Raw genomic sequence first — 56,448 nt, 5'->3', positions numbered from 1 at the left:
CACTTCAGCAGCGCCCATATATCGCTCGACAACTTCAACTGGTACATCGTTGGAAGAGAACCCTTCCCCAGCGTCTGTATTGAGGTACTGGATCACCCCGTCCAGCTTTGAGCCGGTCTGAGGCCAGTATTTTCTTGCAATCTTGATGGCTGACTTCTTGCGCATGGAATCTTCAAAGTCGACCCAAGGGCCTTTCTTTTTACGTTTCCACAGCTCCGAAGCATCGCGAGCAGCATTGATTTCATCAGCGGTGACCGCCTCAACATGAACGCGCCCATCAGGCAGAAGGGCTTCGACGTAGCAACCTACAAACTCCCCACGATCAGCCTTCTTGTCGAAAGGGTTGAACGTGTGGGTAGGGCTTTGTCGCTTACCTCTGTACTCGAATTTGTCTTTCGAGTAGACCAACTCAACGATGCAATCACGGATTGCACCGTCGTTCACAGCGACCTTGACCATGCCTCTCCAAGACACGTCCAAAACCACCTGCCCGTCACGGGGCACCAAATAAGCAAGCTGTCGAGATTGATTGAGGGTCAACCCGTATGCCGCAACCTGGCTAAACGCATTTCTAAGACTGAGCGGATTTGTCGTAGCGCACTTACACAAATAGTCGTTGTTCATCATGGCCTGCGATGCAAACAGCAGCTCATTTTTGAACGTAACGTCAGTCTTCGACGACTCCACCAGCTTGATGAACTTTTCTTCATGCTTCGCAATAATGGCAACTGCGTTTTGGAAGTTATCGCTCATTTTAGTTTCCTTTTTTAAAAAATAAAACGCACCCGAAGGCGCGTTTATTCTTGACAGGTCTTACCCAATTAGATGATGTTTAGAAGCAAACGGCTAATTGGGGCGAACGGGATATCGTCGTCGAAATAGTCCGGCGGCGACGACTGCTGACTTTGTTGTCCGTAGTTGTCGTTCGCATTGTAGTTATGCGACTGGCGAGATTGCTGAGACTGCTGCCGTTGCTGTTGCTGTTGCGGCTGTCGCTGTTGCTGCTGGCCACCGCCCTGGTTGTCAGGCCGGCCGCCCAGCAGCTGCATTCTGCCCTGCATGTCGACGATAATTTCGGTGGTATACCGTTTAATACCGTCTTTCTCCCACTCTCGTGTTTGTAGCTTGCCTTCGATGTATACCTGAGAACCTTTTCGAAGGTATTCACCAGCGATTTCAGCGACTTTGCCAAACAATGATACTCGGTGCCATTCGGTCCGTTCGACCTTCTGACCCGATTGCTTGTCAGTCCACTGCTCACTTGTTGCAAGGCTGAGATTGGTTACTGCATTACCATTCGGTAAGTAGCGAGTTTCTGGATCTTGACCACATGTGCCGACCAAAATCACTTTATTTACGCCGCGAGCCATAATAATTCTCCATTTCAATAGAATCACTGGGCGGCATTACCCCAATACGCGGGCAATAGCAGCCCCGTTGGGGTTTGTTTTTCATGGGTTTATAGTTGTACTTGTGAGACGGCCAACAAGCCGACCATGCGACAATGCGCATGACTAAATCAGTCCACACATGTGAGCTGACTTAATCTCGGGATTCTTGATGGTTGATGATCAACCATGAGGCGCTGGGCCTGGAAAATGGACTGCAAGGCATGCAGTCAAGAGTCTTAACGTCGATCTAGTCGGCGTGAATTGAAGTCTGCAACAAGCAGCCCACCTTGGCAAGCAGGTTTTTTGTCGAGTTTTTTTTCAGTCGCTTTTCCGTCCTGAAAACGAAAAATGCCTTTTCCATCACGGAGGAAAATGATCCTAACCATCCTCAGAGGATCAAACATGCATCACCTTAAATCTTTCCTGCCGCTAAGCCTGGCTTTTGGCCTGGCGATTACAGCGGGCTGTGCCAACAAGCCAGCCCCCCCGCCCTTGGGCAAGCCATTCGAGGTTACCAGCTACGAACCTGACATGCGGGAATACCACACGAGCTGGGGGCATACGGGACGAGGCGGTGCGGCACTGCGGAAACCCACCTACCAACCAGTTCTCGGCAGTCTTGATGTTCTCGAAACCCCTATGGGTAAGCTCCATCCAGAACTGCAACCACGCCTCATGACGAGCGATAGCGTTGCGGTCCCCTCATCCATGGTCCAGGCCAACTGTGCTGACTCAGCGAACGTAGCGCAGGCTTTCGCGCTCGGCCAACCCGCCGCAAACGAGCGAATTGTCACTTTGGCCAACGCGGCCGGTTCAGTCGATGACTACATTGCCGTCCGGAACAAGCTCTGCAAAGGGGCTCAACGATTGAGCTACGAGGAGTGGGTAATTCTCGTCGAAGGCACCCCTAAGGATGTTCCTCTTCACCTGAAACCGGCCCTTTCCCCTTCTTATAAGTGATCAGTCATGCCTAAATTCAATCCCATTCTCGCCACTGCCATTGGCGTTTCCATGGGCGTCACATCGGCCATCGCTGTCGGTGTCAGCGTCCACATGGCTCGGATCTACACAGACAACGCAGTACAAACCGCGCTTGTGGAGCAGTTGCCGGGAGCGGTCTCCCAAAGCCTGAAGGATCTTGAGCTTGAGAAGATCAACGCAGCGAAAGCGAAAATCATGTCGAAGTGGAACGGCGCTGCTGACAGCACCGGTGGAGGTCGGCACATCTACGGCAGCAAGGACGCCCAGTTCACTTTGGTCGAGTTCAGTGACCTGGAATGCCCCTATTGCAAGCGCTTCCACGACACGCCAAAGCAGATGGCTGACAAGTCCGAAGGGCGTATTAACTGGGAATGGCAGCATTACCCCCTGGCTTTCCACAATCCCGTTGCGGAAGTGGCAGCTCACGCATCTGAGTGCGTGGGCGAGATTGCCGGCAATAAAGCATTCTGGGCCTTCACGGGTGAATGGTTCGCACGCACTCAACTCAATGGCCAAGGTGTAGAAGACGTAGAGCGTCTTGTACAGGAAGTTGGTACTCCTCTGGATGCCTATCGTCAGTGCATGGAGAGCGGCAAGTATCAAACCTTGATCGAGGGCCAGGTGAAGAAAGGCACGAACATGGGCGTAACCGGCACACCGGCGACAGTCGTGGTCGACAACATGACAGGCAACAAACTGTTGGTGAAGGGTGCACAAAGCACTCAGGTACTGCTTCAGACCATGCAGCAACTGGTAAAAATGCGCGACGAGGCTCCCAGCCAGGACAAGCTGGAAACCCCAGCCGAGAGCACTACTGATGAGAGCGGAGCGCAATAGGCTGGTGAAGACCAACCTTTGAGCTGGTCCAGCAGCTGTGAGGATTTCATCGCTCCTGACCTCCACGCAGAGCAGATGTTTTCCGCTTGAAGTTGGTTATAGCCGCCTAATTAATGGGCGCTTTGGGCTCCTTCCCGCTTCGATCACTAAACATCGACATCTACCCCGCTCCGGCGGGGTTTTCTTGTGCTTGGGATATTCAAAAGCAGTGATGTACTGAGCATGACCTCAACGACCGTATCAGGGAGATACGCCATGACTGATTTACCCCGCATTGCCTCGTTTCGCCAGCTGGACGAACACCTGAAAAAAATTGGTGTTCCTCGAGACGAACAGATGATTCGCAACAACATTTACATTGCCCCTCTTGACTGGTTTGCCATCGAAGAAGGCTTCAACCTGAGGCCTATTGACCCTGACCATGCCGAAGGCTTCGCCAAGTCTTATGAGCAAGGCCTCTACGTGCCTCCAGTAGTCGCCGAATTAAAGATCATCGACGGCAATCCTCGTCTGGTTATTCGAGAAGGCCACCATCGCCTTACCGGGGCTCGACTCGCTGAAGGTCGCGGTGCAGTGCTACCAGGCCTGATGGTCAACGAGTTCAAAGGGAATCAGTCCGACGCTGTTGTGATGATGATCAAGACAAGCGAAGGCAAAGAACTGCTGCCGCTGGAGCGAGGAGAAGGCTACAAGCGCCTGGCCGGACAAAACTGGAGTCCCGCGCAGATAGCCGATCGCATGAACAGGAGCATCACTCATGTGGAGCGTCTGTTACTCCTGGCCAACGCAGAGGAGAACGTCAAACAACTCGTTCGGGAAGGGGCAATCAAAGCATCGCCCGTAATCGATGTGCTGGTGGAGCTGCGAGGAACAGGTCAAGACCCATACACAAAGCTTCTGGGAATGATCGAAGGAGCAAAGGCATCCGGTCGCACCCGTGCAACGGGCTCGGACGCTAACAAAGCGCTTGGGAAGTTCAAGGTAACACCTAAGGAGGCCATGAGCGCCTTTGGCGCGCTCAGCGGTCTTACAGGAAGCTTGCGTGATCAGCTCAAGTCCGGCGGCGATGGGAAGCACGAGTTGCGGCTTGATTCAAAGGCGGCGGAATCGCTGCTGAAGATCTTGGAGAAGTATGAAGCTAGCCAGGCCCCATCAGAGGCCTGAGGAGAAATAATGCTGCACATAGAGCGCAAGGTCGGAGAGTCTATTCGACTCGGCAACGACATACAGGTGATTGTTACAAAGGCAACGAATGGTACGGTCAGATTGGCTTTTGAAGCGCCGAGAGAGGTGAAGATCTACCGCGAAGAGATCTACCAGCGCATCCAGAACGAAAAATCGGTCTGATCGCCCCATCAGTCATTCCAGTTCGCTTAGGATCTCCGCCGAAGACGGTAACCTATGGCTATCGATAAAAGGAGTTTCACCATGAATAACCGCAGTAAAACGATCCGCATCGGGCTCCTCGCCGCGACCATTGCACTCTTGGCTGGGTGCTCTTCCTCACCGAAGGCCACCACTGTGCAGTTGCCTGATCCGCAGAATGTGCCCAAGGATAAATGGTCGGATGCGATGCACGTTTTGACTGCCATGAATATTTCTGGCCAACGCGACGTCCCGCGGGAACTTGCTGAGTCCTTCGTAAACTCAACACCAGGCAACACCAGCGGTGGAGCAGGCGCTGATGCAGCGATTGCCGGCGTCAGTCTCTCTGCACCTCCAAGCGGCTTTAGCGGTGGAGCTGCTGCAAGCGTAAGCCTCGGCCTTATGATGCTTGGCGGGTCGAGCGATCCTGCACATGCAACACAAGTTGTAGCTTGGGTGCCGGCGGATCAGGCCTCTTCCCCGGAGGAGGCCTCGGCAATTGCACTGAAGAAGGTGGAAGAAGCTCGCCAGAAGGTTTTTGTGAAAGGCTTGTCGAAGCTACCAATGCACGTTGGAAAATATCCGGACGGACATTCCCGCGCCTACGCTTCTCTAGCGGATAGCTACGCCGAACGTCCTATCCCATTCACCGACAGCCCCGCCCCAGCACCTAGTTTTTTGCGTTCAAGTCCTGCGTATGGGCCAATCTTCATCCGGGATAACCAGTTCATTCTCGATGCGTCTAAAAATAACATGACAGCCTCTGAGGCCATGCTGATCGCATCCCGCCACTTGCCGGAATGGATCTACATCTACCATCCTGGCCAAAAACTGCGGAAAGGCTCAATACCAGCAGCAATTTTCAATCAGGGCGAGGCCAATTACTTTATCGGTAAGTAGCTAGCGACGATCCACTAAAAAGCCCCGCATGGCGGGGCTTTTTATCTGATCATCACTTCAAATCAAGTTCATACTGTTTCTTCACAGCGTCGACATCGAACCCTTCCAATCGCTGTAAATTACGATCTAGCGTATTCAAACGCTGAGTACCTTCCGAGAACTGACCTAGCCCACTACCGCTCCCCGTCACATCTTCAAGAGAGACGGTCGAGGCGGTTGGTAAGCGGCCCGCTAGATTCAACATGCCAATCCACTCGGAAAGATCGACCCGAGACCAATCCATTTTGGCTAACTGGTCTGGAGTAATCCCCTCGCAAGTGGGAGACTTCACATCCCCCCATCCGAGGCCCAGTTGATCACGAGCGGACTCCTGGATGATTCTCGCAACGACCGAGCCAAAGCAGCAGTACGCCTCGCGCTTTTCCACGCAAGACCCAAGCACTTCAGAAGCGCAGTAGCTACCCACAAAATGACATTGGCGAGTCTCTTTTTTTGCGCCCAGCTCGAATTCCTTCTCTTCACACTCCCAAATAATATTGACCAGCAAATCTGCGATCACGTAGGCCATGTAGACCCACCCGATGATATTGACAACCATCGCCGCGTTTGCACCAAGCCCGGTTACTGCGCCATCGGCACCGGTTGCAAAGACAGCGTCAGCAGCTGCGGTTGCCCCCATGTCCACCATCGCGTCATAGGCCTGTTGCATGAGCCACGTTTGCAACTTGCTCAAGGCAGTCTGCTCAATCGTGCCACTCAGCGTTTTCTCAAAAGCGCCTGTCGCAGCGTCCACGATTGACCCCCACTGACCCTTTACAACGGAAGTGCCTGCGGCCATCACTGCGTTACTACCCGCAGCCCAGTAACCTGGTGAAAATAGGCTGCCCGTTCTATTTAGAGCCTCAAGCGAACTTGTCATCTTGAGCGTGTTCATCGTGAGGTTCACATAGTCAAAAATTGAGACGCTTTCAGGTGCCTCACAGCAATCGACGTAACCACCGAGGGCTTTTTTGCACTCCATGTCCTCCCCTTTGAATACCTTGCAGTCATTTGCTTGGTTGATATCGGTACCGTCTCCTCCACAGTCCAAATCATGTTCAGCGAACTGGGCAACTTGGAGCATGGCCACCGCGTAGGCGAAATCACCACTCTTCGTGTTCGATGTGTCAAAACACTCACTGCCCATACAGCGAGCCCCACCAGGACATTCGATTTGGGCTCCGGTGTTCACGATAGTTTCGTAGTTGGTGTCGTAACCGCAGTCCCAAACCTCCTCGAACGCATAACACGAACCTGTTTCGCCCTTTGCGCCCTCAATGCATCCCTGGGAGATAAAGCCGCAGCTCGGATTCTGCTCGTACTGGGTGCAGGTATTGAGGTTACCCCCCTCATTTGTAGGACACCGCTGCACACCCTTGGCGTCGGTGTAGCACTCCATGTTTCCTTTGTAGTAGGAACACTCGGCGCTTACCTGGGCCTTCAGGCAAAGCGGATCGATGCTCGAGTGCGGGGACGGTGGCATGTCAGAGCTGCAAAGACGAACGCCGTTCGTTTCTGTACAGCCATTTGCATCGACTGCCGGCATAGACGTGCAGGACATCTGGGGGTTTGTGCAGAATCCATCCTCAATCATGTCGAACATTGGCAGGCGTTCTTTTGGCCCCCAACCGTTATCTACGAACGCCTTTGCCGGGTCATAGAGGATCTTGATACGGGCATAACCTTCACCCCCACCAGTGACAGAGGTACGGGTCTTGAAGGTGATTACATCGTCATTACTGCCAAACTTGTCAGTAATGACTGTGTTTGGGGATACGTTCCAGCTTGTTCCGCGCTCACACGCCCCAGGCGTTTCCGGAGGGAAAACACCAGGTGTGTGCGTCCATAGCATCTGGTCATTGAAAAGGATTTGGAAGTAGTCATCGAATACCGCGCGGTCAATTGTGGCTGAGATGATGGCGTCCTTGGCTATCACGCGGAACCGGGTGTACTCCTCGTAGACCGCGCAGTTCCCGTTCCAGTAGTTGTCACCGACCGTACCTACCCAGACATACAAGCAGCCGCGGCCACAGGACTGAAAGTTAGGCTGCCCGGAAACGTACTCAATCACACCCACTTTGTAATCATGACGAAACTCAACATTCCCGCCCTGATCCACCACTCGCTCGCACGTCTTGTAGTTGGCCACGTGAGCATTTTTTGTAACGTTTTCGAAGACGTCAGTAGATTTGCAGTCAGCGAAGTTTTGTTTGAACCCATCCATGAAGTCAGGCGAGCGGACTTGATCGGCCTGGTTGAGCATAGGGTCTTTGGATAGGTCGACAGACATACGGTTACCACTGTCGATAAGCGTTCTGTAGGCCTCCCCATCAGATGAAGATTCAGTTTTCAGGCGCGAATTGGCCTGCAATCCGAGGTCAATCGTCTTCGAATCGTCGCCGTAGACCTTCTCTAGCGACGACGTATCACCAGCGTCAGGAAAAAGATCCTGGAGTGTTAGCGAGGCATTTCCACCGTCGAACACCTGTAGTGCCTGCTGGCCAACCGACTGGCCAGCAGCCGAACCAGCGGTAACAGCGTCGGCCCACGCATTAAAGGTCATGCTATTGAGATAAAGGCCTATCACGGTCGCGTTGACCAGGCGTTTCAGCATGGTTTTGAGTGGTTGTCGCATCGATCGCATGTCCATAAATAGGGATGCTTCGATGCTAGGTGAGGGTTGAGAAATGAAGGCGCGATTTCGAACAACATAATCGTCTGAAAAGCAAAGCCCCCGGCAGGTGGGGGCACCGGCCGGGGGCTCGCTGTGTTTATGATCATGCCTCAGACACTACTAGGACCTGTCCATCACTGGGGATCAAGTGATGAATGACCGCCCATGACTTGACGAACCGGGTATCCGGATCGGAAGACGAAACAGTTCTGGCGATCGGCTCGGGGACCTTGAACACCCGTCCCGACTCCACCATCAGTTCTTTGAGTTCCTGGCAAAAAAGGGCGCTTGTTGTGGTCATTTACTATGCTCCGATTGTGGGTGATCCCCAGAACCCTCCTCTCGGAAGGGCTCTGGTGGATCACCCACAAAGGGTGACCACACAATTGCCTAGCCGAAGCTAGGCCTGAATCATTTCACCGCGCCAGCCCGTGGGGCTGACTCAGTGGGCCTTGATGTGAGTGCTGTGTTTTCTGTCAAGACGTGCCGCAACCGCGAAGGCAACGGCTGCCGTCAGCCCAAGAGCACAGACGACGCCTACAACCGAATAAACTAGCAGGGCCATATTCACCACCTCATTTTTTGCTTTTAGCTGCTGTCAATGATAGCACCAAATCGATAGCCATCAAGACAAAACCAGCTATCAAACAAAATACCACCACTTTCGTGGTGATTTCAGGTGTGATCGCGGCAACAAAAGCTGCCGCTAATAGGCTACAGCCCACTCCCATTAGGGAGCTCTTTAGCCAATTTAAGATTATTAACTTATACATTTTATCCTCATCATTATTTGACAAGGCTCCCCTAACGGGTCGCCCCGTCAGGGTTTAATAATCTCTAGCTCCATGCCTGTTGCATGAATTAGAGGTACTACAATAAATCCTTTACGAGACGAATAAATCGCATGCGAAAGGCTTGTCTCATCTACAAGTGATACAGCACAACGCACAGCATCAAGAGCTTGTAGGTGAAACCTTTTGAAAGGGACATCGCAATTGCGACCCCTAGAATCAACGTGCATTACGCACTTCAAACAATTTTGCGGTCATTGACTGCTGCACAGTATTTAGACCGGAATCGAATGGCCCATAACCACGTTGAATGCCACCAACAACGAAGGCGAAGAAAGGCTGATTCTGATTTTTCATGGCGTACTCCGTGAGCGAAAAATGCAAACGGAGAACTACCCTGACGCGGGTATTCCCCGCTGCGGGTTTTTTGCACAAACATGAACCATCACCCAGTAATCTGGATGATGAAGATGATTTTTGTGCTATTTATAAGCCTGTTTGAAAGCGTGGCTCTGCTTTTTTGCGATTCATCACGGAACATGATGAGAACGCTTGCCTGAAAGCATAAACTTTCAGGCCTTGGCGGACATGCTCATGCATGCCGCTAAGTTCTAAGCACAGAGGACCTGTGCCGGAAGGTTTCTTTAGAGATCGACGTAAGGTCAACTCTATGCATGCGATGATACCAAACCGACACACATGCACAAGGTTGAGACGAAAAAAAAGGTGGCCGAACGGCCACCTTATTGCACTCATAAGGCATTTGGTGAAAACACCTTGTGCCCGCGTTTATTCCGGAAACGGTCCACGATCATTTCCATTGGCTCCTCCAGCTTTATCGGTGGAAAAAAGCCCTTTGCTTGAGAGTGCGTTAGGAGGATGCCCCCCCCCGACGAAAGCTCCCACAGATGAATCTTCGTTTCACCTTTAGTGACCCATGCCTTCCGATTGATCGAGGCTGGGCCTTGCAAACGTGCAGCTTCGAGGATCGCGTTCATTGACTTCTCCTTAATATGATAGGGAGAAGTCCCTAGGGGGATTCTCCCCCAAGGGTGGTTTTTTAGACTGCCAATTTTCGGATTTAGAGTTTCAATCTTACTTAAACAGTACTTTGGCTGCGATTCTCAATGTGGTAGCGCGGACATCTTCAAAGTCGCACATCATTGCCTCACAGCAGACACGAAAACTAAACGGATGAACATCGTCCGAAAGTACCCAGTCCATTGCCTCGCGCCAATTTTGCTCACTTACCTGAGGATGAATGATCTGCCTCAGTGTGATTTTCAGCAGGTATTCCCGCATCCACTCAACGTAATCATCTGTGATTTCGTCTCGTGTCCGTATGGCTTCCAACTCAGCATCAGACATCTCCAAGATGTCGATAAATCCAAGCTGAAGGACTCGCCCAGGGCTCGTCTTCCTCCGGGGTTTCCGCTCGAATGAGCGGCGCTGAATTATTACTTGCTCCCCGAACAGATCTAGTAGGGGCAACGCAGTCGCAGTATTTTCCATTTCAGACCTCCTCAAACCGACAGAGGCCTCCCACTAGGGAAAGCCCCTAGTGGGTTGAATGGTTAATTGTCAGGCGGCTAATGCTTCGCGAACCAGCTCAAAGAGCGAGTTCTTGAGATTCGCTACCTCCCCAACAGCACAGTATTGGCTGAACAATGCTTTCAGGATTTGCTCATTAGCACTTCCGAAACCAAGCCCAATCACTTCGATGCCGCTGACCTCACACCGCTGAATAAACTCTTTCGCTGCATGAGTGGTTCCCGCGTTTGGTTCCCCATCCGTTATGACGAAAAGAATCTTCTTCTCTCCCTTCGCACGAAGAACTTCAACAGCAGCCGGCCACAGCGCTTGTGCAAGAGGCGTATTGCCCTCAGACATCGCACCAAAGCCACCTTCGCTTACAGCTCTGATCAATCGCTCCTTAGGACTCTTGATCAATGCGCAGCGCTCAACTCCATCGTTCGCCTTGTTGGGAAATGACATCGCGCCGGTTGTCACCAGCGGAAGTCCCTCCAGCGCGCTTAGCACCGCATACACCGCGGCTTCAGCCTGGTCGATCGCAGACTTCATACTCCCCGACTTGTCGAGGAGGATCTGGATTGATGCAGACTGACGCTCTGCACGAGACTTACTTCTAAACACCCTCGTTTCGCCGCTTTTCATCATGGCTATGCGACCAGTGTCGATCCGTTTGCCCTGCCGCTTCAGCCGAACACGGCAATCAACCTGCGCCTGTAACAACCCGTTAAGGCACTGTCGCAGACCGGCCGATTGCTCGATACCCAGTTGCACACGGCGGACGCTCGCTTGATCCGATCGATTCCTCCCTCTCCCATCCAAAGAGAATGGGCGGAGCGGAATACTTTCGCGCACTGCCTTACGGCCTAGCATCTCTCCCGCCTTGTCGCCTACTTCCGAGACCAAACCTCTGAGGTCTGCCTCGGTTGCATCCTTGGCCTGCTCGCGCAGGTTGCTGGCTTCTAGTGAAGGTTTGCCGCTGCCATTCGTGGACTGCGAGGTTTCTTGCCCATCGTCGCCGGCATTGCTGCCGCTACTTGGCTGGGAGTGGTCTTGCGGCTCGGAGCCGGACTGGCCTCCATTAGACGATTGCTGCTTGGATTCAGGTTGCCCCTCCTCTTTGCCTTCATCACCTGCACTCGCATTACCGTCTTGCTTCTGCTCCTGCTGCTGATCGCCCACACCCGACTCTTGCGAGTCCTGTGGAGCCTCCCCCGAGCCTTGCTCAGGCTGCGGTTGCTCATCTTCCTGCTCATCCTCTTGTGAAGGCAGCAGGTCGATAATCGCGTCCACCAGAGCGAGAACATCTGTTGTGCTCTCGCACGTCAGAGTTTTCTTCACCAGGGTCAGGATCTGATCCCTTAGGTTAGCCCCAAGAAGGGCCTCCATACGGGCCAGATAGGCTTTTGCTGGAACCTCAAGCTGCGGCTCCTGGAGTAACCAGTAACCGCCATAGAGAATTCCGTTGTGAATCACATGAAGCGCCGGGCAGTCCTCCACCTGCTCGGGCCGGAACGGCTCAAGCAGAACCTTACGGTTCAGGTAACGAATGTCCGACTCAGTACCTGGGTACTGATCCATGCTCAATCGTTCAATGCGGATGTCCTCAAGAATGTTCAGCAGATTCTTGCGGAAGGGTGTTGTGCTCGAGTCACGAAAGCAGCGCATGTCTGTGTTACGGACATGGGAGCATTCATGTGCGATGTACCCGAAGGACAGCGGCAAATCGTCCTCAGTGAAGGGGACGAATACGTTTCTTCCATCTGTCTTAGCCTGGATTCCCTCGACATGCACTTTGACGCCAGTAAGCTCGGCAAGGTGTTGTGCGTAGATCGGCAGAGTGCCGACCAGGGACTGATTGCTCATCGTTTTCTCCTTTCTCGCCACCGCGAAAAGGAGTAACCCCGCGAGGAGGATTACTCCCACGCGGGGTTTGTTTTTGATGTCAGAACCAGAAGGTGCCGAAAGGCATATCGGGTTCGGATGGATTGATTACGAGGGTGTCTTCAGACTGATCCGCTGGAACAGATTCGACTGGTTCAACCACTTCAGATGTTGGTGGAACTTCGTTGATGCTGTCGTTACAACTCGGGGTTCCTAAGCTTGCGCTCAGCCCCTCCTCGAACATCATCACAGCACCTACGGGCACATCAGCATCAGGTGCAGCAACAGCAGCGACACTCTCAGCCATAGCCACGATTTCAGTTGCTGTTGAAGCCCCAGTTTCAACACTGGCCTGGGCCGGGGTTTCGACTGAAGGCATTGCTGGAACAAAGGCTAACGATGCATCTTCAATACCGTTGGCAATGTTCAGGTTCTTGATCAGCCGCTTGATCGAGTCCTCATCAGAGAGGGCCGATACAAGGGCTACAACGCTGTTGTACTGAGAGCCATTAACCACCCCGGACTTGGGGAGAGCCGCAAGGACTTCCTCAATGTGTTCGGTTAGGGCTTTGACCTCACTGGACAGGAACATCAGGCCGCGAAGCTTGGCGTTGATCTTCCGAACAGTGTTCAGCGTCGTTTGTGTGACATGGCCACGAGTGGCCAAGCCTGTTTCAAGCAAGCGCTCGGCTGTATCTGCCGTCTCAGCGTACAGCTGATCTGACAAACCACGGACCTGCGTACCCAGCGTGTTAGAGAGGTGCTTGTCGCCATCAGGCGAAACACGGCATGCCGCGTACCCAAAATGCATACCCGCATCGACTTGCGCCTTTGGTGTCACCGAGGTTCGGATCGCATCACGCCATTCTTGCTTCTCCCATCCCTTTTCGATCCACTCAGTAATCCAGCGTTCGTAGTTAGGGAGGAAGTTGTTCTTCAGGTCGTAGAACTGTGATTTGAGCGCTTCCAGGCGATCGACAACCTCCTGAATCTTATCCTGGGAAACTGCATAACCACCCAGGAACCGCACACCACACTCCTCAACCACCTTTGTAGCCTGCCGCTTGATCTTCTCAAACGGTTTCAGCTTCTCAGGGTCGATTACACGCATCGAGCCGAGTGAAGCCAAAATAGCAGGAGGAATTTTCCCCTCCAGCATTTCAGGTTTAAGTTTTTTCCGCGCAGTCCACAAATGGATCCCGGAAAGGTCAACCAACAGTAGTTGGTCTAGGATTTTGATCTCATTCTGTTGAATGGACATTTCACGATTCTCCTTTCTCACATGCATGAAAAAAGGGGGAATCGCGCCCGGAGGGGAAGATTCCCCCTTAGGGTTTTTACATTGCAACTTTCCAATCGCCACCAAAGACACTCTCGGCGATCTTACGAATTGCTGTCCTCTGTACTGTATCGCAGCGATTGAGCAGCGATTCGTCCAGCGCAAGTTGAAGCGGATTAGCTGCACCCTGGTGAGTGTATCCACAAGAAATGCGCCCCCAGCGAAGCAATGTCCGAGTAGACATCGTTACGCTTAGGTAATTACCACCTAACCCTTGATGTTGATTACGAATGGAGTTCGCAACCTTCACCATGTTTTTCGCCATATCTTCAGGAAGCATAGGCAGAGCAGAGATCAACGTTGCTACTTCGTTCTCAGCCTCAAGGTATGGGACTTCAAAAACTCTGAAGCGATCGAGCGATGCCAGGTTCTGCTGCATGGTGCCAGCATGAACTCCTGATGCATCCCCCTGCCCTGCTGTATTGCCGCAAGCGACAAACCGGAAGTTGGCATGAGGCTTCACAACCTCACCATTGTTCTCCGCAATCACCAAGGGTCTCCCCTCCATGACGGCATGAAGACCCACAGTTACTGCCGGATCAAGCGTATCGTACTCATCAAGCACGAAGACAAACCCATTACGCATAGCTTGAGTCAGCGGTCCATCCACAAACTTCGTGTTCAGATCGCCGCTCACCGGATCAGTAACAGGCAGGTTGTAACCTGTAAGCTCCGGCATCTCCATGCGGCTATGCGCCGAAACGGTAATGCAGGGCCAGTTAAGCTGGGCAGTGACTTGCTCTACGAGCGAAGACTTACCCGATCCAGTAGGCCCCAGGAGCATGCAGCTATCCCCAAACGGAGCGTAGAGCCAACTCATGAAAGGCTTGACCAGCATCTCGCGAAAGAAATACTTCTTCTTCGGCGCGACGTGATGCATCCACTGATGTCCCTCTGCAAAACCTGGCGCTTGCGCGTTGGTATTGAAGCCGAACTCTTTCATCTCAACTTTTGTATTGAATTGCATTTTATATTCTCCGTTCTCGAAAGCAGTTGCCCTGGAAAAAGGAGAATCCCCATTGGGGAAGACTCCCCAAGTGGGCGTTGTTTTTTGCAGCTTTACGCAGCAACTACCAGATCAATCACAGACAAGCTGTCTTCACTGGTTTTCTTGGTGAAACTTACAACTGGTGTGAGCCCGTGATAAACCAGCTCGGAACACAGCGAATGCATCATCCATGGCGGGCAACTTACCAGTACGGTAGTTGTGCCAGATTTTTTTGCTTCAGCAAGGGCAATTTCCGCAAGTCGCTCAACGCGCTTTGCAACACTGTCCTTAGTTGGCAAGACCGGGAAGAAAAGGAGACTCCGAATCTCCTGAAACTCCTTCCAACTCGTAAGATCACGAACCCCGAAGGCTTCGAGTTCACGGGTGGTTTTAAACTTAGTCAGATTAACAACTTCGTTGTTATTGCTCATATTCTCAACTCCAGATTTCAGAGCGGAGAAATCCCATACGGGTTTCCCCGCATGGGTTAGTTTTTAAGCTGATTAGAGTCGCAGCTAACGACCCGTGCTGAGCACGGACAAACATCTACGCTCATGCGTGGATGGTTGATTCTGGGGGGTAGCATAGACCAGATGGGCTTATGCTTACTTGAACACTCCCGATCGGGACTGTGTGGATTCTTGAGCTGCAAATAGCGCGCAGCTTACGCACCTTTCGGTAAGGCCATCATGCCTATTTACAAGGATGCCTGCAACCCTCTGCAATCACGCAAATTTGCGGTCATCCACCGGCTAATCGTCAGGCCCTATCAGGACGAAGCGGAATGATTTTCACGGTCATTCCAGCCTCTGTATAGACTTGGGCTGAGGTATCGGGGGCAAAGCAGTGGGCTCTACAACCTGTTCACCCTGGATCGCCAGGTGATGCCGTCCCACATCGATGCGATAGTCCAAAGCACTGCCGGCGTACCAAACTTCACTCCCCTGGATGCGTACAGCACGCTCGCGTAACCAACGATATCGCTGCGCAGCCTGGCGCAGCTCCTCCAGCTCCTGAGCGTTAATCATGACATCCTGAGACTTCGGTTCACTCATCGGACTGTTTTCCGTCATTCGAACGGTTGATCCTCAGGACAACCCCGCCGTCCCACTCGGCTATGACCTCAGCCCCACAGACGGAGCAGGCAGTAGTTACCTCAAGCGCGCTCTCTTCCAAGTGAACCTGGCCTTCGTCTCCGCATTTCGTGCAGTGGTACACATACAGCACCAACGGTGCGCTGCCAGTCATGGCTCTTCATTCCCTGAAATCTCCGCGCGTTGCGCCAAGGCACGCTGCATGTATGTGATAGCCTTTTCAAGCGCCTTCACAGACCAATCCGGGCACGGGCTGGAACTGGCCTTTTCTGGGTCGTTTAACCATGAGCGCACGGTACGGACAGCACAAGGCCGGCCAGTCACTGCGCCTATCAACTCGGCGCTCTTGGCTTGTGTTATGCCATATGTATCGAGTAAATGCTTAAAACGTGTGCGATTATCCACGTACCGTCACCAAACCTTAATAGGCAAAATTGCCTAGTAAGCAGATTAGGCAATTCTGCCTATCATGTCTACTAACCGGCTGGTCGGCACGGCTGAATCTGGATTGTCGCCATTGCCCCAGTGGTATTCCGACGCCCAGGCCGGCGCATCGAAGCTCGTAGTGAAACGGCTCGAACGGGGGCTTGTCAGCCGACATGGCCGGGCTCCTGAGAGTACTGGAGCTCCGCAATACCCCCCCGTTTCACTACTTGAAGCACCACCGGGCTGCGAACCGGCTACTCATACCTGGCCGCGAGCACCATTCCAAAAGGATTTGAGATGGAAAAAGAATGCTGGGAGCAGGATCAGCAATGCGCTCGCAATCACAGATAAAGTGACCACCGCTACCGCTCCGTGGAGCGCATGCCACATCCCGATTTCGAGATAATGCGCCACATAATCCGTAGCCTTGGTAATTAACTTCATTGCAACGCCTTCCCCCTGGAATGGGATCATCTGAAGCAACAAGACCACCCCCCCGAAAGCGACCGAGATGATAGCGAAGCCCTTGAGTCCCAGCGCGATATCGGCAGGGCTTGGGATAGAGTGCATTGAGATAACCAAGACAAGAATCGCCAACCCAAACCCCGGCACAGAGCCGGTCGCTAAGTCGATAATCGCGGTTACAGATCCGGTGGCCACATCGCCGATCCAGAGAACCAAAGGCACCAATCCCTGGTCGGGAAGGCTCTGCTCGAGCGATGTGCCAAGGGTGATAACGGCTATCGCTCCCCCGGCTAACAAAGGGGCAATGCCCTGAACAAGGAGGCCAAGCGAGTGACGCAGAGAAAACGGGTTATAGGAGAATTCGACGTAGCCCAGCTGCCCGGTGATCGCATTAGGTGCGTATAGGGCAAGCTTTCTGATTCTCAGGCCGAAGAGCAGGCATGCAATCGCGTGCGCGATCTCATGTACTGGCCCGCCGATGATTCCTGTGTTCCGATAGACGATCCACGTCTTCACCGAAAACTGTGACACCAGCTTTCCCCAGACGAAGATCGCGCCGGCCGGCACGATCAAAAGAGCGAGATAAAGGTAGATCATGCGCGCCGCTCTCCAGCTTCTTTCATCTCCCGCTTAGCCTCAGCGTGACTTTTCTGAATCACCACCTGAGTGATGCTGTTAATGACCAACACTTTCTTCGCCCTTGTGGCTGCCACATAGAGCAAATTCAACTCATCGACTCGCTGATCAGGAGTGATCTTCTCTTCGTCGTAGATATCTGGGAAATCTTCTTCCAGCACGACCACATCCCATTCCAAACCCTTCGAGCGGTGGCACGTGCTCACAATCACATCTGCTTCTAGGGGGTCGTCTGTCGAGTTGCGACGGAGAGCAGAGATCAACTTGGGTATGTCGTTGTGCTCTTTGAGTACCCGGAGCATCCGATTCATCTCAGGATCCTTCGACTCCTCTGCCGCTTCGGCAAAACCATCAAAGTCGCTGAACTGTCCGAAAAGACGTTTGTTGCGGATCTCATCCTTGCGGCCAACCTTTAGGTGGTAGACATCCTCGAGGTCGGAAATTTGGTATGCCTCAATGCCTCCGTTCCAGTAGACAACTTGACCATCAGAAACCGCATCAATGGCAGTCATAATTACGCCAATCACTGTGCGATTGAGCACAGTGTAGTGGTTACATCCAGCAGGCAGCGATGTCGTGACTTTGTCGCGGGCACCAAACCCGACCAGGGGACGTGTTTCCCCTTGCTGCTTGAGGATCGCATTGGCAACGCCGGCAATCATCGGGCCGAAACGGAATGAGTTTGTTAAAAACATCGACGCAGCGCCTTGCACAATCTGCGTATCAAGCGCGTTTTCAGCCCCGCGCCAGCGGTAGATCTGCTGCCATTTGTCTCCGACAAAAATCTTCCTCGCCTTTTGACCCGCGACCAAAGAGGCGGTTACTGGGTTACTGTCCTGCGCCTCGTCGAAAAGGATCACGTCATAAGGCATTTGGGGATTACTGAGCTGGTAGAGCTTCAGGTATGCGTCATGCTGACAGGGAAATTTACTCTTGGTATCGATCATCTCTTCCCAAAGAGTCTGAGCATAAGCAATGATCCGGTCCATGTGATCCGCACCGTGCTCAGCGAGCTCTTCCTCACTGAATGCTGCAAAATAATGTGCCTCACATATTTCTGGGTCAGCGCTCGAAAGGTAAGCATTGAGCACGGCGATTGCGTCACGAACGTCCCCCCATTTACGGGTTTTGAGAAGCCCGGCAGCATCCGTGAGACGAATATTTCCAAGCTTGTGCTGATAGTGGCGGCCAAACTGCGGCCAGGCCAACTGGTGGGATGTCTTACACACCACGTTTTTTGGGAATTTCTCCGCTCCTTCGTCTCGAATCGCGCGGTTGTACGCTAGATAGAGCATGCGCAAGTGGCTGTGATGGTTGGCATAGGCGACGAGCGTGGTCGTCTTGCCACACCCTGCGTAGGCCTTTACCACTAGGTGATCGCCCTGGTACTCGATAATTGGGAGCTGTTCTGCGGTCGACTTCATTGGGTCGACTCCATTGTGTTTTCTGCGCATTTGCGGCTGTAGAAACTCAGAGCCGGTGAGCACCAGAGCGAAATTATGGGGTGCGCGCCGATGCAGGCAATGTAGTCAATGCGAAGGGATCGGCATATCGCGGAAGGATTTTTTTTGCTGGGCATGTGGATCTCCTTAGGTGAGGAGATCGTTTCATGCACAGTGCGCGGAAGGGTCTGGTTTCGGGCAAATTTTTGGTCCGAATTACGCAGACGCCGCCCTAGGCTGGGGCGGCTGAGGGTTACAGGTTGATGCGACCTTAATCACAACTAAAGCAGCCAAGGTTCAGCTCAGTCCCAAGCCGCCGGCTCACCCGAATCGGCGTTTGCTTTTGGCGCGACGGACGTTGTACCCCTTTACCCAGCTTTTCATGGCTTCACTCGGTGGTTTGGGGGGCACGGTACCGATCCATGCGCGATCTGGCAGCTCTTTCATGTATGCCTGGTATGCGAACTGAGCCCACCCGTCTTTCTTTCCATTCTCACGGGCGTACCCAAGCAGCTCACAGAACGTATGCTGTTTACTGGTCGGGCCGAGCACTTTGCGTCGATCGTCAAGCTTCACCAATTTGCCGGTGGCCACCGCCACTCCATCCGGAATCACAATCTCATTGCCACACTTCGGGCAGAGCAACCCGCTGAACACAAAGCTGCACGTCGGACATGGCTTGGTTTTCTTCTCTTGGTCGCCTTTGTCCTGCGGGCGGCGATCCAGTCGCTCACCTTCACCGTTGTCCATGGCATCGGGCACCTCGTCGGTCGGCTTCCCGTTTAGCAGGAGGTTTCCAGAGTGGTCGATGATAATGCAGTCGATTTTTCCTGTTTCAGGCGAGAGTCTGAGGCCACGTCCAATCATCTGATAGTGGAGCATCAGGGACTTTGTTGGCCGTGCTATCACAAGGCAGCTGGTTGAAGGATCATCAAAACCCTTGATCAGCATAGCCACTGAGACCAATACCTTGATCCTGCCTGCCTTGTACTGGCGCAAGATTTCCTCAGTCTCGTGGGCCAGCATGTAGCCATCGATATGTGCAGCGGCAACCCCTGCTTTTTGAAACTCAGCAGCGAGCTTCTTGGAATGCTGGACATTGCAGGCGAAAACCATTGTTTTGCGATTTTCACCCAGTTCTTTCCAGTGCGTTACCACGTCACCAAGCAGCTTGGCGTCACCCATGACCGTGGCAAGCTCATCCTCGATCCAGTCACCATTCGGCTTCGTGCTCACCCCCTTTAGCGAAGGCACGGAGGGCGCGTAGCACTGGGTAGGTACAAGAAAGCCTTGGTCCGTCAGCTCCGAAAGAGAGATGCAGTTAATCAGCCTGTCAAAAATGCGCCCCAGGCCTCGCCGCCACGGGGTAGCACTGAGCCCGATTACAGGCACCTTGTTTCGCCGGCACCAAGTGATGAGCTCAATATGGGCTTCATGGATGACATGCGCTTCGTCAATGAGAACAAGGTGAGGCTTGTGATGGTTGAGCATGTAGTCGAGCCGCGGTCGCAAGCTTTGAATCGTTGCGACTTGGATGGGCTTCCGGTAGTCAGTGCAGGGATGGTCTGACTGAATTGCACCTGCGACCAACCCATCTTTGTAGAACCGCTCAAGTGTCTGATCGAGCAGCTTCACGCTGTCGACGATGAACCAGGCCCTCCGGTTCTTCGCCTGTGCACCGGCAATGATGTGCTTGGCTACCTCTGTCTTACCGGAGCCTGTAGGACTCATCAGCATTTGAATGATCGCGCCGAGCCTTATGCCCTTGCGGAGTTCAAAATCCTGTTGTTGTTGGTAGGGTCGAAGCTGCATCGAGGTTTCTCGCTGTACGAACTACAGGTAGAAAACCATCGGTTCTGAATAACCCAAGCAAGGTGCTGATTCGTGGGAGAGAGAAGCAAATTGAACCTAGCCTGATCGAGCAAATATTTTTTCCCCAGGCCCTCATACAAGCTCATCCTAATGCTCGCCCCTTGACTTGGGTTTTTCGTCCAGCGTGCGACTGTGCTCAACATTGCCTGAGCTATCGCACAGGCGTCGTCGCTGAAGATAGGAGTGGTTGATGGATGATGCAGGAAAGGCGCGTGCTCGCAAGTTCGCTGAGTCGCTGCGCGAGGCAAGCTGGGTTATCGATTGCGATGCAGCTGAAGCACAAAATGCCGTTGGATTCTGGCTTTACTCTTACAACTTGGTGGCTGGTCCCCGACTCGTTGGCCAATTGACCTTGGATGGCTATCGAGCGATGCAGAGTAGCGAAAATCTGAAGACTCTTGCAGGGCTTCAGCCACACGATGTTCTCGGCGCAACCCTCAACGCCTATGACGATCTGCCTGAGCAGAGCCGTAATTCGGGGGAGTCACAAACCGTCATCTCAGCGCTGTCGCTATACGCCAGTTCCACTATGACCTGGCAAGCCCTACCGCCTCTCAAAACTGGAGCGCACCAGCACTTCATGGTTTTCGATTGGCTCACGGCTTCCGGCAATAGAATTTTCCGCCCGGCCGCAGCAATCACCGGTTCCGTTCTCGCTCCTGAAACCCTGACCGACTTCAGCAAGCAAGTGCTCAACGCCCATTTGTCGAAACACCCCCACGAAACGCCTTACTATCCCGACCAAGGCAAGGCGTAGAGGCTATCCCCTTCATGCCCCGTCCATTCGGGACGGGGCAGATCGTGCAATAGCCTGGGCCAGGTACCTATGGCGCTTTAACGCAAGGTCAGGCCGTCGAATCCAAGCCGCAATGAGAAGTGTTCGGCAACGGAAGCGCCGATCTTGCTTGCAAAGCGATCCACAGCATTCTGTTTACGAGTGAAGTCAACGATCTTGCTCACACCTACTACTTCACGAGCCACGTAATCAGAATCACCCAGGTGATCAACCAGCCCCAGTCCTACCGCTTGTTCACCAGTCCATATCAGCCCCGAATACAGGTCGGGATTCTCCTTGGCTTTCAGTCGATCTCCACGACCGGCCTCTACGGAGCGAATGAACTGGTGGTGGGTGGTTTTAAGAACTCCTTCCCAGAATTTCCTTTCCTCTGGATTCTGGGGCTGGAATTGATCCAGGAAAGCTTTGTGTTCGCCGGAGGTATAGGCGCGGCGTTCAACCCCGAGCTTTTGCATGAGCTCGACGTAACCGAAGCTCGCCGCGGTGACACCGATCGATCCGACCAGGCTTGCCTTATCCGCAAAAATCTCATCCGCTGCGCTGGCGATGTAGTAGCCACCGGAGGCACCCAAATCTGTAATGACGGCATACACCTTCGTGCCTGGATGCAGCGCACGCAAGCGACGAACTTCATCGTAAACGTGGCCTGCTTGTACGGGACTTCCACCTGGGCTGTTGATCTCCAGAATCACAGCCTTCGTATTCTCATTGTCAAAGGCCTTGCCGAGGCTACGCTTTAGGTTCTCAGCGCTAGCTTCCTCCCCATCCGCAATCACCCCCCGCACCTTGATTTTCGCTGTTATCGGCACATCGGCGCCGACGCCTTCAAAGTCGGCCCGTCCGCCCGCCACAAAAGCTGTCACGACGATCCCGAGAGTTGCGAGACGGAAAAAATTCTTCCAGCGACGCGCTGCACGCTGCTCTTTGATGCTTGCTTGCAGCGTTCGCTCCAAGACTTCAAGGCTTTGATTCATGGGATGTCCATCAAAAAAATTCAACCACGACTATTAAACACTGCGGAGAAGGAATCCAGAACAGGCAAGGGGGACTTGGGATTTTCTGCGGTCGTGAGAAAAGGAGGCGGATCACTTATATGGAGAACCATTTATGCAGGTCGGCACGCCCCAAGCTCGGAATCGGGCTGGACTTACCCTCAACCTTGTCATTGGCGTTATTGGCTCACCGCAAGCCATTTCTCGGCTGAAAGCCAAGCTCGAATTAGCTGTTGAGGACGCTATGCAAGGGCTCTCACAAGAGGCCAGGCTTGAGCTTGGAATTGAGATTGGTCGCTGGCACATTGCAACGTCCATCTCCCAACCAGAGTGCGCCGAGTCGGCATCGAATGGGCCACCCCCTGGTCATTCGGTAAAGCAGTTGGAAGCTTCCCTGAATCCCCCATCCCAGGCCTTCCTGAAGGCTGGATGCTCATGAGCGCCACATCCGCCGTGACACATAACCTCGAGTTCAAGCGCTTTGTGGTGCGGGATATCTCTGACCAGTATGAGGCTCCGACCTTTGACCTGATTTTCAGAGACCTTGAGCACGGAGTTGAGCGTTGCTCCGACAGCGTGTGGAGTTCGCGGGAGCAAGCCTCGTTGGCAGCGGAGGCCCTGGAAAAGGCGGATCGCCGCCCAGTTCACTGGGGTGTGTTGAAGAGCCTCTAAACGGCGACCCATAGAACTTAGGCGACCATTCCAGCCTCCGTGCTCAATCAGTAAGGTACCCGCCGCATCGATCCCCTTCTGTCTATGGAATCCTAATCATGCCGCCGTTTGGCGTCGGCCCTTCGGTGACTCATTGAGTCTGGTTGGGATTTCCAGCTCCTGACGTAGCCTGTTGGCATCTCCTCGACAACTCGGATCGCCTTATGTCTTACGCCACCGCCACCATCAACGAACTGTTTGGTCTACGCGACAAGGTAGGCTTTTCAACCGCTTCGGGCTTCAAAGTGTAGTGGTCTAATGAAACCGGACACCCATTTAGGCGACAATGCTCGCCACAGAGAGGTGTCTGATGACCAAGCAACGTCGTACCTTTACTCCTGAATTCAAGCGGGAAGCTGCCTGCCTGGTGCTTGACCAAGGCTACAGCCACGCCGAAGCCGCCCGCTCGCTCGGCTTGGTCGAGTCAGCCCTACGCCGTTGGGTTAACCAGCTTCAGCAGGAGCGCGGCGGCATCACGCCGGCGAGCAAAGCGTTGACCCCAGAGCAGCAAAAGATCCAGGAGCTGGAAGCACGGATCACGCGCCTGGAGCGCGAGAAGTCGATACTAAAAAAGGCTACCGCGCTCTTGATGTCGGAAGATCTCGAGCGCATACGCTGATTCGTCAGCTTAGCGCCCATGAACCCGTTGATTTCCTGTGCGAAGTGTTTGAAATCACTCGCTCAACTTATTACGCGCATCGCCACAAAAGGCGGACGCCTGACGTTGAGCGCCTGAAGTTGCGCAGTCGAGTGAATGAGCTATTCACACGAAGTCGAGGTGCACCCGGCAGCCGCAGCATCAAGTCAATGCTGCAAGATGAAGGTGAGAAAATCGGACGATTCAAGGTGCGCAGCCTGATGCGTGAGCTGTCGCTGGTCAGCAAACAGCCAGGGTCACACGCTTACAAGAAAGCAACGGTGGAGCGGCCGGACATTCCGAATGTGTTGAACCGAGCGTTTGATGTCGACGCGCCAAATCAGGTCTGGTGTGGCGACATCACCTACATTTGGGCGCAGGGTAAATGGCACTATCTGGCGGTTGTCCTCGATCTCTATGCGCGGCGCGTGGTGGGCTGGGCTTTGTCAGAAAGACCGGATGCAGATTTGGTCATCAGGGCGCTGGACGTAGCGTACGAACAACGTGGAAAGCCCCATGGGCTGCTATTTCACTCCGATCAGGGATCGCAATATGGTAGCCGTCAGTTCCGCCAGCGGTTGTGGCGCTACCGCATGCGCCAGAGCATGAGCCGCCGAGGCAACTGCTGGGATAATGCGCCGATGGAGCGGGTGTTTCGCAGCTTGAAAACAGAGTGGATGCCGGTCACGGGCTACCTGACCGGACAGCAAGCTCAGCGAGATATTAGCCAGTACCTGATGGATCATTACAACTGGATAAGACCCCATCAGTTCAACGATGGGCTGGCTCCGGCCAAAGCTGAGGAAAAACTCAAAACTGTGTCCGGGATTAGTTGACCACTACAAAGCCCGTGTACGCTTCGTGCAGCTGGCCTATCGACACAATCTCGTGCATGACATCACGAGCTACCAGTTGTGGGATCTTGGGTATGAAGGACTGGGCGAGCGTACTTTTGATACCTGCTTCGAGATGGGTGACAGTCCCGAAGTCATCGCAGAGCTGATACGTGACGCGCGCACCCACGGCTATGTCGATAACATACAGAGAGAGGTCGGAAATCCGGACTGCTTCGCCCGCTGGTGCGGCTACGCTGACCGCCAACAAGAGCTGGCATTTTGAGAACTGCACCTATCGCATAGCTCGTTTCGCCGGTTATACGGACTCACCACCGGTATCCCCTGCTGGCTGCTCCGGGCCAATCCACTCCTTCGCACAGATGCGTGGCGCTGTGGCATCATGCAGTCTGGCAGCGATGCAGCTTTAAGGACGATTGATGGCTATTAATTTTGAACCCAAGATAGGGCAGATCTTGGAGTGTAATTACGGCGACTATCAGTACGATGAAAACGGTGCCATCGTGTTCAAAAACTATGACTACCGGCTGAAACCGGAAATGATCAAGAATCGTTTGGTAGTCGTGCTGAATGCGAGGATCGACCCAAACGCGTGCATTGTCGTCCCGTTATCAACAACGAAGGACCAGGGGAAGCTGGGTCGGGGGTTGCATGTGGAGCTCGGCAAAGACTTGATTGATGAGCTTCCTTACTTCAAGCAGCAAACCAGATGGGCAAAAGCCGACCTCGTGGAGCAGGTAAGCAAGCAGCGCCTCTTTAAGCCCAGAGCGATGCGTGGCCACCTGGAACAGGTGCTTTCGCGTGAGGTAGTAGCCCTTATCCAGACAGCCGTGATACGGGCCGTTAACGCTGCCGCATTGCTCAAGTGATCCCTTCAGTCAGTGAGGTTGACATTGGCGTCAATCAGCCCTAGAATTTGCCACGTAGCCCTTGAGGCACTTGAGTTTTATCCCCCTAGAGGGACCTGCAAAGCCCGGTTAACCACCGGGCTTTTGCCTTTCTGAGATTCCCTCCTCCCTTCCTTCAGACGTTGCCGCTGGGCGTCCCATCCCAACCAGGCAGCATCGGCTTTCTACAACCGCACATCTACGCTTATCAGTTAGCCACCAGCATGCCATGCCGCCTGCTACGCGCTTGGGTTGTGCCTGGCAAATGTGATAATCGGTGCCTAAATTGCACTCGACCGCTCTGAAAAGGAACCCAATTCATGCGTACTCTGGTACTGCCGCTCAAAGGCGAGTATTTCGACGCAATCAAGGCCGGGATCAAGACGGAAGAATTCCGGGCTGTCACGCCTTATTGGCGACGGCGTTTGGATGGACAGGGCTTCGACCAGATTGAGCTGACACGGGGCTATCCGAAACGCGGAGACGCCGAACGAAGACTTGTGTTGCCCTGGAAAGGCTATCGCTTGACGACGATCGTTCATCCACACTTCGGTGCAGAGCCAGTCGAGGTTTTCGCCATTGATGTTTCACGTAAGGATGCGGTTCAGTGAATCCGATCATGCAGCATTTCCGACTGAAAAAAACCTGTGCAAATTGCCCTTTCCTCAAAGAAGGAGCCATTCCGCTAAGCCGCGGGCGCTTGGAGGGGATTATTTCAACCCTGATCGAGGATGATCAATCTACTTTCCAGTGCCACAAGACCGTGCATTCAAAACGGGGTGGCAACTGGGACGATGAGGGGAACTATCAACCCTCAGGGCACGAGTCGATGTGCGCTGGAGCAGCGGCATACCTCATGAAAAAAGGCAGGCCAACGGTGGGTATGCGAATTGCCTTCGCCACTGGAGATGCTGCTCCCACTGACTGGGATTCTGAGAAAGAACACGTAATCGACTGATAGCTTGGGTTCTCATCACTCCGGGTTAGGTTTGCTGAAACCTTTCCCGATAGCAACTGATGAGCACCATGCCAAAATCAAGAGCAGCAAACGTAATGGCTGGGGCCTCGAGCCCGGCAGAACACCGCAAAAACCTAATTCGCCTCCTCAACGCAAATAGCCATCGACATCACTTATGGGACGTATTTGCGGACTTCTGTGAAATGTGCGCTCTTGCGATAAGCAACAGCGTAGACCTGACCCAGCGAAACGAGCGCGAAGCACGTTACCTGAGCATCATCAAAAAATATGAACCGAGCGAGGTGCATCGTTTTCCTCAGATGTTAGCCGAACTCACCATGGCCATGGAACATGGGCCAGATGATGTACTTGGCCAGGTGTTCGGTGAGTTGGAGTTAGGCAACAGCGCAAGAGGGCAATACTTCACTCCCTATTCAGTTTGCAAGATAATGGCCTCGCAACTGATCGGCGACGGAAAAAGTCTCCTCCAACGATCGCAAGAGCACGGCTTCATCACACTTAATGAGCCGGCATGTGGAGCGGGCGCTATGGTTATAGCCTTCGCTGAAGCCCTGGATAACGCAGGACTTAATCATCAGAAGTGCTTACATGTAACTGCCCAAGACATAGACCAAAGAGCTGTCTATATGGCCTACGTACAGCTTAGTCTTCTACACATACCGGCCATAATAATTCTAGGTAATACTCTGTCCCTGGAAGAGAGAGAGCGTTGGTATACTCCTGCTCACGTACTTGGCGGATGGAACTTTAAAATTAACGAGCGCAATGCAAATGCAGATCAACAAAACGCATCCAAACCAGATCTGGGTTGCACGGTTAAGGATCAAAAAGCAACAGTGCTAACTACCCAACAAAAAAACAACTGTCTACAGTACGCACTTTTTTGACGTATAACCGGAGGTACTGGCGGTGAAAATTCTCTTGTACACAATCCTTGCGCTTTCGCTGGTAGGCTGCGAGGCGGAGCAGGACCAGATGCCAGACTTGACCAATGCTCCTATCGAACATGAACGCACTCTACGATACAGTGTGGCAGCTGACGGCTCCACGATGATCCAGGCAATCATCCTGAGAAACGGCGGTCGACTGATCGACGTAGCATCCGGCAAAGACGCGGTCCAGAGCCGCGGTGGATTCATGAGGCAGATTGTATTCAAGGACTGCGGCCGTGTTAATTTTGCCGCTACGGGAAAAGGCAGAGTTCAAGGAATTCATACAGGACGCGGCATGAAGCCAGTGTGCCAGATCCGGGAATGGGATGGTCAGTGGTATATTCAATAAATTTTTTTCGGCGAGACTAGGAAGGCCATGGAAATTTTTCACATCAGTGATCTCAAAAGTCTTCAACAGTCGCATCAAATGGAAATCTTACGGCTGGCAAGGCGCAACAGCCTTGAACTTATGAATCGTCCCATCAAACCCACTCACCCGATGTTCGGGCTGACTTGTGCTTGGATGCTGTCGGATATAAGGCTACAACTTGATCCCTCAACAAGTCAGAAATTGGGCTCAGAACTCATAGCTGTGCAGAACGACGAATCAAAGATTGTCGGATTCTTAACCTTCACACGCGCCAATAATTCCCCCACAGCTTGCGGCATCAATTATGTATGTGTCGCACCAAAGTACAGAAGACAAGGTCTCATGCGCAGCATGATTGACTTGGTAAAATCTAAGTACACAGACATTGCATTAGCATGTTTTCCAGAGCTAGTTGGCGCATATGAAAAACTTGGGTTCGTAATGTGCGAAGCCCAAGGGGCCCAGGTAGCTATGCGCATAGGCGACGCATACGAAATGAATAAAATCAAACCTGAAATTCTAATGAACGAACAAGAGGTACTGTTTGAGTCAGATTTACTCATAAGTAAAAACGGGAAAAAGAAATCCATTAAAATAAATGAAATTTTTGACGCGGAGACTAAGATAATTTCTCAACGCGTCGAATCGTTTGTGCACAACCGTAGAAACAACGCCAACACCTAAATCGATTGAGCTGTTCCGTTATCTTTGGCATCTCAATGAGCTGTGAACCCCGGTGGGACGCTGGTCTGCCGGGCGCTCTTCCCCGTGCTTTCCCCCTCCTCCCTTGATCCCCCTCCTCCCTTAATTCCCCAACTGCTATTTCGCCACGGTGCGCTGATTCTCTTCTTCCAATCCAGCCGTTCGGTACCCACATCGACTGTGGGCTATGGTGTGGGAGCATTTTCTTGGGTTTTTTTCGAGGGCTTATAGGCTAAGGCCTGTAGCCGATTTGTATGGGGATACCTTATCCTCTTACATGCCGGCGAGATCTGGGGACGATGCAACACCCAAACCCCCAACCACCCGCGAGGATATCCCTGTGAAAAACCAAGCTTCGAATCAGCCCGCTCAATCCGTGCCGGCATCATCCGGTGAGATCTACCACGTCACCCCGGCTCGAAATCTCGAGTCCATCTTCCGTGACGGATTGGTGCCGCTGATTGGGCCACGCTCAGCGGTACTGGGCGAGACCAAAGCCATGGTCTATTTCTTCGGATCAATGTTGGCTGTGGAGACAGCCCTGACTCATTGGCTTGGTGAAGCTCTGGCCGACGAGCCAGGGGCCATCTCCGTACTAGCTGTGGATCGTGCGGGCTTGCATCTCATTGCAGAGGCTAGGTTCGACCTTGCTTGTCCTCACCAGGTCCCTCCAACGCAAATAACCATCGCTTTTCGGGACAATCCGCCAGACCTAGTTGCAGACAACCAGGTGATTGAGGGCACTTCATGAGTAAATTGACGCCCAAATTTGTCAAAGAGGTTGACAAGCCCGGCTCCTACCAGGATGGGCGTGGGTTGATTCTTCGTGTATCAAAGACGCTGCGGAAGAGCTGGATCTTTCGCTACATGCTGGCGAAGCAACGACGAGATCTAGCTCTTGGGGCTTTCCCGGCCTTAAGCCTCAGAGATGCCCGGCTGGAGGCTGACAAGTACCGGCTCGATATTGCACGTGGTGTCGATCCTGCGGCTGAGCGAGCGAAGGTCAAAGCCGCCAAAGCCTCACGAAGCACAACGCATCACACGTTTCGGTCTTCCGCCGAAAGGTACATACGCACGCATGCGTTGAATTGGTCCAAGAAACATCACCAGCAGTGGCAGAACTCACTCACGAAGCATGTCTACCCTCTGGTTGGCGGATATCGGATAGATGAGATCGACACGGACGATATCCTAGATGTGCTGACGCCGATCTGGAGCAAGATTCCCGTCACGGCGAATCGTGTCCGGAATCGCATCGAGCTCGTGCTCGATGCAGCAAAGGCCTTGAAGCTTCGGCAAGGTGAAAACCCTGCACGTTGGCGTGGCCATCTTGATAAGCTATTGCCCAAGCAATCGCATACGGTTGTACCCTTCCCCTCGCCAACCCCGTTACGTACTGCCGAGCTATTGGCCAGGCTCGATTCTTTGGATGGGGCAGCAGCTCGAGCTGTTGAACTCGCAATTCTGACCGCCACCCGTAATCAAGAAGTTGCCGGGGCACAATGGGCGGAAATTGATTGGAAGCAGAAAATTTGGCACATCCCAGCCGAACGCATGAAAGCGGGCAAAGCTCACCGGGTACCCCTAACGGAGCAAATGCTCGATGTCATTAGGCAGCAGGTCGGAAAGCACGCCAAATGGATTTTTCTAAATTCGTGGCGCACTGGTCCTATACCTGGTAACGCTATGGCAAGGGTGATCGACCAGCTCCAAGTCGATGGCGTGGTACCACATGGATTCAGATCTACTTTCCGGACGTGGGCTGCGGAAGCAACCGACCATCAACGAGAGGTTTGCGAAATGGCTCTTGCGCATACGCTCAACAGCAAGGTTGAAGCAGCCTATAACCGAGGAGACTTGCTGGATAAGCGTCGCGCACTGATGCAGGATTGGGGGGACTATCTTGCCGCCAATGCTCCCCAGGTGAGAATAGAGGTATCGGACCTGGACCAGGTACAGCCGGCAGCGTGACGGCAGGGCGCTCCAGAAAGAGCGCCCGAGTAACCATTCAATCGCTGGGTTGGCCGAACGATGTGCCACGAATATTGTTGGCCTCGTCGCAGATTCGAGCCACGTCCAGCATCGCTTTCAGTGCTCGCTCCTCCGTCTCCCTTGTCGCGAATGCAATCATGAATCCATGCAGCAGGCCGGCGAGCATTGCCCCGCTGTCAGCAACATTACGGTTCCCTGCCACAGCGGAAAATTGCTCCAAAAGGGCGGCAGGTGCCTTCTTGAGGAATTCTTGACCGAGGGATTTTCCTATGCTGGCCGCTTGGACACATTGGTGAGCAAACGATTCGTCAGGCGACATCGGTGTACCGTCGTAATGTTCGAAAGACGCCTTTACATGGTTGCGGCCGTGCATGCCGGCGGCGATGCATTCAGCACCCTGTCGAATCTTCTCAATCGCGACACTGGCTGTACAGATGTCGGTTTGCGCTTCGCTCATGACCGCGGCCAGAAGGTTGTCATCGACGTTATCAATGCTATGCATATTTCCTCCTTTGATAGTTTTACCTCCATCTGAATTTCTCATTGATTAAAAAAAACCCAAGGCCACGGGAAGGCTACGAGCTCAAAAAAAAGGCCGGAATCACCAGCCTTTAGGACTTAGCGGAGATCGATCACTGCGTTCGCCAGGATTCAACCACGTCAGCACCATGCTCTTGTTTCCACTGCTTGAGCGTTTTGTGGTTGCCGCCCTTGGTCTCAACGAGTACCCCCGTTTCCGGGTGACGGTAGACTTTAACCGCTCGTGCTGCTCTGGGAGCCTTACCTGGAAGGGCAGCCTGGCGATAGCCAGGATCCAGGATCGCGATGATGTCACGAAGGCTTCTGCCGTACTCGGCCATCAGGGAGCGAAGTTTTTTTTCAAACTCGATTTCCTGCTGGAGCTTTTCATTGCCGTTCAGTTTCTCCAGTCGTTCCTGAAGCTCCTTGATGGCTTCCTCTGTTGCTCGGTATTCAGTAATGAGGGACATCTTATCTCCTTGGGTCGGTTTTGGGGCCAGGGCCGTGAGTGGGGTGCGCCAGGCTTGCTAAGAAGGTTAGTTAAATGATGCCTGTCGATGCGATGAATGCATAGCCTACGAGGAACCCAGCGCAAGGCCAGAAGGTGTAAAACTGAATATTCATGCTCAGGATCTTGTTCATGGTTATCAGGAGGGTCAGCCCTCCTCCTCCAAACGATCGATTTCGGCGATGACGCTCTGCATCTGTTCGATTGCTATTTCTGCTGCTGTCCGTGCCTTCCCGAACAGTGATTCCTTTCCTTCCAGCAGTGAATCCAGGCGGGAATTCTCGCGTCTCAGTTGCTTAGCGATCGCGTCAAAATCTCCACCTTCGGGAGGCTTCTTGCCTTGGAGCTTCAGCTCCATAGCCTGCGACTGCTTCAGCATCAGTTCCCGTATGACGGTACGCTGATTTGCACTCTGCTCATCGAAGCCAATGATACTGTGGAAGAGCTTTACCGCGGCTTTCGCACTCGACAAAGCCTGGGTTCCTACAACTGGCTTTCCTTCATTAGAGGCTGATTGTTCAGGGTCCCCAGGTTTTCCCTGGTGGAATGCAGAACCCTCACTGCTACTAACGTTGCCTCCGATGGACGCGCCGACATTTTCTTCAGGATGATCGGTACCAGCTGTTGCATCCGCCTGGCCGCCAATCGGTGTTTCAATGTCTTGTGTTGCAGAGCTCGATGCCAGATCTGGGGATCCGCCACCAAAGAGGTTAGGGCCGAAATCCATCACCGGGGCTTCCTGGACTGGTTGCATGTGGTTACTCCTTTCTGTTCGGGCTTTACCCTATGGAATCACCCTCACAGAAAATCCCAACCCCCTTATTTCTCATCAGCGTATCGGTCCAACATTTTTGCCTTCACCCGTGTCTCCAATTTCTTAGCAACGTCCACGACGAATGCCAGGAACTGAAGATCAAGGCCTTCTTCAACCTCATTCATGATGTCGTCGGCGATACCCTCAGCTTCTAAACCAAACTGCATGCCGGCATCAGCCATTTCGAACAGCAGCTGGGCCGCAGACTTTTTATGGGTGTAGAGGCCATCTGGTTCTTGAGCTGCTTCCTGCGTGGACATGCCTAGCCCAACTGAATCAGCATCTTCATCCTCTTCAAGTGGTACCGGCGGTGGGAGCGGATTATTTTCTTCTGGAGACGGCTGTGCCTTGGAGGATGATGCTGATTTTGATCTACCCTCCTCTCTCAACTCCTTGGCGGCTTTACGAATAGCTTTAGGCCCTCGACTACAAAGCTCTTTCTGTTCTTCTTTCTCCAGCTTCGCCACCTGTTCAGCAGCAGATACACTCACCTCTCCCGACTTAACAGCATTAATCAGCTCAGGGGTTCCGTCTCTGACCACTTTGCACGCTGATGATACGGATCGGGGGCTGATCCCTAGAACTTTGGCGGCATCTTCGATGGCCATTCTCGCATCATCGCTGTCATGTCCAGCACCAGCCTTCTCTGTGTCAATCGTGATGGCACTGGTGCCGCGCATAGAGGATAGATCGGCAGCGATCAACGCCCTTTGCGCGACTGTCAGCTGTCGACGATAGAGGTTGAGCGACAAGACATAGGCAAGGGCATCATCGCCCGTGTATACCTCAGTCTGTGGCTCAAGCTGTAGATCCTTGCAGACGCGATATCGGTTACGCCCATCAAGAATTTTTCCCTCATGTAGAACGATCGGAGCACGTTGCCCATTGGTTTCGATGTCTTGGACTAGAGCTTGGTAATCATCACCTATAATTAGAGGAAAGAGCTGAGCGTAATCGTGAAACTCTAGTTCATAGCCTTGCATAAGCAATTTCTCGCTCCGTTTCTGTTACCAGGACGATAGGGCGAAAGCTACGCTGAGTGGCGATTTTTCAGGACGTTTTAACGCCTGAAATTGATCGAGTCTTGCTAGCTGGGGGAGTCAGCATCAGGCACAAAAAACCCCGCCGAATGGGCAGGGTCTTGAGTTAAATATAAAAGCCAATGACAGAAACAAATACTAAATCTTCTCTTGAAGCTGGCTAATTAATTCCTCAAGAGCTTCTTTATCTGGTTTCGTATCTACGAATCTTAGGGACTTGTCTGAAAGTACTTCCATGACACCCCACTTCAATTCATGTAAATCCTGGCCCGGCTCCGGTGGCGTCTCCCAGTATGGGAAGCTTCTGACTACATGAGGCGGCATCTTTGTGATCATGGCTGAATCTCGGTATCTGTCAAGGCAAAGGCTGCATGCTAATCAGTGTATAAAAATACAGTTCTGGACTGCTACAAAGAAAAAAAGGCGTCAAAAGTTCGTCACATTGTCAGCTTGAAAAACCGGTCGCAGGTTGGCAACACGTATAAAATTGTCTCATAGCACAGCATAAGCTAGGGCCTTGTGTACAGCAAACATTAGACCATAACAGACCATTTGGAGTGGGATAAGTTTCGTGTAATTGGGACGTGGGTCCATCTGATTGGTATGGCTCAATACCATCATGCGGATGGGCGGAGATCCATTCAGATAGCTTAGTGGCTGGAGATGCTGGTGGTCCGATTCCGTAACGGGGCGCAACGGTCGTAGCGCTCCCCTTCCAAGCTTCCTTGCTAAACCCGAAGCAGGGCCCGCACATCTCACCCAAACCTAACAGGTTATGAGCTGGAGGTGAACGGCGATTCTACGCAGGAAAATGCTTTGTGCTCCTCCTGGACATGACCTCAATTTCTTTTAGCTCTGGGGCTTATCCGCTTTGCCTACACCCTCCTTTGGCCCCAGCCAGCCCTGCCGGCGCACTTCTTCAAGCGCAGCTTCCAACTCAGGAATCGAAGAAATATCGCAAGAAATTGTTGGTTTCTTTCCCTTTCGGTCAGTCGGCAACTGCAACACAACTTGTGCAGGGTCGGTTAGAGCTACCTGGAACGTGATGCTGGCAAGCCCACTGAATGTGATGCTCGCACTGGTAAGACCAAGCTCGGCGGAAGCCTGCCGCACCTCACCATCATGCTCATACGCCAAGAGGATGCGGTGCTTGGATGAATGGGTCATAGATAATCCCTGGTAGCTGGTCTACGCAAATTTGCGTACTGAATGCCTTGTTCTGAGCTCGTGCTTCACTGCGGATGAACTGATCATCACTGCTCAGCATGGAAATCCGCGCAGGCGCGGAGCACTTCAACCAGTGCTCCGCAATCACTGAAAACAGCTCTATGCGGCTAAGGCCATGCAAGTGCTCCGGCTCAATTTTTTTCAGCTCTGCGAGAGCGGTAAAACGTGTCTGCGGTTGCACCACTCTGCGTTCTGGTTGCGCGACTGCGGTTGCCATATGTCCCTATCTCGTAGTCTAGAAAGCCATATTCTGTCATGGCACTTTGCCTTCGTGTGCGCGTTTTCGTACCATTTTCACGTCTGAAATATTTTGTTACAGATTAATGATTATCATTCAGCTTCTATCAAGGTGCGATCAATTTTCTTCAAAAACTCCTGGAATTGCTCAGCGATCAGCTTGGCATCGATGCTTTTTTCGCAACGAAGCTCAACTTTCTTACCGTCCACTCGGACTGTGCAAATTCCGCTAATCTCAGTTTCGGTATATTTGCTATGTGCTTCTTGCTGGGTTCGAGATGCAATCTCCCTGGCCAGCCAACGCAGGGCGTGCTCCTGTGTCCATTGTTCGTCCCTCATTGCCGTCACAGCTTTCAAAAGAAGTTCAGGCTCTTTGGAGCTGAAATCGATGAAATCTTTTGCGCGCTTTCCTCCAATAAGCGCAGGACTCGAGTCCAAAATGGTCCGCACTTCTATCGGTAGATTCATCAACAACAGACATCTGCTGACAATAGAGTGATTGACGCCTAAGCGGCGAGCCAAAGCTCTGACCGATGGTTCCCCCCCAGAGGCCAGGATCTTCGAGTATGACTTTGCTCGTTCGTACTCTGTAAGAGCTTCTTGGCCTTCGTTGTCGGTGAGTGCCAGGATTTGAGCTAGTGCATCGTCCATTTCACGAACGTAGGACGTAATAGTCTCTCGACCCAGCAGTTTGTGAGCACGCCACCTGCGCTCACCGCCGACCAATTCGTAAAATCCATCACCCACAGGCCTTAGCGTTACGGGTTTTGCCAACCCAACTGAAGCAATCGAGTTCGCGAGGTCTTCGATTGCAGCTTCGCTAAATGTTAGGCGCGGTTGAAACGGAGAGACTCGAATACGATCCGTAGCGATCTCAGCGATAACTCCGTTCGTTACTTTGGTTTCTTGAGTTTGGCTGGGTTCTTTCGATTGCGTTTCGATATCGAGGCTTTCTATCACTGTCGCAGAAGCTGGCTCTTTGACGTGTTTCTGAGCAAGCATGTCCCTGACGGATACCTGCAAATTGGGTTCAGGTACCTCCGCGGGCGCACGTTTCACGCCTGACATCCATGTAGGTGCTTGTCTTCCTGGATAATCCTCAGACTTTGCCATAATTCCTCCTTTCAATTACCACTCAGCATTGTGTTCGTTATGTCCTGGGTGCGCCCAGATCCCAGCTGGTGCTCCGAGCACCAGCGAGGTTTGCCCCCTCGGCAGTGGTGCTCCAAGCACCACGGGCAATGTCATCACAGTGGTGCTCTGAGCACCAGCTGCGCTTCGCTCTGAGTGGTGCTCGGAGCACCAGAGAACAAATTCTGCCATTGGTGCTCGGAGCACCAGTCAAAGAGAAGCAAACTCCCTGACTTTTTGAAGAGCTTCACTGAACACAGAGCGCATGGAGTCAATGGATTTGTTGGTTGCGCCCTTCCATACGATCAGGGGGATACCTTGATCCAGCGCCTTACCATAGTCTTCTGAGTAGTACAGTTTTTCTTCCGCAACCCGACCAGGGAAAAGGTCATTCAGAACCACCAGGTTGTTCAAGATACGCTTCCGGTTTCTGATGAACATGGTGGGGATTGCCAATACGACAGGGGAGCGACGATAAGCCTTCGCAAATCGAACCATCCATTCGTTCAGCCGCATGAGTGCGCGGAAAGAGAATTTATCCATTCGAACAGGGCAGATCACAAAGTCGCTAGCAACGATGGAGTTTTTTGTAAGACGAGAAGCGGTGGGGGCATTATCGAAAAGAATGACGTCATACCCTGACGTATCAATTCCTGGAATTTCGCCACTCCGCGCGCGTTCCAACCAGTCCGCGTACCAAAAATCCATGTTGTTTTCGGCGTCTAGTGCGACAACAAGATCTTCGAGGTACGCGTCGGCTGGTATGAGATGAGGCCCGTTCTCGCCGAAAGGTTTCTTGACTACCTGCTCAAAAGGCATTGGCTCGAATTGTCGGCCTCTGAGCTCTGGGCTCAGCAGGTTCCCGAAGTTGCCCTCGACATAGCGCTCTGGGGGAATTCCCATTGACTCTAGGTCTGACCTGGAAAGGTCAGGATCATACCCAAGCTCACTCGACGAGTCGCCCTGGGGATCGTTATCGATGATCAGAATCCGGAGCCCTTGCATCTGTAGGTAAATCGCTAGGTTCACGGTTACGGTTGTTTTGCCGGTTCCACCTTTAGGTACAAAGGTCGAAATCACAACCTGCCGCGGTAGACCCTTTGCTTGCCCCTTCGATCTACGGATCGCTGCGATATCGAAGATGTCACTCAGGGTGTACGCCCGTGTAGGCACAGTACCGCGAGCAATCCGCCGAATTTCTAGCCCATTCTCATCCTCAATGTCCTGAAGACGACGAGTAGTCAATCCAAAACAATCGGCTGCAAATTTGGGCGGGTAGAGGAGGGTGGAGAAATCAGTGAAATAGACAGATTCCTCTTCAAACTGCTCGCTTGGCTGCTGCATGACGATCCCTGCATTGTTGAATACAGGGCAATGATAATACGTCAACCCGGATTTTCAAGGGCGAATCATGGTACAGAGTAGATTTTCGGCCCAAAAACCGAACTTACAGCTAAATTCCAGCGCTTGAGTTCGGCTTTAATACGGGATTTTTGCATGCTGACCCGAACCCATCCTGGGTAAGCGGGGCCTTATTCAGCAGTCAAGCGTACCTTTTTTGAGCATTGGTACGTGCGATTTTGAAATCGGCGCTGATGTAGCTGACTGAAAACTGGGCATCTAGAGGGTGTGACTCGACAATCACTTCAGTAGAACCAGCCACGAACGTAACGTTTTGGAAGCCATGGCTCGACACATCAGAGCTGATGTGTAGCTTGCTCTTTAGCCCTTCCAAGACGTCGTCCAGGTGGAGTTTGTCAGCTTTCACCGTAGCGACATCCAAAACGCCATCTGCATTGAAGGCCAGCTGAATATCCGTGACTCCCTCGAGGTTGATTTCCCACTCTGAGAGATTGAGTACGGGCCCGCCGGTGTAGGAGGTACCTATCCAGTCGATCACGGTATATTGCTTCTGGACGTCAACGATCGTCGTCACTCCTACAGTCAGGTTTACCGGCCCTGGCGCTATTGCAGCCATGCTGAGCAGGTAAGCTGCAACGCCCGCGAAAGCAGCTTTGTTCATCGTTTCCTCCAGATCGTTTTGGTTGCCATCATTTTGGCTTTGCTGATCTGGTAAGTGGGCTGCTTTCGAACCGATTAATCGCCTGAAAAGCTTTCAGTTTTTTGCTTCACCCCCTCCAAAAAATTGAGCTTTCCATTTTTAAAAGCTTTTTTACTGTTTTTCTCTTGTTGTTCTCTTGTTTTTAGAAGGCTACAGCCCTTGTGCGACGCGGCCTCCAGCCGATCATCGACTACAGATTCCGGCATTGTGACTACAGATTCCGGCTTTGCGACTACGGATTACGGCTTACGCGACTACAGATTCCGGCTGTGACGACTACAGATTCCGGCCGTTATCCACAGGCTCAGCGTAGGGCAACCAGGCTCTAACGACTACAGATTCCGGCTGCTGGGTGGCGCGTTAGCATGAACGAACGATTTTGGGGCTTCGTTTCAGCCCATTTTACGCTCTGAAATTGAATCCCACGTGAAAAATGGCTTTTGTTTAGTGGCTAACCTACTGATTTATAAGGTTTTTTATGTTTGAGAGCGGTTTTTTTGTTTTTTTCCTGACGAACATGCTCCGTAATGCTGCGGATCAGCTTGGCCAGGTTCCTAGCTGAACCTATCGACTACAGATTACGGCTGCAAAACCAGGGTACGCCCCGATACGACTACAGATTACGGCTGTATGAGAGCCTAGGCGAATTGCCTCTTCATCGCTCGAATGTTGCCCAACGACTACAAATTACGGCTGCGACAACGACGGTCTACTGATACATCGACTACAAATTACGGCTGTGAGAGAGGACGGTCGGAACCTATCGACTACAGATTCCGGCTGTGGGGGAGGAGGGTCGCACCGATCGACTACAGATTCCGGCTATGGGGGAGGAGGGTCGAACCGATCGACTACAGATTCCGGCTGTGAGAGAGGTGCCTTTAAGCAATCGACTACAGATTGCGGCTGTGAATGGGCTGAGTTCGCTGATATCCGACTACAAATTACGGCTGCTGACTATCGACTACAGTTCTAACTAGTGATGGGTCAGGTGATTTGGGAGCTAGCTGAAAGGCCCGTGGTTTCTGAGTTCAGGGGGTCAGTCGACTCTTTAGGTATCGACTACAGCACAAAGTCGCTGTAGGGTTTCGCTATCAATCGCAGGCCATGATATGTCCAATTTACCCAAAGCTACCAAAGCGGACCCCAAGCCGCTGCGGGTCACAAAATCCAATACGTTGATTACCGCTTCGTACCGGCTGACTCTGAACGAGCAGCGATTGATCCTGGCGGCGATCAGTAAGCTCGATCCTCGAAAACCGATGCCGAAAAAGGTGTCCGTTTCGGCAGTGGACTATTCCGATATCTATGGCGTCCAGCTCCGGCATGCCTATGAGCAGATGAGGGTCGCAGCCGATGAGCTTTACGAGCGTGACATCAAGACCTTTGACGGGTCAGGAATGGAGCGCAAGCGGTGGGTTGATCGGGCCAAATATCTGGACGGTGAAGGTCGTGTAGAGCTGTCGTTTACCATCCATGTCATGCCTTACCTCTCGATGCTGTACAGCAAAGTGACCAGCTACGACCTAAGGCGAGTAGCCTGTCTGGACTCAAGTCATTCGTTCCGTCTGTTCGAGATGTTGATGCAGTTTCGAAAGACTGGATGGGCATACATCGAGGTTGAGGCTTTGCGCGTAGCTCTGGGCTTATCTGATGCCTACCAACGGTTCAACAATCTTCGTCAGAGAGTCATAGATCCGGCGGTAGAGGAGCTGAAGGCCAAGAGCAACCTAGATGTTAGCTATGAATTGAGGAGGGAAGGGAGGAAGGTGATCGCGATCAAATTTACCTTCTGTGACCTTGCACAACTGCCCCTTAACCTCGAGCTTGACTCTGACGATCTGCCTCCGTTACCTGAATTTGAGGCTGCCGAAGAAAGCGAATGGCTGGCCACCAAACCTTTAGGTGAATTGGCTGAAGCACAAGAAGCGGGTCTTCTGTTCGCTGTTGCTCCAGGGGAAGGGGAGCAACCGGATTAGATTGTATCGTCATCTGACAGCCATCTGAGCCTCGGTACGGTGTCGCACATACCTCTTTTCAGCTTGGCTAAGCACTCGAATCGTCATATGCCGTCCTTTTGGTGACCGCCTAAGGAAAACCCGCCGTGATGGCGGGTTTTTCGCGTGCGGTATCAGGAGCGCTGAGATTAATGATTAGGCACAAGCGTGAAGAGGCTCCGCCTCCAATGGCATACCTCTTCACTTGATGCACGACCTGCACTTTTGAGCGCGTCAAAGACGGCTAAGGCAAACGACATTGCAGCCTGGTCATCAACGTGGAGGTCGACAATCACTACAGGAAACTGATCGCCGTCATCAGCATCAGGTGTTGCTACAGCGACTGTCTGAATCCCCCAGGTAATGCCGTCGTCATAAGGCTCTACAACAAACCGCCTGAGCCGGCGAATCATGCCGTCTCGAATCATCTGAATCAGATCGGTACATACCGGCTCCGATTGGCGCTGCTGGAAAACGTGGATGGCTGTCATAAGCTACGGCTCCCTTTGATCTGCCTTCATCCTGCCAACACCCTAGGAAATCCCAAAAAGGCGCCCGTCAGACCTGGTTCATAGGACTGAGGTTTAACCCAGGCATTCATTCTCCTGGTTGGGCGTGCTGTCACCAGTGAGTGGAGGCTGAAGGTCAACAAGCGTGGGTTTGGCAATACAAAATGCCGTCTGCATGCCAGAAACGTCGCCCTCCCAACAATCGAATTCGGTATCCCAAGCTTCTGAATCAAAGTTGAAGATGGTCCCGAGATCTACAGCCCCATCCAGGGTAGCGTATGCTCCGCTCAAGGTTCCGTCGATCAGTACCGCGAAGCAGTCGTCGCCGATTAGCAGGGCTTTCCCTGGATTGCATTCAAGAACGCGATGATAGGAGGCCAGGGTCTCGTCGTAGGTCATAACAGGTGCTCTGATGCTGGGTGTGACTAAGACATTGCCACCCTTTCAGGAAACCCCAAATCCTGATGTCAGAGCTGGCTACCCCATCTTGGGTTTGCGCGATGCTATGCAATCATGGAGGCATATTAGGACGGAGATCGGATGGATGAACTTTACCCACGAACAGGAGCCAGCGATCCACTCGTTGGCGCGTATCGTCAAGCTCGTGGCTTTTGCTGGGACCGGGAAAACCACCACGCTTGTTGGCTATGCCAAAGCTCGGCCCCAATGTCGTCTGCTCTATCTCTGCTACAACAAAAGCGTTGAGGTCGCTGCCAAACAAAAATTCCCCCCAAACGTGACCTGCAAAACAGCCCACGGCTTGGCTTATGCATCGATCGGATCGAAGTACAAACACAAGCTCACGAGCAACCTGCGCCTGACAGATATCGCAAGAATAATCGGCTCACAGAATTGGGAGTTAGTGCGGAGCGTGCAGGAGACGCTGAACAGTTATCTCGCCAGCGCAGATGACGACATCGAGCTAAGTCACTGCCCCGTCAGTAAGCTCAAAACGGAGCGAATGAAGCGCGCGGCCGGCAGCATCGTAGAGGGGGCCAGGCAGCTTTGGATGCAAATGTGCGACATCCAAAATGAGAGAGCGAACATCACGCACGATGGCTATCTCAAGCTTTGGGCACTCTCGAAACCAAATCTACGGGATCGATATGATATTGCGCTCGGAGATGAGGCGCAGGACATCAATCCAGTGATCGCTGGGGTGCTTGCGCAGCAGGCGGCGTACGGAATGGGTGTAGTCGTTTGTGGTGATGGGCATCAGATGCTTTACCGCTTTAGAGGGGCAGTAGATGCTCTCAACGCAACCTGGCTCGACAAAGCTGAGGTCCATTACCTCACTCAGTCGTTTCGCTTCGGGCCTGCCGTTGCGCACGTGGCGAATATGGTTCTTGCGTTCAAGGGTGAGTCTCGCCAACTAGCTGGACTTGGCGGCGAGACTCGTGTGTCCAAGACACTACCTGCTGACCTTGAGCACCGCACCGTGCTTTGCCGTACGGTGGTAGGTGTGATCGAGACTGCGCTGGCCAACGTAGAGACTGGTGCAAAGATCTGCTGGGTTGGTGGGATCGATGGTTACAACCTTCAGGATCTCGAAGACTTACATGCGCTATCGAAGGGCTGGAGGGACCGAGTTAAGGGAAAAAAACTTCTCCAGGAGTATGCTGATTACGATCACTACAAGCAGATTGCCGATGAAAGCCAGGATCCTGAGATGAATCGCTCGATCAAGATAATCGAGCAGTACAGCGCGGATCTCCCGGAGTTATTTGCCAAGCTCCGGCGCAATGCCGTCACAGATGAACTTGAGGCCACCATCACACTCAGTACCGCGCATCGCTCGAAGGGCCTGGAGTGGGAAGCGGTGCAGCTGGCTGAAGATTTCACTTTCGATCCATTCAATCCTGAGAACGAAAAGGAATCATGGATTGATGAGATGAATCTGCTCTACGTCGCGTGTACCCGAGCAATGCGCGTTCTTGCTATCAACTCCACGATGTTAGAGATCATGAAAGAATTCGTCGACAGGCGTGAAGGCCGTAAGCCAAACACGCCGATGATTTTTAGAAAGAAGCAGGTGGCAGCGGCGTAGTGTCCTTCGACCAAGCCTTCGACAACACAGCAAAAAAAGCCCGTCTCGAACGGGTTTTTTTGTGCTCGATTTTTGGGATACTCGGTAATACCACCCCTTCAATTGTGTTATCGCTTTTTGCACCCTCGGCGTCGCTCCTGGTCAACAGGGTGCGGAGGGGGAGGAGGGCATACGGTCTAACCGTAGTGAAGGGGTGGTATTATGAGGATCTTTAAATGGCCGACGCTATTGTCTCCGCTTACAAGCGCTTGATCGAAACCGTTGGGGCTTTCAATGAGAAATGGCCCGCGTTGGTTGTAGGCGGGATGGTATGGCGGATCCCGCTCCTCACTGAACAAAAGACGCCGTCTCGCATCAACGTCCAGGCATTAACAGGACCAGAGGCGATTAAGGCCTCTGTTGAGGCGTTACGCGAGTTTGAGAGGGATCTCGGCCAGGCTCCTGGAACCGTGCTGCGTTTGCCTGGGTATTTCATCCTCTCCGGATCCGTTCTCGACGAGGGTAGGGCGGTGAACCGCTGCAAAGGCGAGCTTGTGTCTGCGATCGAGGCTGAGCGGTTATTTCGCAACATTGCTGTTAGCCGGCGTTCCCAAATCATGCGCCAGGCCCTGGGAAAGAATTTCTCCCTCAACCAGCTGAAGCGCGCAATCCAGGTATTCGATGCCGCTCCCAGGCAGATCACATTCACCTGGGCCGGTCATACCTCAGGTAAAGAGCGCGTCACTGTTGGCCAGGTACGTGAGATGCTACTCGCTGAGGCTCATGAAAAATCTTTGGCCACCGGCGAGCCAGTGACCAATAGCCCTCAGTGGATTGATCTCCGCAGCATCGCGAATATGGCTGACACCGAGATGTTAGATGTGCCTAAGCAAATTGCTCCTCATCCGCGGGCCATGCTGTGGTTTTCCGAGCGCAGCAGATATGACGCAATGCTGCATGCCAACCTTCCAGTCTTCGTGCTCGAGGGGCGACCGGCTCCAAAAATCGTCGGCCTCAAGGACTTTGACAGAGAAGCACGATCAGCAAAACGGCCAGACGTTAAGCATCGGCTGCCGGCACTCCCAGGCGGGCGATTCTTCGTCGCCACATCATCCGCGGAGCCGGATACCCAGGTCCCTGATGCACCAGTTGAAAAAGAAGTAGTTTCGACTTACAGAGAGGCCATAAAAGGCCTTACCGACCGGTAGCAGAATTCCTATAAATTCAACGAGTTATACACATAATCATCATTATGTTAAATTCGGTAGCACCCTAATTATTAGGGTGCGATGAATGCCCCTCTATGGGCTGATCTGTTCAAGTATCTCTAGAACCGCCTACTCTCCACGTAGCCCGCTGCATTCCGCTAGCGGCTGAAATGGAGATCGACGAAATGATGATCGATGGCGTTGAGAAACGAATCGAAGCAGGCGTCAATACGGCCCTAGATATGGTTGAGGTATTGGTTGCTGCTGGCCAGCCCATAAAAACAGCGATCGCCACCTCGCGGATACTCACGATGGAGGTTGTTCGCGAATCACTCGCAAAGAACCTGGGAAACAAGAGTGGTTCGGTGATTACTCACACCCTGGCCACTACGCCAGCGCAATCCGGTTCGGTACCTACCCAGCACAGATCCAAGACGAAACAGCAGCAGACAGTTGACTGATCATCGAGCCAGGCCGGGAAAAAATCACGGTCCCGGCCTGGTACAGAGTACGCCTCCCTTGGCTTGTAGCATCCGGTATGGCATCCGCCGGCGAAAAAAACCCAAGCTAGGCTTGGGTTCTCTAGGGGGGCTAACGACGAGGGTGGATGAAGCTCGACATCACTGGGTCAAGAAGTTTGCTGATGCGTCTAACCCTGCGAAAGATGATTTGCGCGATCGATTCATGGCCAGTCGCAACGACTCCGAGCACCCCTGCCAGGAGAAGTGCCCAAATGCTCTTGCGTTTCCAGTCCCTTGCCTCCGCCAAAGCATTCTGGCGGTGCTGTTCAGCTTTGTCAGACAATTTGGCATCCTGACCAAGATCAGTTGCCTCGATGGCGTATGCAACACTGGATGGAACGGTAAAACTGCCTTCGTTTTTCCCCTCGCGCAGGTTTCTGACGGTTTCCACTACCCACCTTGTGGAGCGACCATCGGCTACAGAAGCTTGGGCAAGGACATAGGCCTTGGCCACATCGTCTATGTCTGCTCGGGAGCTTAGAAGGCGTTGAAGCGTCGACAGATTCTTAGATTCGATTGCCGACGCAAACTCGTTAGGTTTACTGGTGGTTTGAACATCACCAAAGCCTAGGATGGTGCCCAACAACTGAGGCGCGATACCGACCATGATGTATGGGATGGCGTTGAGATAACGCCCCGCCAGGATTGAAAAGGCCATCCCCATAACCATTGCGATCAGGCATACCACTCGAAACGCTACGCCTCCAAAAAGCTCCTCCGCAATTATCGAGACATTACCCGTGCTTGTGAGCCCGACGCCGGCGTTCTCGACCGATTGGAATGCTTTGGCAACCGTATCTGGAACCAAGATGTGATGAATCGTGGTGGTTGGTTCGACGGCGATTCCTACCGAATACAATACGCCGCCCAGCAATGCCAGGACCAAGGCTGAAACGCCGAATATCAGAGTACCTTTACGCAGTTTTTTCGCTCGCATGAGCAGTTCTTGAAGGGGCGCGTCAAACGGCGTCGGCGCTTTGGGCGCTCTTGCAGGTAAATCAGGTTCGGTTTGGGTGCGGTTAGGTATCAGCGCTGTGAGCTCAGCTACCGCTTTGGTTGTGGGTAGTGCGTGGTTGCTGGTTTTCTCGGCCGTCTGCCCATCCGCTTGATGCAGCAGTTTCAGGTCCTGGCCCAGTACACGCCGCGTCAAGCCTGCAACGAGACTACGAGTTGTTTCCTTCTTACTGGCACCGTAACTGGCGAGCAGTTTTGCCAGCTTAGCGTCAGGAACGTCCTTCGCGGCGACTCTTCCGTTAACAAGCAGCGTGTAAACACCAGAGGCAAACTCTGGAGCTTGCCTCGACAGTTCAAGCACTTGACCAAGAACCTGCTGGCGCTGGCCAGCCATCAGCCTATTAAGGGTATCGTCCCGCACGACGCCATAGCTATTCAAAAGTCCCGATAGCTGCGCCACGGGAATGTTTTCCTCTGCAACGAGGCCGTCGACCCGCAACTGGTACAGTTGGACTGGTTCCGTCATCAGTGAAGCTCCTTCACTTCTTCGACCCTGCCCAGGCGCTTCTGGAGATCGAGACGCATGCCTTGGATCTCTTTCTCTGCGGCCTTGCGTTGAGCTACGCCCTCACGCTGAATTTTGATTACGTCTTCCACAGTCTGGATCAACGTTGCCTGGACCTTCTGCAAGGTGTCCACGTCGATTACCAGCCGCTGGTTAGCCTTGGCAGTCTCTACGGAGTTGCGGTGCAGCAACTCGGCGTTGCGTTTGAGGAGATCATTGGTGGTGTCGTCAATTTTGGTGGCAAGCTGGACGGCATTTCGCTGCTCGTTCAACGTCAAAGCGAGCATGAACTGGCGCTTCCAAGCCGGCACAGTGATTTCCCGGATGGTGTGGAACTTGTCCACCAGCATCTGGTTATTTGCTTGAATCATCCGAATGGTCGGAAGGCTCTGCATCGCAGACTGCTGGAGGGCCGTAAGGTCGCCAATACGCTTGTCGAGGTTGGAGATCAGTGCATCCAGATCTGCAACTTGCTGCAAACGGGCGGGGTCGTTTCCGATGTTCGCTCGAAGCTGAGAAACATGCGTCTGTAGCTCGGCAAGGCGCTGCTTACCGGCGGCGATATGGATGCCAAGCAGCCTATGCTCCTCACGTACCGCAACGAACATAGACTCGAGGCCGGTATTCCGAGCGGATATGCCCGCTTGTGTTTGGTCGACCTCAGCAACGAGTTTTTCGATTTGCTCTCGTGTTGTATCGAATTGACCCAGAACGGACTTGCCGCGCAGGGTTACTTTGTCGATCAGCGGGCCGATGACAGGGATGCGCGAACGGCGATTGGAAAACGCACTGACATTGAGCGACTGAGCGACGGCAACCACCTCGCTCAGCTTTGCACCGGCATCGTCCAGGTCGCTGTTACGAACCTGGTCGAGCAAGCTGTCGGCATAGGAGGAAGTGTGTTCAGCTACTTCCCTCCCGAACTGAGAAACAGAGAGTGGGTTTTCCGCCTGAATCAGTGCTGCTACAGCCTTGATTTGGGGGATGTCCTGTTCCTGGAGACCGAGGGCCTGGAGCCCAGCTGGAGTAAGCTGGGTGTTGGTAGTGGCGAGATCTGTCACGGTAGTTTCCTGCTGCATGTTTCGCTCCTCAGTGCTTCACGCCATTCAGGCTTTCAGACAGGCTGGCCATAAGCGCCTGATGCGCCTTGCTGGCAGCCTCGACCATCGCCGGGCTCATGTGCTTGGTGGTGATCAAGGTAAGGGTGTGTTGCCGCCATACGGGAACCAGCACGGTGACTGTCTCTCGAAAGCGATCGAGCATGTCGAGGGCTTGGGCACGACTCAGCTTCATCTGGCTAACGCTCAGTTCGTGTGATGCCAGAAGAGTTGCCAGATTGGCGAGCTTTCGCGCCAATCGCTCCCGCGGCCGATCAAACTCAATCTCCCCCGCTGTTACCGTCCCGATGAGAGGGTTCTCTTCGAGGAATTCGCGCCCGGCCTGGATGAAAACTTTCAGTGCCTCTGCCTCTTCAGCGTGGGCTACGATCATTCTGCTGATGGCGCTGACCGTATCGCGTACACCCTGCGCATGACCTTCAGCTTCGGCAAGCAGTTGTTCCAGTGTTGACCTGGCAACTTGATAGCGGACCTGCTTTTCCACGGCTCCGCCCAGAACTTTCTCGAACCAGGTCGGCTTCCGAGTAATTTGCTCCGGCGAGGCGTCGGCCATTTTCGAGAGGATTTCTGCGATTTTGGCAGCAAGCGCCGCCGCCGACCCGCTCTCCATGAGATCTGATAGTTGATCGATTTTGGCAGAGCTATCCGCTACGCCCCCGTACTCGCCGAGACGAGCCGGGAAGGCAAACAACTCAGGGAGTATCTGCTGTTTTAGGTGGTCGATGCTGACCACGGAATGAGTCATGGCGGAAAATTTCTCCTTAAATTTATTGGAGATCGTACCTGCCGTATTCCTTCGCAGGTGCTTATTTCGGACGCTTTTAGCGACTGAAAGCGCAGTTCCAAGACGTTGTATCTCTATCTCGAAAAATCCCAAATTCGCCAAATCGTTTCAAAATGGGGGAAGAACCTAGCCTCAATTCTTGATCGCAAAAGCCGGTATTCCCCGGCAAGGGCAGCCATTGAGAAATGGATGAGCTTTTCAGCGGGAGGAGGCCACTCACTAGGCGGCCATCTCACTTGATCGAGAAGCCGCAGCCAGGTCGTTTACTCTCGGGGCTGGGCGAACATGTCGATTTGATGGTTGTCTGGGTCTGCTTTCGGCGTATTGAGGGGATGCCCCAACTGTCGGTGCACTTCGGCAAGCCAGGCCTTGTAGGGTGTGTTCATTCGCGCCCCCCAAGGGTACGCCTCGGTCAACGCTTTTCGCAGAGCTTGCTGATCGCTTCGACCTACCCGGCGGACTATTTCAGCGACAATTGGTGCTGCTCGATCTGCCCAGGACATTCGCTTTCCATCAGCTGTCACTGTTGATGCCCTCAGGGTGAAACTGAGCGACGTAGGCGAGCACGGCCGCAACCCGCAAGCCCGTCGCACTCCCTTTGTCAGAGCACTCGCGGAAGGCTTGGCCGCTTTGTACGATTTCGCCCAACAGCTCAGCCGCGGTGGCTAGGTACTTCTCGGTTTCGTTGGTGTGCTGAATTAGCAGTTGGTGAGCCTTTTGGGACTCAACATGGCGTCGCGCCAAGGCCTGGATTATTTCGAGCAAACGGTCGGTGCCTATTTCATCGGTATCGCCCAGGCAGTAACGGTCGCCCTCCTCCTGAGTGCATTGACAATCGTCGGTAAGGGCTTCGGAGCTACCGACCCACCCGCAGCGAGTGCATTCGGAAACATAATAATTCCCTACAAGCGGCTTCTGGCCGATGCAGGATGGTATGCGTACGTTTTGCGCATCGTTGCTCATGGGGTATCTCATCGTTCAATCCGGCGATGGCCTCAGGATTTCACCAGGCCACGAAATCCCAAGTACGTACTGTTCAGGGATGCCGTGATCAGGCCTTGGCAGGGAAAGGAGGGATATTTTTTCCCATTGGGTCAGCCGCGGCGTTCCACGACCACCACCCTGCCCCGCCGTACTCCCGGTTATACCAAGCCGTTTTGACCGCCTTCCGTTCCAGGTAGGCATGGGTGCTCATCCCGAACACTTCCAGGGGGCAGTCCTTTCCCGTGTCCAAAAGCCAAAAGTCAGGGAAAACCTCACTTTCATCAGCGTCATAGCGAAGTGGTTTATCGAAGCTGCGGCCGGCTGCGTGGAGCTTGGCCTCAATGACCCCTTCGTAATCTGAGTCGACAGGGATCCAACGTTCACTAACCTGCATAAGGGCCAGATCAACGACATCTGCTTGCGAAAACGCCCCGCCCTTCCGCGGCGTAACCTGAGCAATGGCGATAACTCGACTTCCGCGCTTCCAGGCGGAAAATTCTCTCTCGAATCTGCGGCCGGCGGTTGCCCAAACTTCCGCGGGCAGGTTCAGCATGGGCATCCCATAGGGCCCCGCGAAGGGCAATCTGGTCATGTCTCCAGAATGGCGCTCAGGGTTATAGCGTGCCAGCGGCGAAATCGCGACGAGTCTAAGATCCTTCGTTGTTGCGGACTTGGCGATCGCCTGATTGCGGGCTGCCCCCTTGCTGTCCTTTTGAGCTGCCAGCAGCAGCACCTCGCTTAACCTCATCCGGCTGGCGGCGATACGCTCAGCAGCCTGTAGTAGCGCATAGTTCACAATGCCGCTATTGCGCTTGCCTTCCATTGCTGGATACCAGGTAGAGAGCCGAGACTCAGACCAAAGAAGGTGCAGAAGCCCGAGCAACGTCATAGCCGGCTTGCTCTTCCCAGGCGCTCTTGCCACCGAGGCTCTTTGGGTTTCCTCGGATGGAGGGGCCTGGACTCTAATGCCTCGGGCCAGGCGCACGCGAATGCTGCCATCTTCGCCCTCCTCGACTACACCAGCTGCATACCCTTGCATACCAGAGCGTTCCGGGGCCGGCGCATAGTACCGACAATCATTTGAGTGCTCATGACCTGTACCAGCGAACCGGGCCAGGTGAAAACCATCGCTATCTTCACGCCGCTTGATCGAGAGCTTTCGGGAGCCGGTGCTTGGGCACGAACAAATTGCATGAGTGCCGTAGGCCTTCTCCAATACGGTCTTCCAGCTTTTCGCGTACTGCTGATCGGTCTGGAACTCAGGCGAGTAGCGCTTTCCAGAGATCAGTACAGGATATCGATTGTTGATCATGATCTTTTCTCCCTCGATTCGTATCAGGCTATCGCCCGGTGCCGGCGGGCATGAGCTGCTTCAGCACGGTTCGTCTCGATCTGTATATGCAGCTTCACCAGCAACTCATATCCAGACCTGGGGCTCATGAGCTCAATGCCGAATAGTTTGTTAGCTGGAATGCTTCCGGCCTCGCCATGAAACCGGGCCCCTCGCTCTATCATGGAAAATATCCCTTCGAGGAAGCCGTCCTCAACGGCCTCCGCAGACATACTGGGATTCGATAGTCCTAAAGTTTCCCCGGTTGGCCAACGCAGGCCATCAAGTGGGGGTAGGTTTTCCAGGGCCCAGTGACCTGTGCGCATGACCATGCAGGCGAGCTCGTACTGGTCCTCATCGTTCTGATACCAGCTATCTGTGGCAACGAGCCTACGCCGGGCACTCTCCAACTGCTCAAGCTGCTTGCTACGTGCATCGCGCTCGTAAACAGAAAGGCTACTGAATCCGTCCACCCACACAGGAATAATGCGCAGTGCTTCCCAGCGAAGTAGATAACGAATAAGCGAGGAGCGGGTACCGCTCATAACGATCTCGCCTGGCGCCAGCAACTGATTGTGGCTGTTGTGCAGGCCAACGATGCAGTTGGGATGGCGCCAACGATTTCGCTGAATGAAGGCATGAAGGGCTTCAGCTTCATGCTCAAGTGGATCAACCCCGGCAGGAATGCTGAACGCTTTGGGTGAGAGGATGGCAAACTCGTGATCAGTGGTGTATGCCCTCATCTTGCCGAGGGCGCAGAGACTACGGATTTTCATGAGAGCGAATCCTCTGATGCATTCGATCAGGAGGCTATCTCGGGACTGTGAGTAGAAAATTCGTTTTCAGGACCGGCGAGCGTCGGAAATACATGACGAGGCTCAGACTGCAAAGTCTTCAGCTTCTCAACCTGGGGTTTGGGGAGCAATGGAACCAAAAACCAACGTAAGCCCTACCAACGCTTTTCGGTGTCTTCTTCCCAGGCGCCCATCTCGACAAAACAGTTGCGCATGTCGGCCTCCTGGCTGATCTCGGTCAGCAGGTCATGCACGCTCTTGTCCAGCTCATCGTCGCTCCGATACGGAATGGTCAACTCATAGTGGCCGGCATCCAGCCGCTTCATGCCATAGGGCTCCAGGCAGTAGCGCTCAATGTTCTCCGTGGCCCGCTTCCGGCCGCGCACGAACTTGCTGTTATTCACCACCGCGAGGCGCAGGGTGACGGTGGCCACCCGCTCGGCGGCGGGCGGCTCTGCCGGCGACGCGGCCGAAGGCTGCTGGTCGCGTGACCTGGCGCTCTTCTGGTACGCGCCGATCTCGACACCACGGTGGCGCAGGTAGCTGTACAGCGTGCTCTTGGAGATGTGCAGCTTCTCGCCGATCGCGCTGACGCTCAGGCGACCTTCGCGGTAGAGGGTTTCGGCCGCCATGGCGGTGGCCTCAGCCTTGGCTGGCAGGCCCTTGGGACGGCCACCGATCCGGCCACGCGCCCGTGCGGCCGACAGACCCGCCTGAGTCCGCTCGCGGATCAGCTCGCGCTCGAACTCCGCCAGCGAGGCGAACAGGTTGAACACCAGGCGGCCTTGGGCGTGGGTGGTGTCGATGGGGTCATTCAGGCTCTGTAAGCCGACCTTGCGCTCTGCCAGCTCGCCGACCAACTCGACCAGGTGCTTGAGGGAACGCCCAAGGCGATCCAGCTTCCAGATCACCACGGCATCACCCGGCCGCACGTTGGCCAGCAGTTTGTCCAACTCCGGCCGGGCGCTTTTCGCGCCGCTGGCGATGTCTTGGTAGATGCGTTCGGGGCGAATAGAGAAAACGGAAAAAATCGTACGCTAAGGTTTTCCGGGCAGCCTTAGCGGCCGAAACTTCCCGTCCTCCAGCCTGCGGCTCTGCCGCCAGACATAATCGCCGGTCAGATTGATGTGCTCCCACCCCAGCGGCGACAGGTATTGCAGCAGCTCACCATCCACCGACTTCCCCGCATCGCCCATCGCCTGGGTGGCGCGCTCCAAGTACACCGTGTTCCACAACACGATGGCGGCCGTCACCAGGTTGAGGCCACTGGCCCGGTAGCGCTGCTGCTCGAAGCTCCGATCCCTGATCTCGCCGAGGCGGTTGAAGAACACCGCCCTGGCCAGGGAGTTGCGGGCTTCGCCCTTGTTCAGTCCAGCATGCACGCGCCGGCGCAGCTCGACGCTTTGCAACCAATCGAGGATGAAAAGCGTGCGCTCGATCCGGCCCAGCTCGCGCAGGGCCACGGCCAGGCCGTTCTGGCGCGGATAGCTGCCGAGCTTGCGCAGCATCAGCGAGGCGGTGACCGTGCCCTGCTTGATCGAGCTGGCCAGGCGCAGGATGTCGTCCCAATGGGCGCGGACGTGCTTGATGTTCAGGGTGCCGCCAACCATTGGGCGCAATGTCGGGTAGTCCTGGACGCTATTCGGAACATACAGCTTGGTTTCTCCGAGGTCGCGGATGCGCGGTGCGAAGCGGAAGCCCAGCAGGTGCATCAGGGCGAAGACATGATCGGTGAAGCCAGCCGTGTCAGTGTAGTGCTCCTCGATCCGCAAGTCGGACTCGTGGTACAGCAGACCGTCGAGCACATAGGTAGAGTCGCGCACGCCGACATTCACCACGCGGGTGCTGAACGGTGCGTACTGGTCGGAGATGTGGGTGTAGAACAGCCGCCCCGGCTCGCTGCCGTACTTCGGGTTGACGTGGCCGGTGCTTTCGCCTCGACCACCCGCCCGGAAGCGCTGGCCATCGGAAGAAGAGGTCGTGCCGTCGCCCCAGTGAGCGGCGAAGGTATGACGGTACTGGTGGTTGACCAGCTCGGCCAGGGCCGCCGAGTAGGTTTCGTCTCGGATGTGCCAGGCTTGCAGCCAGGACAGCTTGGCGTAGGTCAGGCCGGGGCTCGACTCGGCCATCTTGGTCAGCCCGAGGTTGATTGCATCGCCCAGGATCGCTGACAGCAGCAATGTCCGGTCTTTGGCCTCGGCACCGTCCTTCAGGTGTGTGAAGTGGCGGCTGAAGCCCGTCCAGTCGTCCACGTCCATCAGCAGTTCGGTGATCTTGATGCGCGGCAGCAAATGGCTGGTCTGGTCGATCAGCGCCTGCGCGGTATTGGGCACCGCGGAATCCAGCGGGGTGATCTTCAGCCCGGACTCGGTGAGGATGGCATCGGGCAGCTCGTTGTCCTTGGCCAGGCGGGTGACGGTGGCCAGCTGCTCGTCCAGCAGCTGCAAGCGCTCTTCCAGGTACTGGTTGCTGTTCGGGTTGATCGCCAGGGGCAGAGCCTGCGCATGCTTGAGCGCGGCGAACCTCTCTGCCGGCAGCAGGTAGTCGTCGAAGTCGCGGAACTGCCGCGAGCCCTTGACCCAGATGTCACCGGAGCGCAGCGCGTTCTTCAGCTCGGACAGGGCGCAGATTTCGTAGAAGCGCCGGTCGAGGCCTTCCGGGGTTATCACTAGCGGCTTCCAGCGCGGCTTGATGAAGGCGGTGGGCGCATCGGCCGGCACCTTGCGCAGGTTGTAGGCGTTCATCTCGCTCAGGGTCTGCACGGCTGCCAGCACGCCTTGCGCAGCCGGGGCAGCGCGCAGTTCCAGCACCTCCAGCAAGGCCGGCGTGTAACGGCGCAGAGTGGCGAAGTTCTCGCCGACCAGGTGCAGATGGTCGAAGCCTTCCGGCCGGGCCAGCAGCTCGGCCTCGCTGACGCTCTCGGTGAACTCGTCCCAGGGAATCACCGCCTCAATGGCGGCATAGGGATCGCTACCGCTTTCCTTGGCTTCCAGCAGAGCCTGGCCGATCTTCGAGTACAGGCGCACCTTGTCGTTGATCGCCTTGCCCTGCTTCTGGAACTGCTGCTGATGCTTGTGCTTCGCGCTGCTGAACAGCTTGACCAGGATACGGTCGTGCAGATCGACCAACTCATCAATCACCGTCGCGGTGCTCTCCAGCACCACGGCGGCCAGGGTCGCGTAGCGTCGCTGCGGCTCGAACTTGCCGAGGTCTTTGGGCGTCATCTGCCCACCCTCGCGGGCCAGCTTGAGCAGGCGGTTCTGGTGGATGTGTCGGCCCAGGCCTTCGGGCAAGTCCACCAGCTGAAATGTCTTCAGCCGCTCGATGTGTTCGAGCATGTGGCGGGAGTTCGGTTTCAGCGGTGCTTGTCGCAGCCAGGTCAACCAGGTGATGCTGCTGCCGGCCTTGAGCTTCAACAGCTCGTCCAGCTTGGCCCGATGCGAGTCCGTGAGTGGTTCGACCAGGGCGCGGTAGACTCGGCGATTGGCCCGCGCAATGGCCTCCGAACAAGCTCGATCAATTACGCTCAACGCCGGCAGAATGCGCCGCTTCTGTCGCAGGCTCTCCAGGGCCTGACCGGCCAGCAGTAAGCCCTTGTCGGTCTGCTGGGCCAACTCGGTCAGCTCGCGCACCAGGGCGCGGAAGTCGGACAGGCCGAACGGGGCCAGTTGTAGGTAGGTGCGCAGTTCCTGGGCGTGCTCGCGGCGAGTCACGTCGCGTTCGCCGTACTTCAACCAACTCGCCGGGTCGGCCTGAACTTGCTTGGCCACCCACTGGATGACCGGCTCGGGCGGCTCGCTGTCGGTGCCCAACGCATAGCCGGGGTAGCGCAGCAGGCTGAGCTGCACCGCGAAGCCCAGGCGGTTGGCGTCGCCGCGCCGCTGGCGGATCAGCGACAGGTCGGAGTCGTTGAAGGTGTAGTAGCGGATCAGGTCATCCTGGCTTTCCGGCAACGCAAGCAAGGTGTCGCGCTCCGTAGCCGAGAGAATCGAGCGACGCGGCATGGTTCAGTCGTCCTTGCGAAGGTACTGATAGAGGGTTTCTCGGCTGATGCCGAACTCGCGGGCGAGCTGCGCCTTCGGCTCGCCCGCAGCGGCCCGCTGCCGCAGCGTGATGGCTTGCTCGTCGGAGAGGGCTTTCTTGCGGCCCCGGTAGGCACCGCGCTGCTTGGCCAGGGCGATGCCCTCGCGCTGCCGCTCGCGAATCAGGGCGCGCTCAAACTCGGCAAAGGCCCCCATGACCGACAGCATCAGGTTGGCCATCGGCGAGTCCTCGCCGGTGAACACCAGGCCTTCCTTCAAGAACTCGATGCGCACACCGCGCTGGGTCAGCTTCTGCACCAGGCGGCGCAAATCATCGAGGTTTCGTGCCAGGCGATCCATGCTGTGCACCACCACGGTGTCGCCTTCGCGAACGAAACCGAGCATGGCCTCCAGCTGGGGACGCTGGGTGTCCTTGCCCGAGGCTTTGTCGGTGAACAGCTTGCCGACCTCGACCTGTTCAAGTTGGCGTTCCGGGTTCTGGTCGAAGCTGCTGACCCGGACGTAACCGATGCGTTGTCCCTGCAAGATGCCTCCATGGGCTGGATGGGCGGCAGGGCTTGCGTTGGTTTTTGGTTCCATTGCGCCCGAAGCCTTGAATTTGTCAGGCTGAAATCTATGACCTTGGCAAGCATGTGTCAAAGAATGTGAAAGCGGACTCTATTCTGACGGCGTGATGCGCCTTGCCTGACATCCAGTTTGTCGTTTTCAGAAGACGGCTGCACTGAACGTCAGAAGCCGACTGCACTATAGCAGCGGAGGGGTTGGATCCATCAGGCAACGACGGGCTGCTGCCGGCCATCAGCGGACGCAGGGAGGACTTTCCGCAACCGGCCGTTCGATGCGGCACCGATGGCCTTCGCGCAGGGGTAGTGAATCCGCCAGGATTGACTTGCGCTGCCCTACCTCTCACTAGTGAGGGGCGGCAGCGCATCAAGCGGTGAGCGCACTCCGGCACCGCCAACTTTCAGCACATGCGTGTAAATCATCGTCGTAGAGACGTCGGAATGGCCGAGCAGATCCTGCACGGTTCGAATGTCGTAACCGCTGCGGAGCAAGGCCGTCGCGAACGAGTGGCGGAGGGTGTGCGGTGTGGCGGGCTTCGTGATGCCTGCTTGTTCTACGGCACGTTTGAAGGCGCGCTGAAAGGTCTGGTCATACATGTGATGGCGACGCACGACACCGCTCCGTGGATCGGTCGAATGCGTGTGCTGCGCAAAAACCCAGAACCACGGCCAGGAATGCCCGGCGCGCGGATACTTCCGCTCAAGGGCGTCGGGAAGCGCAACGCCGCTGCGGCCCTCGGCCTGGTCCTTCAGCCACCATGCCCGTGCACGCGACAGCTGCTCGCGCAGGCTGGGTGCCAAGCTCTCGGGTAACATCAAGGCCCGATCCTTGGAGCCCTTGCCCTCCCGCACGATGATCGTGCCGTGATCGAAATCCAGATCCTTGACCCGCAGTTGCAAACCCTCACTGATCCGCATGCCCGTTCCATACAGAAGCTGGGCGAACAAACGATGCTCGCCTTCCAGAAAACCGAGGATGCGAACCACTTCATCCGGGGTCAGCACCAC

At 54.2% G+C, this 56,448-nt stretch carries 57 protein-coding genes and 1 pseudogene (1 of these 58 only partly in view); 21 read left to right on the top strand and 37 right to left on the bottom strand.

Features of this window, described 5'->3' with window-relative positions:
- Both IMX18_RS27050 and IMX18_RS27045 read right to left on the bottom strand, forming a co-directional pair.
- Window positions 1-753 carry the 5' portion of a recombinase RecT gene (locus IMX18_RS27050; protein WP_217191126.1) on the bottom strand. 339 nt of this gene lie to the left of the window's left edge, so only the first 753 of its 1,092 coding nucleotides appear in the window; its start codon is at window positions 751-753; its stop codon lies off the left edge, out of view.
- Between the two features lie 68 nt (window positions 754-821).
- Complete coding sequence (locus IMX18_RS27045; protein ID WP_233467878.1) at window positions 822-1,370, bottom strand: single-stranded DNA-binding protein; 549 nt, start codon at window positions 1,368-1,370, stop codon at window positions 822-824.
- 423 nt (window positions 1,371-1,793) lie between these two features.
- Here IMX18_RS27045 and IMX18_RS27040 point away from each other — a divergent pair, with 423 nt between their 5' ends.
- From IMX18_RS27040 to IMX18_RS27020, 5 genes are all read left to right on the top strand, one after another.
- The gene (locus IMX18_RS27040; RefSeq protein ID WP_217191129.1) at window positions 1,794-2,351 is read left to right on the top strand and encodes a hypothetical protein; all 558 of its coding nucleotides are present in this window, start codon (window positions 1,794-1,796) and stop codon (window positions 2,349-2,351) included.
- Between the two features lie 6 nt (window positions 2,352-2,357).
- The gene (locus IMX18_RS27035; protein ID WP_217191131.1) at window positions 2,358-3,209 is read left to right on the top strand and encodes a DsbA family protein; all 852 of its coding nucleotides are present in this window, start codon (window positions 2,358-2,360) and stop codon (window positions 3,207-3,209) included.
- 255 nt (window positions 3,210-3,464) lie between these two features.
- Window positions 3,465-4,373 carry a ParB/RepB/Spo0J family partition protein gene (locus IMX18_RS27030; protein ID WP_217191133.1) on the top strand — a complete coding sequence of 303 codons (909 nt, stop codon included), beginning with the start codon at window positions 3,465-3,467 and terminating at the stop codon, window positions 4,371-4,373.
- Window positions 4,374-4,382: 9 nt separating this feature from the next.
- Window positions 4,383-4,556: a carbon storage regulator CsrA gene (csrA, locus tag IMX18_RS27025; protein WP_217191135.1), complete on the top strand. Its 174-nt coding sequence runs from the start codon at window positions 4,383-4,385 to the stop codon at window positions 4,554-4,556.
- A gap of 81 nt (window positions 4,557-4,637) precedes the next feature.
- Window positions 4,638-5,474 carry a hypothetical protein gene (locus IMX18_RS27020; RefSeq protein ID WP_217191137.1) on the top strand — a complete coding sequence of 279 codons (837 nt, stop codon included), beginning with the start codon at window positions 4,638-4,640 and terminating at the stop codon, window positions 5,472-5,474.
- Between the two features lie 52 nt (window positions 5,475-5,526).
- Here IMX18_RS27020 and traN read toward each other — a convergent pair whose 3' ends face one another.
- From traN to IMX18_RS26955, 14 genes are all read right to left on the bottom strand, one after another.
- On the bottom strand, window positions 5,527-8,157 hold the full coding sequence (gene traN / locus IMX18_RS27015; RefSeq protein WP_267918405.1) for a conjugal transfer mating pair stabilization protein TraN: 2,631 nt from the start codon (window positions 8,155-8,157) through the stop codon (window positions 5,527-5,529).
- A 133-nt stretch (window positions 8,158-8,290) separates the two neighbouring features.
- Window positions 8,291-8,488, bottom strand: coding sequence for a hypothetical protein (locus IMX18_RS28145; protein WP_217191140.1), 198 nt, complete (start codon window positions 8,486-8,488; stop codon window positions 8,291-8,293).
- Window positions 8,489-8,762: 274 nt separating this feature from the next.
- Complete coding sequence (locus IMX18_RS27010; RefSeq protein WP_217191143.1) at window positions 8,763-8,960, bottom strand: hypothetical protein; 198 nt, start codon at window positions 8,958-8,960, stop codon at window positions 8,763-8,765.
- A 237-nt stretch (window positions 8,961-9,197) separates the two neighbouring features.
- Window positions 9,198-9,335, bottom strand: coding sequence for a hypothetical protein (locus IMX18_RS27005; RefSeq protein ID WP_217191145.1), 138 nt, complete (start codon window positions 9,333-9,335; stop codon window positions 9,198-9,200).
- 395 nt (window positions 9,336-9,730) lie between these two features.
- Window positions 9,731-9,976, bottom strand: a complete 246-nt coding sequence (locus IMX18_RS27000) for a hypothetical protein (protein WP_217191147.1) — start codon at window positions 9,974-9,976, stop codon at window positions 9,731-9,733.
- 97 nt (window positions 9,977-10,073) lie between these two features.
- Complete coding sequence (locus tag IMX18_RS26995) at window positions 10,074-10,490, bottom strand: hypothetical protein (RefSeq protein WP_217191149.1); 417 nt, start codon at window positions 10,488-10,490, stop codon at window positions 10,074-10,076.
- 69 nt (window positions 10,491-10,559) lie between these two features.
- Window positions 10,560-12,374, bottom strand: a complete 1,815-nt coding sequence (locus tag IMX18_RS26990) for a VWA domain-containing protein (protein ID WP_217191151.1) — start codon at window positions 12,372-12,374, stop codon at window positions 10,560-10,562.
- Window positions 12,375-12,453: 79 nt separating this feature from the next.
- Window positions 12,454-13,653, bottom strand: a complete 1,200-nt coding sequence (locus tag IMX18_RS26985) for a DUF3150 domain-containing protein (RefSeq protein WP_217191153.1) — start codon at window positions 13,651-13,653, stop codon at window positions 12,454-12,456.
- Between the two features lie 76 nt (window positions 13,654-13,729).
- Complete coding sequence (locus tag IMX18_RS26980; protein WP_217191155.1) at window positions 13,730-14,698, bottom strand: AAA family ATPase; 969 nt, start codon at window positions 14,696-14,698, stop codon at window positions 13,730-13,732.
- 92 nt (window positions 14,699-14,790) lie between these two features.
- Window positions 14,791-15,150: a hypothetical protein gene (locus tag IMX18_RS26975; RefSeq protein WP_217191157.1), complete on the bottom strand. Its 360-nt coding sequence runs from the start codon at window positions 15,148-15,150 to the stop codon at window positions 14,791-14,793.
- A 366-nt stretch (window positions 15,151-15,516) separates the two neighbouring features.
- A complete protein-coding gene (locus IMX18_RS26970) occupies window positions 15,517-15,774 on the bottom strand; it encodes a hypothetical protein (RefSeq protein WP_217191158.1) in 258 nt (85 codons plus the stop codon).
- Window positions 15,775-16,497: 723 nt separating this feature from the next.
- A complete protein-coding gene (locus IMX18_RS26965) occupies window positions 16,498-17,301 on the bottom strand; it encodes a hypothetical protein (RefSeq protein WP_217191160.1) in 804 nt (267 codons plus the stop codon).
- Entirely contained in the window at window positions 17,298-18,764 is a 1,467-nt protein-coding gene (locus IMX18_RS26960; RefSeq protein WP_217191162.1) for a 3'-5' exonuclease, read from the bottom strand. Before IMX18_RS26960 ends, IMX18_RS26965 begins: the two co-directional genes overlap by 4 nt.
- Before the next feature lie 339 nt (window positions 18,765-19,103).
- Window positions 19,104-20,594, bottom strand: a complete 1,491-nt coding sequence (locus tag IMX18_RS26955; protein WP_217191163.1) for a DEAD/DEAH box helicase — start codon at window positions 20,592-20,594, stop codon at window positions 19,104-19,106.
- A 250-nt stretch (window positions 20,595-20,844) separates the two neighbouring features.
- On the opposite strand from IMX18_RS26955, the gene IMX18_RS26950 reads away from it, so the two are divergent.
- Complete coding sequence (locus IMX18_RS26950) at window positions 20,845-21,411, top strand: hypothetical protein (protein ID WP_217191164.1); 567 nt, start codon at window positions 20,845-20,847, stop codon at window positions 21,409-21,411.
- A 77-nt stretch (window positions 21,412-21,488) separates the two neighbouring features.
- On the opposite strand, the gene sppA is transcribed toward IMX18_RS26950, so the two are convergent.
- Window positions 21,489-22,424: a signal peptide peptidase SppA gene (gene sppA / locus IMX18_RS26945; protein WP_217191165.1), complete on the bottom strand. Its 936-nt coding sequence runs from the start codon at window positions 22,422-22,424 to the stop codon at window positions 21,489-21,491.
- A 453-nt stretch (window positions 22,425-22,877) separates the two neighbouring features.
- Here sppA and IMX18_RS26940 point away from each other — a divergent pair, with 453 nt between their 5' ends.
- From IMX18_RS26940 to IMX18_RS26890, 11 genes are all read left to right on the top strand, one after another.
- Complete coding sequence (locus tag IMX18_RS26940) at window positions 22,878-23,114, top strand: hypothetical protein (RefSeq protein ID WP_217191166.1); 237 nt, start codon at window positions 22,878-22,880, stop codon at window positions 23,112-23,114.
- Window positions 23,115-23,463: 349 nt separating this feature from the next.
- Window positions 23,464-24,626 (top strand): IS3 family transposase gene (locus IMX18_RS26935; RefSeq protein WP_096010314.1). Its coding sequence is split into 2 segments (ribosomal slippage): window positions 23,464-23,719 and window positions 23,719-24,626, totalling 1,164 coding nucleotides; the frame shifts between segments, so codons are not numbered across the junction.
- A gap of 25 nt (window positions 24,627-24,651) precedes the next feature.
- Complete coding sequence (locus tag IMX18_RS26930; RefSeq protein ID WP_225903949.1) at window positions 24,652-24,909, top strand: hypothetical protein; 258 nt, start codon at window positions 24,652-24,654, stop codon at window positions 24,907-24,909.
- Window positions 24,910-25,063: 154 nt separating this feature from the next.
- The gene (locus tag IMX18_RS26925; RefSeq protein WP_217191167.1) at window positions 25,064-25,513 is read left to right on the top strand and encodes a type II toxin-antitoxin system PemK/MazF family toxin; all 450 of its coding nucleotides are present in this window, start codon (window positions 25,064-25,066) and stop codon (window positions 25,511-25,513) included.
- Window positions 25,514-25,851: 338 nt separating this feature from the next.
- The gene (locus IMX18_RS26920) at window positions 25,852-26,142 is read left to right on the top strand and encodes an ASCH domain-containing protein (protein ID WP_217191170.1); all 291 of its coding nucleotides are present in this window, start codon (window positions 25,852-25,854) and stop codon (window positions 26,140-26,142) included.
- The gene (locus tag IMX18_RS26915; RefSeq protein WP_217191172.1) at window positions 26,139-26,489 is read left to right on the top strand and encodes a phosphatase PAP2 family protein; all 351 of its coding nucleotides are present in this window, start codon (window positions 26,139-26,141) and stop codon (window positions 26,487-26,489) included. Before IMX18_RS26920 ends, IMX18_RS26915 begins: the two co-directional genes overlap by 4 nt.
- A 59-nt stretch (window positions 26,490-26,548) precedes the next feature.
- Window positions 26,549-27,397, top strand: a complete 849-nt coding sequence (locus tag IMX18_RS26910) for an N-6 DNA methylase (RefSeq protein ID WP_225903948.1) — start codon at window positions 26,549-26,551, stop codon at window positions 27,395-27,397.
- A gap of 22 nt (window positions 27,398-27,419) precedes the next feature.
- Entirely contained in the window at window positions 27,420-27,791 is a 372-nt protein-coding gene (locus tag IMX18_RS26905) for a hypothetical protein (protein ID WP_217191174.1), read from the top strand.
- Between the two features lie 27 nt (window positions 27,792-27,818).
- Complete coding sequence (locus IMX18_RS26900) at window positions 27,819-28,496, top strand: GNAT family N-acetyltransferase (protein WP_217191176.1); 678 nt, start codon at window positions 27,819-27,821, stop codon at window positions 28,494-28,496.
- Between the two features lie 358 nt (window positions 28,497-28,854).
- Window positions 28,855-29,265 carry a hypothetical protein gene (locus IMX18_RS26895; RefSeq protein WP_217191178.1) on the top strand — a complete coding sequence of 137 codons (411 nt, stop codon included), beginning with the start codon at window positions 28,855-28,857 and terminating at the stop codon, window positions 29,263-29,265.
- Window positions 29,262-30,485, top strand: a complete 1,224-nt coding sequence (locus tag IMX18_RS26890; protein WP_217191180.1) for a tyrosine-type recombinase/integrase — start codon at window positions 29,262-29,264, stop codon at window positions 30,483-30,485. Before IMX18_RS26895 ends, IMX18_RS26890 begins: the two co-directional genes overlap by 4 nt.
- A 37-nt stretch (window positions 30,486-30,522) precedes the next feature.
- Here the strand turns inward: IMX18_RS26890 and IMX18_RS26885 are convergent, their stop codons facing one another.
- The 8 genes from IMX18_RS26885 to IMX18_RS26850 all read right to left on the bottom strand — a co-directional run bounded on the left by IMX18_RS26885 (window position 30,523) and on the right by IMX18_RS26850 (window position 38,005).
- Window positions 30,523-31,008, bottom strand: coding sequence for a hypothetical protein (locus IMX18_RS26885; protein WP_217191182.1), 486 nt, complete (start codon window positions 31,006-31,008; stop codon window positions 30,523-30,525).
- Window positions 31,009-31,138: 130 nt separating this feature from the next.
- On the bottom strand, window positions 31,139-31,495 hold the full coding sequence (locus IMX18_RS26880; RefSeq protein WP_217191183.1) for a histone-like nucleoid-structuring protein, MvaT/MvaU family: 357 nt from the start codon (window positions 31,493-31,495) through the stop codon (window positions 31,139-31,141).
- Window positions 31,496-31,681: 186 nt separating this feature from the next.
- Complete coding sequence (locus tag IMX18_RS26875) at window positions 31,682-32,287, bottom strand: hypothetical protein (RefSeq protein ID WP_217191184.1); 606 nt, start codon at window positions 32,285-32,287, stop codon at window positions 31,682-31,684.
- 65 nt (window positions 32,288-32,352) lie between these two features.
- A complete protein-coding gene (locus IMX18_RS26870; RefSeq protein WP_217191185.1) occupies window positions 32,353-33,330 on the bottom strand; it encodes a ParB/RepB/Spo0J family partition protein in 978 nt (325 codons plus the stop codon).
- Window positions 33,331-34,236: 906 nt separating this feature from the next.
- Window positions 34,237-34,554, bottom strand: a complete 318-nt coding sequence (locus tag IMX18_RS26865; RefSeq protein WP_217191186.1) for a PB1 domain-containing protein — start codon at window positions 34,552-34,554, stop codon at window positions 34,237-34,239.
- A gap of 390 nt (window positions 34,555-34,944) precedes the next feature.
- On the bottom strand, window positions 34,945-35,964 hold the full coding sequence (locus IMX18_RS26860; protein ID WP_217191187.1) for a ParB/RepB/Spo0J family partition protein: 1,020 nt from the start codon (window positions 35,962-35,964) through the stop codon (window positions 34,945-34,947).
- A 228-nt stretch (window positions 35,965-36,192) separates the two neighbouring features.
- Window positions 36,193-37,326 (bottom strand): ParA family protein, encoded by a 1,134-nt coding sequence (locus tag IMX18_RS26855; RefSeq protein ID WP_217191189.1) that lies wholly within the window; start codon window positions 37,324-37,326, stop codon window positions 36,193-36,195.
- A 199-nt stretch (window positions 37,327-37,525) separates the two neighbouring features.
- The gene (locus IMX18_RS26850; protein ID WP_217191191.1) at window positions 37,526-38,005 is read right to left on the bottom strand and encodes a hypothetical protein; all 480 of its coding nucleotides are present in this window, start codon (window positions 38,003-38,005) and stop codon (window positions 37,526-37,528) included.
- A gap of 1,151 nt (window positions 38,006-39,156) precedes the next feature.
- Between IMX18_RS26850 and IMX18_RS26845 the strand changes: the two genes are divergently transcribed.
- Window positions 39,157-40,023 carry a replication initiation protein gene (locus IMX18_RS26845; RefSeq protein ID WP_217191193.1) on the top strand — a complete coding sequence of 289 codons (867 nt, stop codon included), beginning with the start codon at window positions 39,157-39,159 and terminating at the stop codon, window positions 40,021-40,023.
- Between the two features lie 167 nt (window positions 40,024-40,190).
- On the opposite strand, the gene IMX18_RS26840 is transcribed toward IMX18_RS26845, so the two are convergent.
- Together IMX18_RS26840 and IMX18_RS26835 are read right to left on the bottom strand one after the other, a co-directional pair.
- Entirely contained in the window at window positions 40,191-40,532 is a 342-nt protein-coding gene (locus tag IMX18_RS26840) for a hypothetical protein (protein WP_217191195.1), read from the bottom strand.
- Between the two features lie 93 nt (window positions 40,533-40,625).
- Entirely contained in the window at window positions 40,626-40,949 is a 324-nt protein-coding gene (locus IMX18_RS26835) for a hypothetical protein (RefSeq protein WP_217191197.1), read from the bottom strand.
- 145 nt (window positions 40,950-41,094) lie between these two features.
- Here IMX18_RS26835 and IMX18_RS26830 point away from each other — a divergent pair, with 145 nt between their 5' ends.
- The 3 genes from IMX18_RS26830 (at window position 41,095) to IMX18_RS26820 (ending at window position 44,245) form a co-directional block, all read left to right on the top strand.
- Window positions 41,095-42,597, top strand: coding sequence for a UvrD-helicase domain-containing protein (locus IMX18_RS26830; RefSeq protein ID WP_217191199.1), 1,503 nt, complete (start codon window positions 41,095-41,097; stop codon window positions 42,595-42,597).
- A gap of 215 nt (window positions 42,598-42,812) precedes the next feature.
- Window positions 42,813-43,784 (top strand): DNA replication terminus site-binding protein, encoded by a 972-nt coding sequence (locus IMX18_RS26825; RefSeq protein WP_217191201.1) that lies wholly within the window; start codon window positions 42,813-42,815, stop codon window positions 43,782-43,784.
- Window positions 43,785-43,954: 170 nt separating this feature from the next.
- Window positions 43,955-44,245, top strand: coding sequence for a hypothetical protein (locus tag IMX18_RS26820; RefSeq protein ID WP_217191203.1), 291 nt, complete (start codon window positions 43,955-43,957; stop codon window positions 44,243-44,245).
- Between the two features lie 130 nt (window positions 44,246-44,375).
- Here IMX18_RS26820 and IMX18_RS26815 read toward each other — a convergent pair whose 3' ends face one another.
- From IMX18_RS26815 to intI1, 10 genes and pseudogenes are all read right to left on the bottom strand, one after another.
- Window positions 44,376-45,785, bottom strand: a complete 1,410-nt coding sequence (locus IMX18_RS26815; RefSeq protein ID WP_217191205.1) for a hypothetical protein — start codon at window positions 45,783-45,785, stop codon at window positions 44,376-44,378.
- Window positions 45,785-46,903 (bottom strand): toxic anion resistance protein, encoded by a 1,119-nt coding sequence (locus tag IMX18_RS26810; protein ID WP_217191208.1) that lies wholly within the window; start codon window positions 46,901-46,903, stop codon window positions 45,785-45,787. The genes IMX18_RS26815 and IMX18_RS26810 overlap by 1 nt, the downstream gene beginning before the upstream one ends.
- A 10-nt stretch (window positions 46,904-46,913) precedes the next feature.
- Entirely contained in the window at window positions 46,914-47,687 is a 774-nt protein-coding gene (locus IMX18_RS26805) for a protein KlaA (protein WP_217191210.1), read from the bottom strand.
- A gap of 552 nt (window positions 47,688-48,239) precedes the next feature.
- On the bottom strand, window positions 48,240-48,689 hold the full coding sequence (locus tag IMX18_RS26800) for a hypothetical protein (protein WP_217191212.1): 450 nt from the start codon (window positions 48,687-48,689) through the stop codon (window positions 48,240-48,242).
- Between the two features lie 88 nt (window positions 48,690-48,777).
- Complete coding sequence (locus IMX18_RS26795) at window positions 48,778-50,022, bottom strand: DUF1173 family protein (protein WP_217191214.1); 1,245 nt, start codon at window positions 50,020-50,022, stop codon at window positions 48,778-48,780.
- A gap of 23 nt (window positions 50,023-50,045) precedes the next feature.
- Window positions 50,046-50,816 carry a hypothetical protein gene (locus tag IMX18_RS26790; RefSeq protein WP_217191216.1) on the bottom strand — a complete coding sequence of 257 codons (771 nt, stop codon included), beginning with the start codon at window positions 50,814-50,816 and terminating at the stop codon, window positions 50,046-50,048.
- 173 nt (window positions 50,817-50,989) lie between these two features.
- Window positions 50,990-51,838, bottom strand: a pseudogene (locus IMX18_RS26785) (recombinase family protein); the annotation flags it as partial.
- 33 nt (window positions 51,839-51,871) lie between these two features.
- Window positions 51,872-54,838, bottom strand: coding sequence for a Tn3 family transposase (locus IMX18_RS26780; protein ID WP_003090772.1), 2,967 nt, complete (start codon window positions 54,836-54,838; stop codon window positions 51,872-51,874).
- Between the two features lie 3 nt (window positions 54,839-54,841).
- Window positions 54,842-55,402, bottom strand: coding sequence for a recombinase family protein (locus IMX18_RS26775; protein ID WP_003090771.1), 561 nt, complete (start codon window positions 55,400-55,402; stop codon window positions 54,842-54,844).
- 374 nt (window positions 55,403-55,776) lie between these two features.
- Window positions 55,777-56,448: class 1 integron integrase IntI1 (gene intI1 / locus IMX18_RS26770; RefSeq protein WP_112034776.1), on the bottom strand; the 672-nt coding region annotated here is incomplete at its 5' end.

This window comes from Pseudomonas shirazica (genome assembly GCF_015168335.1).
GTDB lineage: Bacteria > Pseudomonadota > Gammaproteobacteria > Pseudomonadales > Pseudomonadaceae > Aquipseudomonas > Aquipseudomonas asiatica.
The sequence above is the reverse complement of the archived record's forward strand: the minus strand, read 5'-3'. Positions and strand labels throughout refer to the sequence as shown.

What these genes read in the sequence shown, in the direction of transcription:
- IMX18_RS27045 (WP_233467878.1), bottom strand. Translation starts at nt 1,370, where the DNA reads ATGGCTCGCGGCGTAAATAAAGTGATTTTGGTCGGCACATGTGGTCAA.
- IMX18_RS27040 (WP_217191129.1), top strand. Translation starts at nt 1,794, where the DNA reads ATGCATCACCTTAAATCTTTCCTGCCGCTAAGCCTGGCTTTTGGCCTG.
- IMX18_RS27035 (WP_217191131.1), top strand. Translation starts at nt 2,358, where the DNA reads ATGCCTAAATTCAATCCCATTCTCGCCACTGCCATTGGCGTTTCCATG.
- IMX18_RS27030 (WP_217191133.1), top strand. Translation starts at nt 3,465, where the DNA reads ATGACTGATTTACCCCGCATTGCCTCGTTTCGCCAGCTGGACGAACAC.
- csrA (WP_217191135.1), top strand. Translation starts at nt 4,383, where the DNA reads ATGCTGCACATAGAGCGCAAGGTCGGAGAGTCTATTCGACTCGGCAAC.
- IMX18_RS27020 (WP_217191137.1), top strand. Translation starts at nt 4,638, where the DNA reads ATGAATAACCGCAGTAAAACGATCCGCATCGGGCTCCTCGCCGCGACC.
- traN (WP_267918405.1), bottom strand. Translation starts at nt 8,157, where the DNA reads ATGCGATCGATGCGACAACCACTCAAAACCATGCTGAAACGCCTGGTC.
- IMX18_RS28145 (WP_217191140.1), bottom strand. Translation starts at nt 8,488, where the DNA reads ATGACCACAACAAGCGCCCTTTTTTGCCAGGAACTCAAAGAACTGATG.
- IMX18_RS27010 (WP_217191143.1), bottom strand. Translation starts at nt 8,960, where the DNA reads ATGTATAAGTTAATAATCTTAAATTGGCTAAAGAGCTCCCTAATGGGA.
- IMX18_RS27005 (WP_217191145.1), bottom strand. Translation starts at nt 9,335, where the DNA reads ATGAAAAATCAGAATCAGCCTTTCTTCGCCTTCGTTGTTGGTGGCATT.
- IMX18_RS27000 (WP_217191147.1), bottom strand. Translation starts at nt 9,976, where the DNA reads ATGAACGCGATCCTCGAAGCTGCACGTTTGCAAGGCCCAGCCTCGATC.
- IMX18_RS26995 (WP_217191149.1), bottom strand. Translation starts at nt 10,490, where the DNA reads ATGGAAAATACTGCGACTGCGTTGCCCCTACTAGATCTGTTCGGGGAG.
- IMX18_RS26990 (WP_217191151.1), bottom strand. Translation starts at nt 12,374, where the DNA reads ATGAGCAATCAGTCCCTGGTCGGCACTCTGCCGATCTACGCACAACAC.
- IMX18_RS26985 (WP_217191153.1), bottom strand. Translation starts at nt 13,653, where the DNA reads ATGTCCATTCAACAGAATGAGATCAAAATCCTAGACCAACTACTGTTG.
- IMX18_RS26980 (WP_217191155.1), bottom strand. Translation starts at nt 14,698, where the DNA reads ATGCAATTCAATACAAAAGTTGAGATGAAAGAGTTCGGCTTCAATACC.
- IMX18_RS26975 (WP_217191157.1), bottom strand. Translation starts at nt 15,150, where the DNA reads ATGAGCAATAACAACGAAGTTGTTAATCTGACTAAGTTTAAAACCACC.
- IMX18_RS26970 (WP_217191158.1), bottom strand. Translation starts at nt 15,774, where the DNA reads ATGAGTGAACCGAAGTCTCAGGATGTCATGATTAACGCTCAGGAGCTG.
- IMX18_RS26965 (WP_217191160.1), bottom strand. Translation starts at nt 17,301, where the DNA reads ATGATCTACCTTTATCTCGCTCTTTTGATCGTGCCGGCCGGCGCGATC.
- IMX18_RS26960 (WP_217191162.1), bottom strand. Translation starts at nt 18,764, where the DNA reads ATGAAGTCGACCGCAGAACAGCTCCCAATTATCGAGTACCAGGGCGAT.
- IMX18_RS26955 (WP_217191163.1), bottom strand. Translation starts at nt 20,594, where the DNA reads ATGCAGCTTCGACCCTACCAACAACAACAGGATTTTGAACTCCGCAAG.
- IMX18_RS26950 (WP_217191164.1), top strand. Translation starts at nt 20,845, where the DNA reads ATGGATGATGCAGGAAAGGCGCGTGCTCGCAAGTTCGCTGAGTCGCTG.
- sppA (WP_217191165.1), bottom strand. Translation starts at nt 22,424, where the DNA reads ATGAATCAAAGCCTTGAAGTCTTGGAGCGAACGCTGCAAGCAAGCATC.
- IMX18_RS26940 (WP_217191166.1), top strand. Translation starts at nt 22,878, where the DNA reads ATGAGCGCCACATCCGCCGTGACACATAACCTCGAGTTCAAGCGCTTT.
- IMX18_RS26925 (WP_217191167.1), top strand. Translation starts at nt 25,064, where the DNA reads ATGGCTATTAATTTTGAACCCAAGATAGGGCAGATCTTGGAGTGTAAT.
- IMX18_RS26920 (WP_217191170.1), top strand. Translation starts at nt 25,852, where the DNA reads ATGCGTACTCTGGTACTGCCGCTCAAAGGCGAGTATTTCGACGCAATC.
- IMX18_RS26910 (WP_225903948.1), top strand. Translation starts at nt 26,549, where the DNA reads ATGAGCACCATGCCAAAATCAAGAGCAGCAAACGTAATGGCTGGGGCC.
- IMX18_RS26900 (WP_217191176.1), top strand. Translation starts at nt 27,819, where the DNA reads ATGGAAATTTTTCACATCAGTGATCTCAAAAGTCTTCAACAGTCGCAT.
- IMX18_RS26890 (WP_217191180.1), top strand. Translation starts at nt 29,262, where the DNA reads ATGAGTAAATTGACGCCCAAATTTGTCAAAGAGGTTGACAAGCCCGGC.
- IMX18_RS26885 (WP_217191182.1), bottom strand. Translation starts at nt 31,008, where the DNA reads ATGCATAGCATTGATAACGTCGATGACAACCTTCTGGCCGCGGTCATG.
- IMX18_RS26880 (WP_217191183.1), bottom strand. Translation starts at nt 31,495, where the DNA reads ATGTCCCTCATTACTGAATACCGAGCAACAGAGGAAGCCATCAAGGAG.
- IMX18_RS26875 (WP_217191184.1), bottom strand. Translation starts at nt 32,287, where the DNA reads ATGCAACCAGTCCAGGAAGCCCCGGTGATGGATTTCGGCCCTAACCTC.
- IMX18_RS26870 (WP_217191185.1), bottom strand. Translation starts at nt 33,330, where the DNA reads ATGCAAGGCTATGAACTAGAGTTTCACGATTACGCTCAGCTCTTTCCT.
- IMX18_RS26865 (WP_217191186.1), bottom strand. Translation starts at nt 34,554, where the DNA reads ATGACCCATTCATCCAAGCACCGCATCCTCTTGGCGTATGAGCATGAT.
- IMX18_RS26860 (WP_217191187.1), bottom strand. Translation starts at nt 35,964, where the DNA reads ATGGCAAAGTCTGAGGATTATCCAGGAAGACAAGCACCTACATGGATG.
- IMX18_RS26855 (WP_217191189.1), bottom strand. Translation starts at nt 37,326, where the DNA reads ATGCAGCAGCCAAGCGAGCAGTTTGAAGAGGAATCTGTCTATTTCACT.
- IMX18_RS26850 (WP_217191191.1), bottom strand. Translation starts at nt 38,005, where the DNA reads ATGAACAAAGCTGCTTTCGCGGGCGTTGCAGCTTACCTGCTCAGCATG.
- IMX18_RS26845 (WP_217191193.1), top strand. Translation starts at nt 39,157, where the DNA reads ATGTCCAATTTACCCAAAGCTACCAAAGCGGACCCCAAGCCGCTGCGG.
- IMX18_RS26840 (WP_217191195.1), bottom strand. Translation starts at nt 40,532, where the DNA reads ATGACAGCCATCCACGTTTTCCAGCAGCGCCAATCGGAGCCGGTATGT.
- IMX18_RS26835 (WP_217191197.1), bottom strand. Translation starts at nt 40,949, where the DNA reads ATGACCTACGACGAGACCCTGGCCTCCTATCATCGCGTTCTTGAATGC.
- IMX18_RS26830 (WP_217191199.1), top strand. Translation starts at nt 41,095, where the DNA reads ATGAACTTTACCCACGAACAGGAGCCAGCGATCCACTCGTTGGCGCGT.
- IMX18_RS26825 (WP_217191201.1), top strand. Translation starts at nt 42,813, where the DNA reads ATGGCCGACGCTATTGTCTCCGCTTACAAGCGCTTGATCGAAACCGTT.
- IMX18_RS26820 (WP_217191203.1), top strand. Translation starts at nt 43,955, where the DNA reads ATGGAGATCGACGAAATGATGATCGATGGCGTTGAGAAACGAATCGAA.
- IMX18_RS26815 (WP_217191205.1), bottom strand. Translation starts at nt 45,785, where the DNA reads ATGACGGAACCAGTCCAACTGTACCAGTTGCGGGTCGACGGCCTCGTT.
- IMX18_RS26810 (WP_217191208.1), bottom strand. Translation starts at nt 46,903, where the DNA reads ATGCAGCAGGAAACTACCGTGACAGATCTCGCCACTACCAACACCCAG.
- IMX18_RS26805 (WP_217191210.1), bottom strand. Translation starts at nt 47,687, where the DNA reads ATGACTCATTCCGTGGTCAGCATCGACCACCTAAAACAGCAGATACTC.
- IMX18_RS26800 (WP_217191212.1), bottom strand. Translation starts at nt 48,689, where the DNA reads ATGAGCAACGATGCGCAAAACGTACGCATACCATCCTGCATCGGCCAG.
- IMX18_RS26795 (WP_217191214.1), bottom strand. Translation starts at nt 50,022, where the DNA reads ATGATCAACAATCGATATCCTGTACTGATCTCTGGAAAGCGCTACTCG.
- IMX18_RS26790 (WP_217191216.1), bottom strand. Translation starts at nt 50,816, where the DNA reads ATGAAAATCCGTAGTCTCTGCGCCCTCGGCAAGATGAGGGCATACACC.
- IMX18_RS26780 (WP_003090772.1), bottom strand. Translation starts at nt 54,838, where the DNA reads ATGCCGCGTCGCTCGATTCTCTCGGCTACGGAGCGCGACACCTTGCTT.